The 54,587-nt window shown below is 59.7% G+C and carries 57 protein-coding genes (1 of these 57 running past the window's edge); 30 read left to right on the top strand and 27 right to left on the bottom strand.

What is annotated here, in order from left to right; all coding sequences use genetic code 11:
• The 9 genes from rapZ to HDC30_RS20580 all read right to left on the bottom strand — a co-directional run.
• Window positions 1–684: the 5' portion of an RNase adapter RapZ gene (rapZ, locus tag HDC30_RS20620; protein WP_027610844.1), read on the bottom strand. It extends 174 nt beyond the left edge of the window; the window shows 684 of its 858 coding nt (coding positions 1–684); it begins with the start codon at window positions 682–684; its stop codon lies off the left edge, out of view.
• Between the two features lie 2 nt (window positions 685–686).
• Window positions 687–1,151 (bottom strand): PTS IIA-like nitrogen regulatory protein PtsN, encoded by a 465-nt coding sequence (gene ptsN, locus HDC30_RS20615; RefSeq protein WP_027610845.1) that lies wholly within the window; start codon window positions 1,149–1,151, stop codon window positions 687–689.
• Window positions 1,152–1,163: 12 nt separating this feature from the next.
• Window positions 1,164–1,472: a ribosome hibernation-promoting factor, HPF/YfiA family gene (hpf, locus tag HDC30_RS20610; protein WP_025109458.1), complete on the bottom strand. Its 309-nt coding sequence runs from the start codon at window positions 1,470–1,472 to the stop codon at window positions 1,164–1,166.
• 73 nt (window positions 1,473–1,545) lie between these two features.
• Window positions 1,546–3,039: an RNA polymerase factor sigma-54 gene (locus HDC30_RS20605; RefSeq protein ID WP_183784641.1), complete on the bottom strand. Its 1,494-nt coding sequence runs from the start codon at window positions 3,037–3,039 to the stop codon at window positions 1,546–1,548.
• Between the two features lie 186 nt (window positions 3,040–3,225).
• A complete protein-coding gene (gene lptB, locus HDC30_RS20600) occupies window positions 3,226–3,951 on the bottom strand; it encodes an LPS export ABC transporter ATP-binding protein (protein ID WP_007967211.1) in 726 nt (241 codons plus the stop codon).
• The gene (gene lptA, locus HDC30_RS20595) at window positions 3,951–4,496 is read right to left on the bottom strand and encodes a lipopolysaccharide transport periplasmic protein LptA (RefSeq protein ID WP_096795357.1); all 546 of its coding nucleotides are present in this window, start codon (window positions 4,494–4,496) and stop codon (window positions 3,951–3,953) included. The genes lptB and lptA overlap by 1 nt, the downstream gene beginning before the upstream one ends.
• Window positions 4,483–5,055, bottom strand: a complete 573-nt coding sequence (lptC, locus tag HDC30_RS20590; RefSeq protein WP_183784639.1) for an LPS export ABC transporter periplasmic protein LptC — start codon at window positions 5,053–5,055, stop codon at window positions 4,483–4,485. The genes lptA and lptC overlap by 14 nt, the downstream gene beginning before the upstream one ends.
• Before the next feature lie 8 nt (window positions 5,056–5,063).
• Window positions 5,064–5,588 (bottom strand): HAD family hydrolase, encoded by a 525-nt coding sequence (locus tag HDC30_RS20585; protein WP_007967216.1) that lies wholly within the window; start codon window positions 5,586–5,588, stop codon window positions 5,064–5,066.
• Window positions 5,588–6,562, bottom strand: coding sequence for a KpsF/GutQ family sugar-phosphate isomerase (locus HDC30_RS20580; protein ID WP_027610849.1), 975 nt, complete (start codon window positions 6,560–6,562; stop codon window positions 5,588–5,590). Before HDC30_RS20580 ends, HDC30_RS20585 begins: the two co-directional genes overlap by 1 nt.
• 274 nt (window positions 6,563–6,836) lie before the next feature.
• On the opposite strand from HDC30_RS20580, the gene HDC30_RS20575 reads away from it, so the two are divergent.
• From HDC30_RS20575 to hisC, 10 genes are all read left to right on the top strand, one after another.
• Entirely contained in the window at window positions 6,837–7,646 is an 810-nt protein-coding gene (locus tag HDC30_RS20575; protein ID WP_003221703.1) for an ATP-binding cassette domain-containing protein, read from the top strand.
• Window positions 7,646–8,443 (top strand): lipid asymmetry maintenance ABC transporter permease subunit MlaE, encoded by a 798-nt coding sequence (mlaE, locus tag HDC30_RS20570; RefSeq protein ID WP_003221704.1) that lies wholly within the window; start codon window positions 7,646–7,648, stop codon window positions 8,441–8,443. The genes HDC30_RS20575 and mlaE overlap by 1 nt, the downstream gene beginning before the upstream one ends.
• Entirely contained in the window at window positions 8,443–8,910 is a 468-nt protein-coding gene (gene mlaD / locus HDC30_RS20565; RefSeq protein ID WP_007967220.1) for an outer membrane lipid asymmetry maintenance protein MlaD, read from the top strand. Before mlaE ends, mlaD begins: the two co-directional genes overlap by 1 nt.
• An 11-nt stretch (window positions 8,911–8,921) precedes the next feature.
• Window positions 8,922–9,575, top strand: coding sequence for a phospholipid-binding protein MlaC (locus HDC30_RS20560; RefSeq protein ID WP_027610852.1), 654 nt, complete (start codon window positions 8,922–8,924; stop codon window positions 9,573–9,575).
• A complete protein-coding gene (locus HDC30_RS20555) occupies window positions 9,572–9,877 on the top strand; it encodes a lipid asymmetry maintenance protein MlaB (protein WP_183784637.1) in 306 nt (101 codons plus the stop codon). Before HDC30_RS20560 ends, HDC30_RS20555 begins: the two co-directional genes overlap by 4 nt.
• Before the next feature lie 116 nt (window positions 9,878–9,993).
• The gene (locus tag HDC30_RS20550; protein WP_007953556.1) at window positions 9,994–10,233 is read left to right on the top strand and encodes a BolA family protein; all 240 of its coding nucleotides are present in this window, start codon (window positions 9,994–9,996) and stop codon (window positions 10,231–10,233) included.
• Window positions 10,234–10,255: 22 nt separating this feature from the next.
• On the top strand, window positions 10,256–11,521 hold the full coding sequence (gene murA / locus HDC30_RS20545; protein ID WP_027610854.1) for a UDP-N-acetylglucosamine 1-carboxyvinyltransferase: 1,266 nt from the start codon (window positions 10,256–10,258) through the stop codon (window positions 11,519–11,521).
• A 127-nt stretch (window positions 11,522–11,648) separates the two neighbouring features.
• Complete coding sequence (gene hisG / locus HDC30_RS20540) at window positions 11,649–12,284, top strand: ATP phosphoribosyltransferase (RefSeq protein ID WP_007967226.1); 636 nt, start codon at window positions 11,649–11,651, stop codon at window positions 12,282–12,284.
• Between the two features lie 125 nt (window positions 12,285–12,409).
• The gene (hisD, locus tag HDC30_RS20535) at window positions 12,410–13,735 is read left to right on the top strand and encodes a histidinol dehydrogenase (RefSeq protein ID WP_098967219.1); all 1,326 of its coding nucleotides are present in this window, start codon (window positions 12,410–12,412) and stop codon (window positions 13,733–13,735) included.
• 2 nt (window positions 13,736–13,737) lie between these two features.
• Entirely contained in the window at window positions 13,738–14,790 is a 1,053-nt protein-coding gene (gene hisC, locus HDC30_RS20530; protein ID WP_183784635.1) for a histidinol-phosphate transaminase, read from the top strand.
• A gap of 119 nt (window positions 14,791–14,909) precedes the next feature.
• Here hisC and HDC30_RS20525 read toward each other — a convergent pair whose 3' ends face one another.
• The 3 genes from HDC30_RS20525 to algW form a co-directional block, all read right to left on the bottom strand.
• The gene (locus tag HDC30_RS20525; protein WP_103369134.1) at window positions 14,910–15,629 is read right to left on the bottom strand and encodes a DUF4198 domain-containing protein; all 720 of its coding nucleotides are present in this window, start codon (window positions 15,627–15,629) and stop codon (window positions 14,910–14,912) included.
• A 12-nt stretch (window positions 15,630–15,641) separates the two neighbouring features.
• Window positions 15,642–17,747 carry a TonB-dependent siderophore receptor gene (locus tag HDC30_RS20520; RefSeq protein WP_183784633.1) on the bottom strand — a complete coding sequence of 702 codons (2,106 nt, stop codon included), beginning with the start codon at window positions 17,745–17,747 and terminating at the stop codon, window positions 15,642–15,644.
• Window positions 17,748–17,834: 87 nt separating this feature from the next.
• Window positions 17,835–18,989, bottom strand: coding sequence for a Do family serine endopeptidase AlgW (gene algW / locus HDC30_RS20515; RefSeq protein WP_096795365.1), 1,155 nt, complete (start codon window positions 18,987–18,989; stop codon window positions 17,835–17,837).
• 103 nt (window positions 18,990–19,092) lie between these two features.
• Between algW and HDC30_RS20510 the strand changes: the two genes are divergently transcribed.
• The 3 genes from HDC30_RS20510 to cysN all read left to right on the top strand — a co-directional run bounded on the left by HDC30_RS20510 (window position 19,093) and on the right by cysN (window position 22,926).
• Window positions 19,093–19,851 (top strand): Nif3-like dinuclear metal center hexameric protein, encoded by a 759-nt coding sequence (locus HDC30_RS20510; protein WP_027610860.1) that lies wholly within the window; start codon window positions 19,093–19,095, stop codon window positions 19,849–19,851.
• Between the two features lie 249 nt (window positions 19,852–20,100).
• Window positions 20,101–21,018: a sulfate adenylyltransferase subunit CysD gene (gene cysD / locus HDC30_RS20505; RefSeq protein ID WP_183784631.1), complete on the top strand. Its 918-nt coding sequence runs from the start codon at window positions 20,101–20,103 to the stop codon at window positions 21,016–21,018.
• Between the two features lie 9 nt (window positions 21,019–21,027).
• On the top strand, window positions 21,028–22,926 hold the full coding sequence (cysN, locus tag HDC30_RS20500) for a sulfate adenylyltransferase subunit CysN (protein ID WP_027610861.1): 1,899 nt from the start codon (window positions 21,028–21,030) through the stop codon (window positions 22,924–22,926).
• A gap of 713 nt (window positions 22,927–23,639) precedes the next feature.
• Here the strand turns inward: cysN and HDC30_RS20495 are convergent.
• From HDC30_RS20495 to HDC30_RS20485, 3 genes are read right to left on the bottom strand one after another with little or no spacing between them, the layout of a single operon-like run.
• Window positions 23,640–24,545, bottom strand: a complete 906-nt coding sequence (locus tag HDC30_RS20495) for an acyltransferase (protein ID WP_027610862.1) — start codon at window positions 24,543–24,545, stop codon at window positions 23,640–23,642.
• Window positions 24,546–26,645 (bottom strand): phosphate acetyltransferase, encoded by a 2,100-nt coding sequence (gene pta / locus HDC30_RS20490; protein WP_183784629.1) that lies wholly within the window; start codon window positions 26,643–26,645, stop codon window positions 24,546–24,548.
• 60 nt (window positions 26,646–26,705) lie between these two features.
• Window positions 26,706–27,032: a DUF3565 domain-containing protein gene (locus HDC30_RS20485; RefSeq protein WP_096795392.1), complete on the bottom strand. Its 327-nt coding sequence runs from the start codon at window positions 27,030–27,032 to the stop codon at window positions 26,706–26,708.
• Here HDC30_RS20485 and HDC30_RS20480 point away from each other — a divergent pair.
• The 3 genes from HDC30_RS20480 to HDC30_RS20470 all read left to right on the top strand — a co-directional run bounded on the left by HDC30_RS20480 (window position 27,001) and on the right by HDC30_RS20470 (window position 29,336).
• A complete protein-coding gene (locus tag HDC30_RS20480; protein WP_007968032.1) occupies window positions 27,001–27,486 on the top strand; it encodes a peptidylprolyl isomerase in 486 nt (161 codons plus the stop codon). The genes HDC30_RS20485 and HDC30_RS20480 overlap by 32 nt on opposite strands.
• A gap of 122 nt (window positions 27,487–27,608) precedes the next feature.
• A complete protein-coding gene (locus HDC30_RS20475) occupies window positions 27,609–28,091 on the top strand; it encodes a glutathione peroxidase (protein WP_027610864.1) in 483 nt (160 codons plus the stop codon).
• A 141-nt stretch (window positions 28,092–28,232) separates the two neighbouring features.
• Window positions 28,233–29,336 (top strand): NADH:flavin oxidoreductase, encoded by a 1,104-nt coding sequence (locus HDC30_RS20470; RefSeq protein WP_003221722.1) that lies wholly within the window; start codon window positions 28,233–28,235, stop codon window positions 29,334–29,336.
• Window positions 29,337–29,471: 135 nt separating this feature from the next.
• Here the strand turns inward: HDC30_RS20470 and HDC30_RS20465 are convergent, their stop codons facing one another.
• Complete coding sequence (locus HDC30_RS20465; protein WP_183784748.1) at window positions 29,472–30,671, bottom strand: glycosyltransferase family 1 protein; 1,200 nt, start codon at window positions 30,669–30,671, stop codon at window positions 29,472–29,474.
• Window positions 30,672–30,785: 114 nt separating this feature from the next.
• Between HDC30_RS20465 and HDC30_RS20460 the strand changes: the two genes are divergently transcribed.
• Window positions 30,786–31,361: a hypothetical protein gene (locus HDC30_RS20460; protein WP_150370285.1), complete on the top strand. Its 576-nt coding sequence runs from the start codon at window positions 30,786–30,788 to the stop codon at window positions 31,359–31,361.
• 28 nt (window positions 31,362–31,389) lie between these two features.
• Here HDC30_RS20460 and cysZ read toward each other — a convergent pair whose 3' ends face one another.
• Window positions 31,390–32,145, bottom strand: coding sequence for a sulfate transporter CysZ (gene cysZ / locus HDC30_RS20455; RefSeq protein ID WP_027610866.1), 756 nt, complete (start codon window positions 32,143–32,145; stop codon window positions 31,390–31,392).
• 311 nt (window positions 32,146–32,456) lie between these two features.
• Here cysZ and trxB point away from each other — a divergent pair, with 311 nt between their 5' ends.
• On the top strand, window positions 32,457–33,419 hold the full coding sequence (gene trxB / locus HDC30_RS20450; RefSeq protein ID WP_003221727.1) for a thioredoxin-disulfide reductase: 963 nt from the start codon (window positions 32,457–32,459) through the stop codon (window positions 33,417–33,419).
• Between the two features lie 182 nt (window positions 33,420–33,601).
• Here trxB and HDC30_RS20445 read toward each other — a convergent pair whose 3' ends face one another.
• The 6 genes from HDC30_RS20445 to HDC30_RS20420 all read right to left on the bottom strand — a co-directional run bounded on the left by HDC30_RS20445 (window position 33,602) and on the right by HDC30_RS20420 (window position 36,735).
• Window positions 33,602–33,940 carry a HopJ type III effector protein gene (locus HDC30_RS20445; RefSeq protein WP_183784627.1) on the bottom strand — a complete coding sequence of 113 codons (339 nt, stop codon included), beginning with the start codon at window positions 33,938–33,940 and terminating at the stop codon, window positions 33,602–33,604.
• Window positions 33,933–34,229 carry a DUF1244 domain-containing protein gene (locus tag HDC30_RS20440; RefSeq protein WP_150370287.1) on the bottom strand — a complete coding sequence of 99 codons (297 nt, stop codon included), beginning with the start codon at window positions 34,227–34,229 and terminating at the stop codon, window positions 33,933–33,935. The genes HDC30_RS20445 and HDC30_RS20440 overlap by 8 nt, the downstream gene beginning before the upstream one ends.
• Window positions 34,230–34,325: 96 nt before the next feature.
• Window positions 34,326–34,697: a dihydroneopterin triphosphate 2'-epimerase gene (gene folX, locus HDC30_RS20435; protein WP_007968040.1), complete on the bottom strand. Its 372-nt coding sequence runs from the start codon at window positions 34,695–34,697 to the stop codon at window positions 34,326–34,328.
• Entirely contained in the window at window positions 34,698–35,258 is a 561-nt protein-coding gene (folE, locus tag HDC30_RS20430; RefSeq protein ID WP_183784625.1) for a GTP cyclohydrolase I FolE, read from the bottom strand.
• Between the two features lie 21 nt (window positions 35,259–35,279).
• Window positions 35,280–35,990, bottom strand: coding sequence for a dihydromonapterin reductase (folM, locus tag HDC30_RS20425; protein ID WP_027610869.1), 711 nt, complete (start codon window positions 35,988–35,990; stop codon window positions 35,280–35,282).
• Between the two features lie 175 nt (window positions 35,991–36,165).
• Window positions 36,166–36,735, bottom strand: coding sequence for an antibiotic biosynthesis monooxygenase (locus tag HDC30_RS20420; protein ID WP_183784623.1), 570 nt, complete (start codon window positions 36,733–36,735; stop codon window positions 36,166–36,168).
• A 212-nt stretch (window positions 36,736–36,947) separates the two neighbouring features.
• Here HDC30_RS20420 and HDC30_RS20415 point away from each other — a divergent pair, with 212 nt between their 5' ends.
• Window positions 36,948–37,907 carry a MerR family transcriptional regulator gene (locus HDC30_RS20415; RefSeq protein ID WP_096795375.1) on the top strand — a complete coding sequence of 320 codons (960 nt, stop codon included), beginning with the start codon at window positions 36,948–36,950 and terminating at the stop codon, window positions 37,905–37,907.
• 3 nt (window positions 37,908–37,910) lie between these two features.
• Here the strand turns inward: HDC30_RS20415 and HDC30_RS20410 are convergent, their stop codons facing one another.
• The gene (locus HDC30_RS20410; RefSeq protein WP_027610872.1) at window positions 37,911–38,516 is read right to left on the bottom strand and encodes a hypothetical protein; all 606 of its coding nucleotides are present in this window, start codon (window positions 38,514–38,516) and stop codon (window positions 37,911–37,913) included.
• A 55-nt stretch (window positions 38,517–38,571) separates the two neighbouring features.
• Window positions 38,572–39,048: a PAS domain-containing protein gene (locus HDC30_RS20405; protein WP_027610873.1), complete on the bottom strand. Its 477-nt coding sequence runs from the start codon at window positions 39,046–39,048 to the stop codon at window positions 38,572–38,574.
• 152 nt (window positions 39,049–39,200) lie between these two features.
• Between HDC30_RS20405 and HDC30_RS20400 the strand changes: the two genes are divergently transcribed.
• Window positions 39,201–39,656: a flavodoxin gene (locus HDC30_RS20400; protein ID WP_150370289.1), complete on the top strand. Its 456-nt coding sequence runs from the start codon at window positions 39,201–39,203 to the stop codon at window positions 39,654–39,656.
• On the opposite strand, the gene HDC30_RS20395 is transcribed toward HDC30_RS20400, so the two are convergent.
• A complete protein-coding gene (locus HDC30_RS20395; RefSeq protein WP_098967241.1) occupies window positions 39,646–40,533 on the bottom strand; it encodes a LysR family transcriptional regulator in 888 nt (295 codons plus the stop codon). The two genes, HDC30_RS20400 and HDC30_RS20395, sit on opposite strands and share 11 nt — an antisense overlap.
• Window positions 40,534–40,627: 94 nt before the next feature.
• On the opposite strand from HDC30_RS20395, the gene HDC30_RS20390 reads away from it, so the two are divergent.
• The 6 genes from HDC30_RS20390 to HDC30_RS20365 all read left to right on the top strand — a co-directional run bounded on the left by HDC30_RS20390 (window position 40,628) and on the right by HDC30_RS20365 (window position 48,703).
• A complete protein-coding gene (locus HDC30_RS20390; protein WP_027610876.1) occupies window positions 40,628–41,014 on the top strand; it encodes a CidA/LrgA family protein in 387 nt (128 codons plus the stop codon).
• Window positions 41,004–41,690 carry an LrgB family protein gene (locus HDC30_RS20385; RefSeq protein ID WP_027610877.1) on the top strand — a complete coding sequence of 229 codons (687 nt, stop codon included), beginning with the start codon at window positions 41,004–41,006 and terminating at the stop codon, window positions 41,688–41,690. The genes HDC30_RS20390 and HDC30_RS20385 overlap by 11 nt, the downstream gene beginning before the upstream one ends.
• A gap of 131 nt (window positions 41,691–41,821) precedes the next feature.
• Entirely contained in the window at window positions 41,822–42,604 is a 783-nt protein-coding gene (locus HDC30_RS20380; RefSeq protein ID WP_096795378.1) for a class II aldolase/adducin family protein, read from the top strand.
• Entirely contained in the window at window positions 42,604–43,506 is a 903-nt protein-coding gene (locus HDC30_RS20375) for an alpha/beta fold hydrolase (RefSeq protein ID WP_183784621.1), read from the top strand. Before HDC30_RS20380 ends, HDC30_RS20375 begins: the two co-directional genes overlap by 1 nt.
• 201 nt (window positions 43,507–43,707) lie before the next feature.
• Window positions 43,708–44,619: an SDR family oxidoreductase gene (locus HDC30_RS20370; protein ID WP_007968066.1), complete on the top strand. Its 912-nt coding sequence runs from the start codon at window positions 43,708–43,710 to the stop codon at window positions 44,617–44,619.
• 601 nt (window positions 44,620–45,220) lie between these two features.
• Window positions 45,221–48,703: a dermonecrotic toxin domain-containing protein gene (locus tag HDC30_RS20365; protein WP_183784619.1), complete on the top strand. Its 3,483-nt coding sequence runs from the start codon at window positions 45,221–45,223 to the stop codon at window positions 48,701–48,703.
• Window positions 48,704–48,733: 30 nt separating this feature from the next.
• Here HDC30_RS20365 and HDC30_RS20360 read toward each other — a convergent pair whose 3' ends face one another.
• Entirely contained in the window at window positions 48,734–49,519 is a 786-nt protein-coding gene (locus tag HDC30_RS20360) for an IclR family transcriptional regulator (RefSeq protein WP_183784617.1), read from the bottom strand.
• A 165-nt stretch (window positions 49,520–49,684) separates the two neighbouring features.
• Between HDC30_RS20360 and hmgA the strand changes: the two genes are divergently transcribed.
• The 4 genes from hmgA to HDC30_RS20340 all read left to right on the top strand — a co-directional run bounded on the left by hmgA (window position 49,685) and on the right by HDC30_RS20340 (window position 54,473).
• Window positions 49,685–50,989 (top strand): homogentisate 1,2-dioxygenase, encoded by a 1,305-nt coding sequence (gene hmgA / locus HDC30_RS20355; protein WP_183784615.1) that lies wholly within the window; start codon window positions 49,685–49,687, stop codon window positions 50,987–50,989.
• 3 nt (window positions 50,990–50,992) lie between these two features.
• The gene (gene fahA, locus HDC30_RS20350) at window positions 50,993–52,297 is read left to right on the top strand and encodes a fumarylacetoacetase (protein WP_183784613.1); all 1,305 of its coding nucleotides are present in this window, start codon (window positions 50,993–50,995) and stop codon (window positions 52,295–52,297) included.
• Window positions 52,298–52,309: 12 nt separating this feature from the next.
• Window positions 52,310–52,945: a maleylacetoacetate isomerase gene (gene maiA / locus HDC30_RS20345; RefSeq protein ID WP_047597787.1), complete on the top strand. Its 636-nt coding sequence runs from the start codon at window positions 52,310–52,312 to the stop codon at window positions 52,943–52,945.
• A 157-nt stretch (window positions 52,946–53,102) separates the two neighbouring features.
• Window positions 53,103–54,473: an aromatic acid/H+ symport family MFS transporter gene (locus tag HDC30_RS20340; RefSeq protein ID WP_183784611.1), complete on the top strand. Its 1,371-nt coding sequence runs from the start codon at window positions 53,103–53,105 to the stop codon at window positions 54,471–54,473.
• Window positions 54,474–54,587 lie beyond the last annotated feature (114 nt).

Genomic DNA, 54,587 nt, shown 5'->3' with positions numbered 1-54,587 from the left:
GTAGATGTCCTGGAACATCTCCTCAACCTCCGGTTGTGCAGCCAGGTACTCGGCGACCGGTGCGTCGAGACCCGATTGTGCACGCAGTTCCGGTTTCCAGTAAGGATTGGGCAGGCAGCGCACATCGAACACCAGATCCGCGTCCACCGGCATGCCGCGCTTGAAGCCGAACGACTCGACCAGAAACGCCGTACCCGGCTCCGGCTGGTTCAGCAGGCGCAGTTTGATGGTGTCACGCAACTGGTACAGATTCAGATTGGTGGTGTTGACCTTGAGGTCGGCCAGGTCGGCGATCGGGCCGAGCAGGGCGGTTTCATCTTCGATCGCTTCGGCCAGCGAGCGGTTGGCAGTGCTCAATGGATGGCGCCGGCGGGTTTCCGAGAAGCGCTTGAGCAGGGTTTCTTCGTCGGCATCCAGATACAACACATCGCACTGGATGTGCCGGGCACGGACTTCTTCAAGCAGTTCGGGGAAACGCGACAGGTGGCTCGGCAGATTGCGTGCATCGATCGACACGGCCACCAGCGGCTGGGCCAGTTCGGTGTGAATCAGGGCGCGTTCGGCGAGTTCCGGCAGCAGACCGGCCGGCAGGTTGTCGATGCAGTAGTAGCCGTTATCCTCAAGGACATTCAGGGCGGTACTTTTACCCGAGCCGGAGCGGCCGCTGACGATGATCAAGCGCATGATTAATGACCGTTCTGCTCGCTCAGGACGACCTGATACAAGGCTTCGTTGCTCGGTGCGCTGCGCAGTTTTTCGCGCACTTCCTTGCGATCGAGCATGCTGGCGATCTGGCGCAGTAATTCCAGGTGGGCATCGGTGGCCGCTTCCGGGACCAGCAGTACAAACAGCAGGTCGACCGGTGCGCCGTCGATGGCATCGAAATCGATGGGGGCATCAAGGTGCATCAACGCGCTGATAGGCGCTTCGCAGCCTTTGAGGCGACAGTGGGGAATGGCGATGCCGTTGCCGAAACCGGTGGATCCGAGTTTCTCACGGGCTACCAGGCTCTCGAAAACATCCTGCATGGCCAGATCCGGCACTTCTTTATGGATGAGGTTGGCAATCTGTTCGAGGGCTTTCTTTTTACTGCCGCCCGGCACGTTCACCAGGGAACGGCCGGGGGTCAGGATACTTTCAAGTCGGATCATGGGTTGGGAGTGTTAACGACCTGTCGCGCCCTGAAGGAGGCTCTGGGTCTTTTCCTTATGCTTTTTGAGTTGGCGATCCAGCTTGTCGGTCAGTGAGTCGATCGCAGCGTACATGTCGGTATCTTCTGCGTTGGCGACCACTTCGCTGCCGGGTATATGCAAGGTGGCTTCGATTTTCTGCTTGAGCTTTTCGACGCACATCGTGACTTGCACGTTGGTGATCTTGTCGAAATGGCGCTCCAATCGTTCGAGTTTCTCGTTGATGTAGGTGCGCAGAGGTTCGGTCACTTCCAGTTGGTGTCCACTGATGTTGACTTGCATACAGCTTCTCCTTCGTTGCCAGTGCATAAAGCGGCAGGCCGAAGAGCCTGCCACTGGAACGCTGTAACGTGGCTTACATCAACCGCTTGCGTTCGCTCGAAGGCGCGATCCCGAGGGATTCGCGGTACTTGGCGACGGTGCGGCGAGCCACCTGAATGCCTTGTGCCTCCAGTAAACCAGCGATCTTGCTGTCACTCAACGGCTTTTTCTGATTTTCCGCCGCAACCAGTTTTTTGATGATCGCGCGGATCGCCGTCGACGAGCATTCACCGCCTTCGGAGGTGCTGACGTGGCTGGAGAAAAAGTATTTCAGTTCATAAATACCGCGCGGGGTATGCATGAATTTCTGCGTGGTGACCCGGGAAATCGTCGATTCGTGCATGCCGACCGCCTCGGCGATGTCATGCAGGACCAACGGCTTCATGGCTTCATCGCCATACTCCAGGAAGCCGCGCTGATGCTCGACGATCTGGGTGGCCACCTTCATCAGGGTTTCGTTGCGGCTTTGCAGGCTCTTGATGAACCAGCGTGCCTCTTGCAACTGGTTGCGTATGAAGGTGTTGTCGGCGCTGGTGTCGGCGCGACGGACGAAACCGGCGTACTGCGCGTTAACCCGCAGACGGGGCACTGACTCCTGATTCAGCTCGACCAGCCAGCGTTCGTTATCCTTGCGCACAATGACGTCGGGCACCACGTACTCGGCTTCGGTCGATTCGATCTGCGAGCCCGGACGCGGATTGAGGCTTTGCACCAGTTCGATGACCTGACGCAACTCGTCTTCCTTGAGCTTCATACGCCGCATCAACTGGCTGTAGTCGCGACTGCCGAGCAGATCGATGTAATCGCTGACCAGACGTTTGGCTTCGTTGAGCCACGGGGTCTTGGCCGGGAGCTGACGCAGTTGCAGCAGCAGGCATTCGCCGAGGTTGCGCGCCCCGATACCGGCCGGTTCGAACTGCTGAATGCGGTGCAGAACGGCTTCGATCTCGTCCAGCTCGATGTCGAGCTCCGGATCAAAGGCGTCGAGAATTTCTTCGAGGGTTTCGTCCAGGTAGCCCTGATTGTTGATGCAATCGATCAGGGTCACGGCGATCAGGCGGTCGGTGTCGGACATCGGCGCCAGGTTCAATTGCCACAGCAGATGGCTTTGCAGGCTTTCGCCGGCGGACGTGCGGGTGGTGAAGTCCCACTCGTCGTCATCGCTGCTGGGCAGGCTGCTGGCGCTGGTCTGGTAGACGTCTTCCCAGGCGGTATCAACGGGCAGTTCGTTAGGAATGCGCTCGTTCCATTCGCCATCTTCCAGATTGTCCACCGTCGGGGCGGCTTCCTGATAGGACGGTTCCTGAATGTCGGTGTTGGGTTTTTGTTCGGCGTTGTCGGCCAAAGGATCGGTATTGTCGAAGTCGTCGCCTTCTTCCTGGCGTTCGAGCATCGGATTGGATTCCAGGGCCTCCTGGATTTCCTGTTGCAGGTCCAGGGTCGACAATTGGAGCAGGCGGATGGCCTGTTGCAGCTGCGGTGTCATCGTCAGCTGCTGGCCCATTCTCAAGACTAGCGATGGTTTCATGGCAGGGGCTTAACACCTTATTCGCCGGCGCGCATGCGCCATCCACTACAGGGCGCCGGAGCGCCAAACTTAAGCAAATTATATGCCTGAAACTGTCGTGTTTGCCTAGAGCGCTGTAACAATAAAAGCGTATAAAAGCCTGCTTCATCGATACAGCACCCGGAGGCTGGCCAAGTGCCTTGGTGCTTACAGGCGGAACTCGTGGCCCAGGTACACTTCCTTCACCAGATCGTTGGCGAGGATGGTCGCCGCATCGCCTTCCGCGATCAGTTGACCGTCGTTGACGATGTAGGCGGTTTCGCAGATATCCAGGGTCTCACGCACGTTGTGGTCGGTGATAAGAACACCGATGCCCTTGGCCTTGAGGTGATGGATGATCTGCTTGATGTCGCCGACCGAAATCGGGTCGACACCGGCGAACGGTTCGTCGAGCAGGATGAATTTCGGTGCGGTCGCCAGGGCGCGGGCGATTTCCACCCGGCGGCGTTCACCACCGGACAGGCTCATGCCGAGGTTGTCGCGGATGTGGCTGATGTGGAATTCCTGCAGCAGGCTTTCCAGTTCCTTGCGACGACCGGCCTTGTCGAGTTCCGTGCGGGTTTCGAGGATGGCCATGATGTTATCGGCCACCGACAGTTTGCGGAAGATCGACGCTTCTTGCGGCAGATAGCCGATACCGGCCTTGGCACGGCCGTGCATCGGCTGATGGCTGACGTCCAGATCATCGATCAGCACGCGACCCTGATCGGCCTGCACAAGGCCGACGATCATGTAGAAACAGGTGGTCTTGCCGGCACCGTTCGGGCCGAGCAGGCCAACGATCTGGCCGCTGTCGATCGACAGGCTGACGTCGCGCACAACCTGGCGGCTTTTATAGGCCTTGGCCAGGTGTTGAGCTTTCAGAGTTGCCATTACTGGGTTTTCTCGTCGGTTTTCTTCTTCGGCTGGATCACCATGTCGATACGCGGACGCGCTTCGGTGACTTTGCTGCCGGTAGCGCGACCGGCACTGGCCAGTTTCTTCACCGTGTCATAGACGATTTTCTCGCCCTGAGTGGTGTTGTTGTCCTTGTCGACAACCTTGGCCTTGTCGATCAGCACGACGCGGTTTTGCGCGGCGTGGTACTGAATCGTCACGCCCCAGCCCTGAACAGGCTTGGCGTCACCCTGGGTTTGCAGTTGCTCGAAGTAGGCAAGGTTGCCCACCGAGGTCACCACGTCGATATCGCCGGTCGGAGTACGGGTGATGGTCACCGTATTGCCCTTAACGATCATCGAGCCCTGGGTGATGATCACATCACCTTTATAGGTGGCGATGCCGTTCTTGTCGTCCAGCTGGGCGTCGTCGGCCTGAATGCGGATAGGTTGCTGCTGATCGTTCGGCAGAGCCCAGGCGCTCACGCTTCCCAGTGCTGCGCCCAGACTGAGCAAAATAGGGAGGGTTTTAACGAGCCTCATACTGTCCTCTTACGTTCGATTGCAGGTGTATCCTGCTTTCCTTCAAATACGCCTTCATTCCCACGCCAGTCGATACACCGCCAGCGCCGTCGATTCTAACGGGTTGCTCGGTCTGCGCATATTGCTGCTGAGGGAACACCGTCATGCGTGTGCTGGTGATCAGGGTGTCGCGTTTCTTTTCATCGGTGCGCTTGATGCGTACCGAGTCGATCAATTCTACCTGCGTTCCGTCCGGATTCACTTCGCCTCGCTCGCTGGTCACGTGCCACGGAAACTCGGTGCCGCGATACATGTTGAGGTCGGGTTTGGTAACCAGAGTCACATCCGTCGCTTTCAGGTGTTCGGCCTTGTCCGACGTCATTTCGTACTGCACTTTGCCGTCCGGCAGATATTGCAGGGTATGCGTATTGGTGGCGTACCAGTCGATGGCAGTGTCTTCGACCTTGGCCACAGGCTTGTCGAGGAAACGTTCCGGACTGATGTTCCAGTAGCCGACCGCCCCAAACATCGCAGCGATGCAGCCGAACAGCAGGAAGTTGCGAAATTTTTTGCTAAACATGATTTGGCTCACAGGTACGCGGCGTTGGCCGCATCGAGGCGGCCCTGGGCGCGCAGGATCAATTCGCAGAATTCACGGGCGGCACCTTCGCCACCGCGGGCCCGAGTGACGCCATGGGCGTGTTCGCGCACGAAGTCGGCAGCATTGGCAACGGCCATGCCCAGGCCTACGCGGCGGATCACCGGCAAGTCAGGCAGGTCGTCACCCAGGTAGGCGACCTGTTCATAGCTTAGGCCCAGTTGCGCCAGCAGGCCGTCCAGAACCACCAATTTGTCTTCACGGCCCTGAAACAGGTGCGGGATGCCGAGGTTCTTCGCCCGGCGTTCAACCACCGGGGTCTTGCGGCCACTGATGATGGCGGTCTCGACACCGGCATTCATCAGCATCTTGATGCCCTGGCCATCGAGGGTGTTGAAGGTCTTGAATTCGCTGCCGTCTTCGAGGAAGTACAGGCGCCCGTCGGTGAGGACGCCGTCGACGTCGAACACCGCCAGTTTGATCGCTTTGCCGCGTTGCAGCAGATCGGTGGTCATTACATCACTCCTGCACGCAGCAGATCGGAGAGGTTGAAGGCGCCGATCGGGCGATCTTCTTCATCTACGACCACCAGTGCGTTGATTCGGTGGTCTTCCATGATTTTCAGGGCTTCGGCGGCGAGCATCTCCGGCCGTGCGGTCTTGCCGTGTGCGGTCATGACCTGGTCGATGGTGGCGCTGCGGATGTCGATGCTGCGGTCCAGCGTGCGGCGCAAATCGCCGTCGGTGAAGATTCCGGCCAGTTTGCCATCGGCTTCAACGATCGCGGTCATGCCCAGACCCTTGCGGGTCATTTCCATGAGCGCGTCCTTGAGCAGGGTGCCGCGCTGCACTTGCGGCAGCTCTTGCCCGGCATGCATGACGTTTTCCACTTTCAGCAGCAGGCGTCGACCCAGAGCGCCGCCCGGGTGTGAAAAGGCAAAATCTTCGGCGGTGAAACCACGCGCTTCCAGCAGCGCCACGGCCAGGGCATCGCCCATGACCAGCGCGGCGGTGGTAGAGGAAGTCGGTGCCAGGTTCAGCGGGCAGGCTTCGTGTTCGACATGAACGTTGAGATTGACTTCGGCAGCTTTGGCCAGCGGCGACTGCGGATTGCCGGTGAGACTGATCAACTGGATGCCGAGGCGCTTGATCAATGGCAGCAGGGTGACGATTTCGTTGGTCGAGCCGGAGTTGGAGAGGGCGAGGATCACGTCGTCGCGGGTGATCATGCCCATGTCGCCATGGCTGGCTTCGGCCGGGTGGACGAAAAATGCCGGGGTGCCGGTGCTGGCCAGGGTCGCGGCAATCTTGTTGCCGACGTGCCCGGATTTGCCCATGCCGACCACGACCACACGGCCTTTGCTGGCCAGAATCATCTCGCAAGCGCGTACGAAATCGGCGTCGATATGGGGCAACAAGCCTTGTACGGCTTCCACTTCGAGGCGGATGGTGCGTTGTGCCGATTGAATCAGGTCGCTGGATTGGCTCATGTCAGAAATCGTATAGCCCGATGAAAAGGCGGCGATTATAGCGGTTATGTTGAAAAGCCTCACGCAAGTTCGTCGTGCTTTGTCATTCCGCGTCAGCCAAACCCCGAAAAAGTACCATCAGGCCTGTCATATCGTTGAACGCGGAGGGGCGGGGCCTTGGGCGCTTGGCGTTTGCAGTGATATAGTTCGCCGCCAGTTCGGCCTGCCCGGGAGGTATGTGCTTTCTGCGGAAAGCCAGGCGTCCGAGTGAGAGGCTGCATCGCAAGGAGTTTAGATGAGTGCCGATAACGCCTACGCGGTCGAGCTGAAGGGAGTCTCCTTCAAGCGCGGTGCGCGCAGCATTTTCAATAACGTCGATATTCGCATCCCGCGTGGCAAGGTTACCGGCATCATGGGACCTTCCGGGTGCGGCAAGACCACTTTGTTGCGCTTGATGGGTGCACAGTTGCGTCCTTCCAGCGGCGAAGTCTGGGTCAACGGCCAGAACCTGCCGACGCTGTCGCGCAGTGATCTGTTCGATGCGCGCAAGCACATGGGCGTGCTGTTTCAAAGCGGCGCGCTGTTCACCGATCTCGATGTCTTCGAGAACGTCGCTTTCCCCCTGCGCGTTCATACCCAATTGCCGGATGAAATGATCCGCGACATCGTCCTGCTCAAATTGCAGGCGGTCGGTTTGCGCGGTGCGATCGAGCTGATGCCCGACGAGCTGTCCGGCGGCATGAAGCGTCGGGTCGCCCTGGCCCGGGCGATTGCGCTCGATCCGCAGATTCTCATGTATGACGAGCCTTTCGTCGGCCAGGATCCGATCGCCATGGGCGTGCTGGTACGCCTGATCCGTCTGCTCAACGATGCGCTGGGGATCACCAGTATCGTGGTCTCCCACGATCTGGCCGAAACCGCGAGCATCGCCGACTACATCTATGTAGTGGGTGATGGTCAGGTGCTGGGGCAGGGCACGCCGGACGAATTGATGAACTCGGATGAACCGCGTATTCGCCAGTTCATGACCGGCAACCCCGATGGCCCGGTGCCGTATCATTTTCCAGCGACGGATTACCGCGCAGATCTTCTGGGGAAGCGCTGATGCGCAGAATTTCATTGATAGAACGCGTACGCCGGTTCGGCGAGGCCGCGATCGACGCCGTCGCGGTGTTTGGCCGCGCGACCCTGTTCCTGTTTCACGCCCTGCTCGGTCGTGGCGGCATCAGTGGCGGTTTCGGCCTGCTGGTCAAGCAACTGCATTCGGTCGGCGTGATGTCGCTGGTGATCATCGTCGTGTCGGGGATTTTCATCGGCATGGTGCTGGCGCTGCAGGGCTTCAGTATTCTGTCGAGCTACGGTTCGGAGCAGGCGGTGGGGCAGATGGTGGCCCTGACGTTGCTGCGTGAACTGGGGCCTGTCGTGACGGCGTTGCTGTTTGCCGGGCGTGCCGGTTCGGCGCTGACCGCAGAAATTGGCAACATGAAGTCCACCGAACAGCTTTCCAGCCTGGAAATGATCGGTGTCGATCCGCTCAAATACATTATTGCCCCGCGTCTGTGGGCCGGTTTCATTTCCCTGCCGGTGCTGGCGATGATTTTCAGCGTGGTGGGAATCTGGGGCGGTTCGTGGGTGGCTGTCGACTGGCTTGGCGTGTATGAAGGCTCCTACTGGGCGAACATGCAGAACAGCGTGAACTTCACCAGCGATGTGCTCAACGGCGTCATCAAAAGTATCGTTTTCGCCTTCGTCGTGACCTGGATCGCCGTTTTCCAAGGCTATGACTGTGAGCCCACTTCCGAGGGCATCAGTCGCGCCACCACCAAGACCGTGGTATTCGCCTCGCTGGCGGTACTGGGCCTGGACTTTATTCTGACCGCTTTGATGTTTGGAGATTTCTGATGCAAAACCGCACCCTGGAAATCGGTGTCGGCCTGTTCCTGCTGGCAGGGATCCTGGCTTTGTTGCTACTGGCTCTGCGGGTCAGTGGCCTGTCTCCGACTTCGACCACCGACACCTATAAACTGTATGCCTACTTCGACAATATCGCCGGTTTGACGGTCAGAGCCAAAGTGACCATGGCTGGCGTAACCATCGGCAAGGTCACGGCCATCGATCTGGATCGCGACAGCTTCACCGGTCGGGTAACCCTGCAAGTGGATAAAAAGGTCGACAACCTGCCGACCGACTCCACAGCGTCTATCCTGACCGCTGGCCTGTTGGGCGAGAAGTACATCGGTATCAGCGTGGGCGGCGAAGACACCCGTCTGAAGGATGGTGGAACCATCCACGACACCCAGTCGTCTCTGGTACTGGAAGACCTGATCGGTAAATTCCTGCTCAATACCGTTAGCAAAGACGCCAAATGAGGAGCTTTTGAATGATCTCTACCTTGCGACGTGGCCTGTTGGTGTTGCTTGCGGCACTGCCGATGCTGGCTAGCGCTGCGCCCGGACAGTCGGCGCACGACCTGATTCAGGACACCACGAACCGGATGCTGGCCGACTTGTCGGCCAATAAAGAGAAGTACAAGAAGGATCCGCAGGACTTCTACACGGCGCTGAACACCATCGTCGGACCTGTGGTGGATGCCGAAGGCATTTCCAAGAGCATCATGACGGTCAAGTATTCGCGCAAGGCCACGCCGGCGCAGATGCAGACCTTCCAGGAGAACTTCAAGCGCGGTCTGTTCCAGTTCTATGGCAACGCTTTGCTCGAATACAACAACCAGGGCATCACGGTTGATCCGGCCAAGGATGAGTCCGGCGATCGCACCAGCGTCGGCATGACCGTCAAGGGCAACAACGGCGCGATCTACCCTGTGCAGTACACGCTGGAGAAGATCAATGGCGAGTGGAAACTGCGCAATGTGATCATCAACGGCATCAACATCGGCAAGCTGTTCCGTGATCAGTTCGCCGACGCGATGCAGCGCAATGGCAACGATCTGGACAAGACCATCAACAATTGGGCTGGCGAAGTGGCCAAGGCCAAGGAAACCACCGAGAAAGCTGCCGAGAAGCCAGCGCAATGAATGAGGCGGCAGTTCGTATAAGTGATGTCGACGAGCTATTGCTCAGCGGAGTGCTGGACTATCGCACAGGTCCCGACCTGCGCAAGGAAGGCCAGGCGCTGATCAAGTCCAGCAAGGCGGCATCGCTGGTCATCGATTGCTCGGCAGTGAAGAAGTCCAGCAGCGTCGGCTTGTCCTTGCTGCTGTGCTTCATGCGCGATGCCCAGGCGGCCGGCAAAGTCGTCAGCATCCGTGCGATGCCGGAAGACATGCGCGAAATCGCTCAGGTCAGTGAACTGACCGAGTTGCTGGCGCACCCCTGAACCCGCATCGATAAACAAGCCCCCCGTCAGAGTCCTGCCAATGCGGGGTTCGCAGGCGCGGGGCTTTTTTGTATGATGTCCGACCCGTGCGCACAGGGCGCCGATTGAGGTTGAGCATGCAGGCCGTAGAAGTGAAGAGCTTCCTTGAAGGAAAGCTGCCAGGAACGCAGGTGGAAGTTGAAGGCGAAGGCTGCAACTTCCAGCTGAACGTGATTAGTGATGAACTGGCGGCGTTGAGCCCGGTCAAGCGTCAGCAAAGCATCTATGCCCATTTGAACCCTTGGATCGCCGATGGCAGCATCCACGCGGTCACTATGAAATTTTTCAGCAGCGCGGCCTGGGCCGAGCGCACCTGAGCCCTAGGGCGTCGAGATTCTTATGGATAAATTGATTATTACCGGTGGCGTTCGTCTTGATGGCGAAATCCGTATCTCCGGGGCGAAGAACTCCGCCCTGCCGATTCTGGCTGCCACCCTGCTGTGCGATGGCCCGGTGACCGTTGGCAACCTGCCGCACCTGCACGACATCACCACCATGATCGAGCTGTTCGGTCGCATGGGCATCGAGCCGGTGATCGACGAGAAACTCAGCGTCGAAATCGACCCACGCACCATCAAGACCCTGATCGCGCCGTACGAACTGGTGAAAACCATGCGTGCCTCGATCCTGGTACTGGGCCCGATGGTTGCGCGTTTCGGTGAAGCCGAAGTCGCCCTGCCTGGCGGTTGCGCGATCGGTTCGCGTCCGGTCGACCTGCACATTCGTGGCCTCGAAGCCATGGGCGCGGTGATCGATGTCGAAGGCGGCTACATCAAGGCCAAGGCGCCTGAAGGCGGTCTGCGCGGTGCGCACTTCTTCTTTGATACCGTCAGCGTGACCGGTACCGAAAACATCATGATGGCAGCTGCCCTGGCCAAGGGCCGCAGCGTCCTGCAGAACGCTGCGCGCGAGCCTGAAGTGGTTGACCTGGCGAACTTCCTCAACGCCATGGGCGCCAAGGTATCTGGCGCCGGTACCGACACCATCACCATCGATGGCGTCGAGCGTCTGGGTTCGTGCTTCTACAAAGTCATGCCTGACCGTATCGAAACCGGCACCTACCTGGTGGCAGCTGCGGTCACCGGTGGCCGCGTGAAGGTCAAGGACACTGATCCGACCATTCTTGAAGCGGTCCTGGAAAAGCTCCGTGAGTCCGGTGCGGAAATCACCTGCGGTGAAGACTGGATCGAGCTGAACATGCACGGCAAGCGCCCGAAAGCGGTCAACGTGCGTACCGCGCCGTACCCGGCGTTCCCGACTGACATGCAGGCACAGTTCATCTCGCTCAACGCCATTGCCGAAGGCACAGGCGCAGTGATCGAGACGATCTTCGAAAACCGTTTCATGCACGTGTACGAACTGCACCGCATGGGCGCCAGGATCCAGGTCGAAGGCAACACCGCGATCGTCACCGGTACTGAAGTTCTGAAGGGCGCGCCAGTGATGGCCACCGACCTGCGTGCTTCGGCCAGCCTGGTGATCTCGGCACTGGTGGCCGAAGGCGACACCCTGATCGACCGCATCTACCACATAGACCGTGGTTACGAGTGCATCGAAGAAAAACTGCAGATGCTGGGCGCCAAGATCCGTCGCGTTCCGGGCTGATTGCTGCATGCGGACACAGGGACGTGTCCACTGAATTTGTTTCGAGTCGAGCCGGTATCCGGCTCGATGTGTGTCCGGCGCCGATTGCGACCGGACATGAGTACCTTGATAAGGACTGACGTTTCCCATGTTGACCATCGCACTGTCCAAGGGCCGCATCCTTGACGACACCCTGCCGCTTCTCGCTGAAGCGGGCATCGTGCCGACCGAGAATCCGGACAAGAGCCGCAAGCTGATCATCCCCACCACTCAGGATGACGTACGTCTGTTGATCGTGCGTGCCACCGACGTGCCGACCTATGTCGAGCATGGCGCGGCCGACCTCGGCGTCGCCGGTAAAGACGTGCTGATGGAATACACCGGTCAGGGCCTTTACGAGCCGCTGGATCTGCAGATTGCCCAGTGCAAGCTGATGACCGCCGGCAAGATCGGCGCGGCCGAGCCCAAGGGCCGTCTGCGCGTGGCGACCAAGTTCGTCAACGTCGCCAAGCGTTACTACGCCGAACAGGGGCGTCAGGTCGACATCATCAAGCTCTACGGTTCGATGGAGCTGGCGCCGCTGATCGGTCTGGCCGACAAGATCATCGACGTGGTCGACACCGGCAACACCCTGCGCGCCAATGGCCTGGAACCTCAGGAACTGATCGCCACGATCAGCTCGCGCCTGGTGGTCAACAAGGCTTCGATGAAGATGCAACACGCCCGAATCCAGGCGTTGATCGATACCCTGCGCAACGCAGTGGAATCGCGACACCGCGGCTGATTCACCTGCGTGACCTTGAGTCGCGCCCGTCTATCCGCCTCATAGCCAGAATCTCAGGTGCCCAAGCGGAAACGACTGCTAAGTTAGGGCGCCTGAGTTTTTGCCATTCCTATGAGGCTCTCGCTATGACCGCACCGACTGCAATTCGCCGACTCAACGCTGCTGACCCGGATTTCGCGCATCATCTGGATCATCTGCTGAGCTGGGAAAGTGTGTCTGACGACTCGGTCAATCAGCGCGTGCTGGACATCATCAAGGCGGTGCGCGAGCGCGGTGACGCGGCGCTGGTCGAGTTCACCCAGAAGTTCGACGGCCTCGAAGTCGCCTCGATGGCTGACCTGATCCTGCCGCGCGAGCGCCTGGAACTGGCCCTGACCCGCATCACTGTGGCGCAGCGCGAAGCGCTGGAAAAAGCCGCGGCGCGGGTGCGCAGCTACCACGAAAAACAGAAGCAGGATTCCTGGAGCTACACCGAAGCCGACGGCACCGTGCTCGGCCAGAAGGTCACACCATTGGATCGCGCCGGCCTGTATGTGCCGGGCGGCAAGGCGTCGTACCCGTCGTCGGTGCTGATGAACGCGATTCCGGCCAAGGTCGCCGGCGTGGCCGAGGTGGTCATGGTCGTGCCGACCCCGCGCGGTGAGCTCAATGAGCTGGTGCTGGCGGCGGCGTGCATTGCCGGCGTTGACCGAGTGTTCACCATCGGCGGCGCACAAGCGGTTGCCGCGCTGGCTTACGGCACCGAAAGCGTGCCACAGGTGGACAAGGTCGTCGGCCCGGGCAACATCTATGTGGCCACCGCCAAGCGTCACGTGTTCGGTCAGGTCGGCATCGACATGATCGCCGGCCCGTCGGAAATCCTTGTGGTGTGCGACGGCCAGACCGATCCGGACTGGATCGCCATGGATCTGTTCTCCCAGGCCGAGCACGACGAAGACGCGCAGGCAATTCTAGTCAGCCCGGACGCCGAATTCCTCGACAAGGTCGCTGCGAGCATCGACAAACTGCTGCCGACCATGGACCGCGCAACCATTATCGAAACCTCGATCAATGGTCGCGGTGCACTGATTCATGTGCGCGACATGGCGCAAGCCATCGAAGTCGCCAACCGTATCGCCCCGGAACACTTGGAGCTGTCGGTCGCTGATCCACAAGCGTGGTTGCCGCAGATCCGTCACGCCGGTGCGATCTTCATGGGCCGTCACACCTCCGAGGCGCTGGGCGACTACTGCGCTGGCCCGAACCACGTGTTGCCGACCTCCGGCACCGCGCGGTTCTCCTCGCCGCTGGGTGTGTACGACTTCCAGAAACGTTCGTCGATCATCTTCTGCTCCGAGGCCGGTGCTTCCGAGCTGGGCAAGACCGCTTCGGTGCTGGCCCGTGGCGAATCCCTGAGTGCGCACGCACGCAGCGCCGAATACCGCATCAAAGCTGAGCAGAAGGGGAACTGATCATGAGTAAATTCTGGAGCCCGTTCGTCAAGGATCTGGTGCCGTATGTGCCGGGCGAGCAGCCAAAGCTGACCAAACTGGTCAAGCTCAACACCAACGAAAACCCCTACGGCCCGTCGCCAAAAGCCCTGGCGGCGATGCAGACCGAACTCAACGACAACCTGCGCCTGTACCCGGACCCGAACAGCGATCTGCTGAAAAACGCCGTCGCCCACTACTACGGCGTGCAGAGCAATCAGGTGTTCCTCGGCAACGGTTCGGACGAAGTGCTGGCGCACATCTTCCACGGTCTGTTGCAACACGAGCAGCCGCTGCTGTTCCCGGACATCAGCTACAGCTTCTATCCGGTGTATTGCGGTCTGTACGGCATCCAGTTCGATGCCGTGCCGCTGGACGCGCAGTTCCAGATCAACCCGGCGGACTACGCCAAACCGAACGGCGGGATCATTTTCCCCAATCCGAACGCACCGACCGGTTGCCTGTTGGCGCTGGAGGCGGTCGAGCAGATCCTCAAGACCAGCCCGGATTCGGTAGTGGTCGTGGATGAGGCGTACATCGACTTCGGTGGCGAAACCGCGATCAGTCTGGTGGATCGTTATCCGAATCTGCTGGTGACCCAGACCCTGTCCAAGTCGCGCTCGCTGGCCGGCCTGCGCGTTGGTCTGGCGGTGGGTCATCCGGATCTGATCGAAGCGCTGGAGCGGATCAAGAACAGCTTCAACTCCTATCCGCTGGATCGCCTGGCGATTGTCGGGGCGGCGGCAGCGTTCGAGGATCGCGAGTATTTCGACAAGACCTGCCGTCTGGTGATCGAGAGCCGTGAATGGGTGATCGCGCAATTGCAGGCCAAGGGCTTTGAAGTGCTGCCTTCGGCGGCGAACTTCATCTTCGCCCGTCACCCGCAACACGATGCAGCAGGGCTGGCAGCCAAACTGCGCGAGCAGGGTGTGATCGTGCGTCACTTCAAGCAGGAGCGGATTGCCCAGTTCCTGCGGATCTCGATCGGTACGCCGGAGCAGAATCAGGCGCTGATCGACGGTCTCGGCAACCTCTGACCCGCCGCTGAACCTGTGGGAGCGAGCCTGCTCGCGAAAGCGGTTTTTCATTCAACATCCTTGCTGAATGTTTAGCCCCCTTCGCGAGCAGGCTCGCTCCCACATTGGTTTTGTGTTGGTTATTCGTGATGCGGTTCGCCAAGGAACGTCAGCGAACTGAACAGCCCGCGACTGTTCACATCCGCGCTGTCCTTCACCGGCACTTCCACCTGCGCCGCAATCACATTCAACCCTTCATTACGCACCAGCACTTGCGCACGACCGTCCTTGTCCGTTTCAGTGCTCAGGGTGTTCGGTGCATTGCGATAGTCGCCAATCAGCTTCACGCCCGCTGCCGGTTTGCCATCGAGCAGCACCCGTACCGGCAGTGATTTGCCCGGGCCGACGGTCAGCGGGTCGACCTCCGGCAAAATCAGCAACTTGATCTGCTCAAGCCTGGGCAACTTTGCTCCCGGTTGATAAATCGCCAGGCTGTACTTGAGCGTCTCGGTGGCTTCGACAGCACCCGGCACTTTGCTGCGGCCTTCGTTGATCCATTTTCTGTCGGCGGTTTGCGACCACATGCCGTTGTTCAGTGCGACGGCCATGACCGCCGGTGTTTTTAGCGGCTTCAGGCGCGCGTGATCGGACAGGCGTTCGACGCTGACCGGGATCATTTTGCCGCTTGTGTCATAGGCCCAGGCGCCGCTGATTTTCTGCGCCTTGAAGGCATTGTCCTCGGCGCCGTGGCCGTAGATCACTTCGATATTGCCGCGCCGTTGTTCTGTCCACAGGCCATGGGCCGAGGCTTGAGTGGCGAACAGGGCGGCGATGATCAGCAGGGTTTTGCGGCATTGCATGGTGACGTCCTTTTACAGGTTGAGTGTCAGGCTGACGGTGAAATTGCGCGGCTCGCCGGGGTTGACCCAGTAATTGCTGTAGGAGCGCTCGTAGTATTTTTCGTCGAAGAGATTGTTCAGGTTCAGGCCAACCGTGACGTTGTCGCTGGCCTTGTAATGGGCCAGCAGATCGACGGTGTGATAGGCCGGCATTTCAAAATCACCGCCGGCTTCACCGGAGCGATCGCCGACGTAGGTGAACGCCGCGCCGACGTCCGAGCCGCGTAAATGGCCGTCCTGAAACTCGTAGACGCCGAGCAGGCTGCCACTGCGCTTGGCCACGCCAAGGATGCGGCTGCCGGTCGGGATTGCCGCGTCGCCCTTGGTCACTTCAGCGTCGATGTAAGCGAAGGCACCAATCACCCGCACGGCATCGGTCATTTGCCCGGTCACTTGCCAGTCGAAACCGCGACTGCGCGCCTTGCCCATCGCGCGACTAGTGTCGGTGCCCGGGTCGAGGGCGAGGACGTTCTCCTTGTCGATGTGGAAGAAGGCGAGGGTGCTGCTCAGGCGCTCGTCGAACAGTTCGTTCTTGATCCCGATTTCGTAACCGATGCCCTCTTCGGGATCGAAGGATTTGCCGGAGGCGTCGAGGCCGTTATTCGGTTTGAACGAGGTCGAGGTGTTGGCGAACAGGCCGGTGTTCGGCGTCAACTGATAGAGCAGGCCGGCGCGTTGGGTGAGGGCGTCGTGAGTCTGCTGGCTTTTGGCATCGCGGGTGTGATCGTCGATGCGTTGATCAAAGTGTTCGAAGCGTGCGCCGATCATCCCGCGCAGTTTGTCGGTGAAGATGATTTGATCCTGCAGGTTCAGTGCGTGGCTTTCGACGTGTTCGAAGAAGTCAGTACCCGAGCGTGGGCCGTTGGGTTTTGGTTGGCCGTAGATCGGCTTGTAGATGTCGATGGCGTAGAGGCCGCCAGCGATGGTAGTGACACGTTCGTTCTTGCGGAAGTTCTCGTATTCGGTGCCGATCAGCAGTTCGTGCTGCCATGGGCCGAGGTCGAACAGACCGCGCAGCTCCAATTGGGTGATGCTGTCGTGCCAGTTAGTGTCCCGTTCGCGGTAGCGTCGGTTGACCGTGTGACCATCGGCGTTCAGCGCACGACTTTCAGACGCGTCGCCCCACAGTTTGCCTTCCTTGTAGTGGCTGGCCAGACGCAGTTTCCAGCTGTCGTTGAGGTGATGTTCGAGGGTGGCCTGGAGCAGGTTGTTGTGGTTGTCGATGTTGCCGTCGTTCGGTTCACCGAGGAAGGTCGAGCGCGAAACGCCGCTCCATTTGTTGTTCGGCGCGACGATTCCTCGGTCGAACGTGGAGTTGTGCCGGACGATTTCGCTTTCCACCAACAACGAAGTGTCCGGGCTCAGTTGCCAACTGATCGAAGGTGCGACGAAGACCCGCTGGCTGTCGACGTGATCACGGAAGCTGTGGTTGTCTTCGACCGCGAGGTTGATCCGTGAGAGCACGTCCCCCTGCTCGTCGAGCGGCGTGTTGACGTCCAGTGCCGTGCGATAACGATCCCAGCTGCCAGCGCTGGTCTGCAGGGTGGTGAACGCTTCGGGCTGCGGTTTTTTGGTGACGATGTTCACCGTGCCGCCCGGATCGCCTCGGCCATACAGGCTCGCGGCCGGGCCTTTGAGGACTTCGATGCGCTCCACTTTGGCGGCGTCCGGCGTGCTCGGATAGCCGCGATTGGCGCTGAAACCGTCCTTGTAGAACTCCGAGGTGGTGAAGCCGCGCACGCTGTATTCGTACAGCGTCAGGCCGCCAAAATTGTTCTGCTTCGACACGCCGCCGGCAAAATCCAGTGCGCGTTCGACACTGGTGCTGCCCAGATCTTTGAGCACGCTGGCGGGCACTACGCTGATCGTTTGGGGAATGTCGCGGATGGCGGTGTCGGTTTTGGTTGCGCTGGCGGAGCGCGTCGCGCGGTAGCCGCTGACCGGCCCGCTGGCGGACTCGTAATCGGAAGTGACGCTGATGGCGTCGAGTTCGAGGGGTTGCGGATCTTCGGCGAATACCGGATCGCCCAGCAGGCCCAGGGTCAGGCCAAGCAGCGAAGCCTTTTTTCGAGACGACATGTTATGTTGTTCCAATCGTTAAATTGAAACAATATAACATGCCTGTTGAGAGTGTCTTTCATTCGCGCACTCGGCGCGAATAAAGTTTTACTCTTCTTCTTTCACCGGTGCAGGCGGCGGACGCAGGCCGATTTCAGCGGTGAGCTTCAGTTCTTTGCCGTTGCGCATGACCTGAATGGTCACTTTGTCAGTCGGCTTGATCCGCGCCACCTGGTTCATGGACTTGCGGCCATCACCGGCCGGTTCGCCGTCGATACTCAGAATCACGTCACCCAGTTGCAGGCCGGCCTTCTGTGCCGGGCCATCGCGGAAGATCCCCGCCACGACAATCCCCGGACGCCCGGACAGGCCAAACGACTCGGCCAGTTCCTGGGTCAGCGGCTGCACTTCAATACCGAGCCAGCCACGAATCACCTGACCGTGCTCGATGATCGATTTCATTACTTCCATCGCCAGTTTCACCGGGATTGCAAAACCGATGCCCTGCGAGCCGCCGGACTTGGAGAAGATCGCCGTATTGATACCGGTGAGGTTGCCGTTGGCATCGACCAGCGCGCCGCCGGAGTTGCCCGGGTTGATCGCCGCGTCGGTCTGGATGAAGTCTTCGTAGTTGTTCAGGCCCAACTGGTTACGCCCGGTGGCGCTGATGATGCCCATGGTCACGGTCTGGCCGACGCCGAACGGGTTGCCGATGGCCAGCGCGACGTCGCCGATGCGGATGCTGTCGGAGCGGCCGACGGTGATCGCCGGCAGGTTTTTCAGGTCGATCTTCAGCACCGCGAGGTCGGTTTCCGGATCGCTGCCGATCACCCGGGCGAGGGTTTCGCGACCGTCCTTGAGTGCCACCACGATCTGGTCGGCGCCGGTGGTCACGTGGTTGTTGGTCAGAATGTAGCCTTCCGGGCTCATGATCACCCCGGAACCGAGGCTCGATTCCATGCGTTTCTGCTTCGGCGAGTTGTCACCGAAAAAACGCCGGAACTGCGGGTCTTCAAACAGCGGGTGCGCCGGTTTGTTGATGACCTTGGTGGTGTAAAGGTTGACTACCGAGGGTGCGGCGATGGTCACTGCGTCGGCATAGGACACCGGTCCCTGCTGCACGCTGGTGGTCTGCGGAGCCTGTTGCAGGTTGACGTCGAGGCTCGGCAGCCCGACCCACTGCGGGTAACGCTGAATAATCAACAGAGCGATAAGCACACCGGCCAACAGCGGCCAGCCGAAAAAACGCAGCGCCTTGAGCATTAAGCACGTCCTGGAAAAGTTGCAGGCGGGGTCAGACCGCCCATAATGTCGCGCATTATACGAGGCCGCGCGCGCCTCTGAACGGGATTTTCAGGAGTCTTTCATGGCCGTCGCCCTCAGCACCCTCGTCGAAGAAGCCGACCGTTACCTTGGCAGTGCCAAAATCGCTGATTATTGCCCGAACGGCCTGCAGGTCGAAGGCCGTCCGCAAGTGATGCGCATCGTCAGTGGCGTCACCGCCAGTCAGGCCTTGCTCGATGCTGCGGTGGAAGCCGAAGCGGATCTGGTGCTGGTGCATCACGGTTATTTCTGGAAAGGCGAGAACCCCTGCATCACCGGCATGAAGCAGCGGCGCTTGAAGACTTTGCTCAAGCACGACATCAGTCTGCTCGCCTATCACTTGCCGCTGGATCTGCATCCGGAGGTCGGCAACAACGTGCAACTGGCGCGTCAGCTGGACATTACCGTTGAAGGGCCACTGGATCCGGACAACCTCAAAATTGTCGGACTGGTCGGGTCGTTGAGCGAGCCAATGACCCCAAGGGATTTCGCCCGCAAGGTTAAAGACGTCATGGGCCGCGAGCCGCTGCTGGTCGAGGGCAGTGGGATGATTCGTCGAGTTGGCTGGTGCACCGGTGGCGGGCAGGGCTATATCGATCAGGGCGTGGCGGCGGGTGTTGATCTGTTCCTCAGCGGTGAAGCCTCCGAGCAGACCTTCCACAGCGCTCGGGAAAACGACATCAGCTTCATCGCCGCCGGCCACCACGCCACCGAGCGCTATGGCGTGCAGGCGCTGGGTGACTATCTGGCGAAGCGCTTCGCCCTCGAACACATCTTCATCGATTGCCCGAACCCTATCTGAATCCACCACAAATACCTGTGGGAGCGAGCCTGCTCGCGAAGGCGTCAGACTTTCAATACAAAGGTGTCTGGCATACCGCTTTCGCGAGCAGGCTCGCTCCCACAAGGGAACTGCTCGGCCGAACCGGCAGGCATATTCATATGCCCTTTCGATCTAGTAGGCGTCCTGATTAGAAGAGGTCGCTGTGCTAGGATTCCCCGCTCGAACACGGCCCGCTGGCCGTTCATAAGAAAGCTTTCGTGAGTAGCCATGGTCGACAAACTGACGCATCTGAAACAGCTGGAGGCGGAAAGCCTCCACATCATCCGCGAGGTGGCCGCCGAGTTCGACAACCCGGTGATGCTGTACTCCATCGGTAAAGACTCCGCCGTGATGCTGCATCTGGCACGCAAGGCGTTCTTCCCGGGCAAACTGCCGTTTCCGGTGATGCACGTCGACACTCGCTGGAAATTCCAGGAGATGTACAAGTTCCGCGACAAGATGGTCGAAGAGCTGGGCCTGGACCTGATTACCCACATCAACCCCGATGGCGTGGCGCAGAACATCAACCCGTTCACCCACGGCAGCGCCAAGCACACCGACATCATGAAGACCGAGGGCCTGAAACAGGCGCTCGACAAGCATGGTTTCGACGCCGCGTTCGGCGGCGCCCGTCGCGATGAAGAGAAGTCCCGTGCCAAAGAGCGCGTGTACTCGTTCCGCGACAGCAAGCACCGCTGGGACCCGAAAAACCAGCGCCCTGAGCTGTGGAACGTCTACAACGGCAAGGTCAACAAGGGCGAATCCATTCGGGTGTTCCCGTTGTCGAACTGGACCGAACTGGACATCTGGCAGTACATCTACCTCGAAGGCATCCCGATCGTGCCGCTGTACTTCGCCGCCGAGCGCGAAGTGATCGAGAAGAACGGCACGCTGATCATGATCGACGACGACCGTATCCTCGAACACCTGTCTGACGAGGACAAGGCACGCATCGTCAAAAAGAAAGTGCGTTTCCGTACCCTTGGCTGCTACCCGTTGACGGGCGCGGTGGAGTCCGAGGCTGAAACCCTCACGGACATCATTCAGGAAATGCTCCTGACGCGAACTTCCGAGCGCCAGGGCCGGGTCATCGACCACGATGGCGCAGGCTCGATGGAAGACAAGAAACGTCAGGGTTATTTCTAAGGGGTTGTCATGTCGCACGCATCTGATTTGATCAGCGAGGACATCCTCGCCTACCTGGGCCAGCACGAACGTAAAGAGCTGCTGCGCTTTTTGACCTGCGGTAACGTCGATGACGGCAAGAGCACCCTGATCGGGCGCCTGCTGCACGACTCCAAGATGATCTACGAAGATCACCTGGAAGCGATCACTCGCGATTCGAAGAAAGTCGGCACCACCGGTGACGACATCGACCTGGCGTTGCTGGTCGACGGTCTGCAGGCCGAGCGTGAGCAGGGCATCACCATCGATGTCGCCTACCGCTATTTCTCCACCGCCAAACGCAAATTCATCATCGCCGACACCCCTGGCCATGAGCAGTACACCCGCAACATGGCCACCGGTGCGTCCACCTGTGACCTGGCGATCATCCTGGTCGACGCCCGTTACGGCGTGCAGACCCAGACCCGTCGCCACAGCTTCATTGCCTCGTTGCTGGGCATCAAGCACATCGTCGTCGCCATCAACAAGATGGACCTGAAAGACTTCGATGAAGGCGTGTTCGAGTCGATCAAGGCCGACTACCTGAAGTTCGCCGAAGGCTTGAAGATGAAGCCGACCAGCATGCACTTCGTGCCGATGTCTGCCCTCAAGGGCGACAACGTGGTGAACAAGTCCGAGCGCTCGCCTTGGTACAAAGGTCAGTCGCTGATGGAAATTCTCGAGACCGTGGAAGTGGCGGGCGACCGCAACTTCACCGATTTGCGTTTCCCGGTGCAGTACGTCAACCGTCCGAACCTGAACTTCCGTGGTTTCGCTGGCACCCTCGCCAGCGGCATCGTGCACAAGGGCGACGAAGTGGTGGTTCTGCCGTCGGGCAAGAGCAGCCGCGTCAAATCCATCGTCACCTTCGAAGGTGAGCTGGAGCAGGCCGGCCCGGGTCAAGCGGTGACGCTGACCATGGAAGACGAAATCGACATCTCCCGTGGCGACCTGCTGGTGCATGCCGACAACGTGCCGCCGGTCACCGACAGCTTCGAAGCGATGCTGGTGTGGATGGCTGAAGAGCCGATGCTGCCGGGCAAGAAATACGACATCAAGCGCGCCACCAGTTACGTGCCGGGCTCGATTGCCAGCATCGTCAACAAGGTCGACGTGAACACCCTCGAAGAAGGCCCGGCGAGCGCGTTGCAGCTCAACGAAATCGGCAAGGTGAAGATCGCGCTCGACGCGCCGATCGCCCTCGACGGTTACGACAGCAACCGCACCACCGGCGCGTTCATCGTCATCGACCGTTTGACCAACGGCACCGTCGGCGCCGGCATGATCGTCGCTCAGCCAGTGGCTCATGGGACTGCCTCGCACCACGGCAAACTGGCTCACGTTGCCACTGAGGAACGTTCCCAGCGTTTCGGCCAGCAGCCAGCGACCGTGCTGTTCAGCGGCCTGTCGGGCGCGGGCAAGAGCACGCTGGCCTACGCGGTCGAGCGCAAGCTGTTCGACATGGGCCGTGCGGTGTTTGTGCTCGATGGTCAGAATCTGCGTCACGACCTGAACAAAGGGCTGCCGCAGGATCGTGCCGGTCGTACCGAGAACTGGCGGCGTGCTGCGCATGTGGCGCGTCAGTTCAACGAGGCGGGTCTGTTGACCCTGGCGGCGTTTGTTGCGCCGAGTGCTGAAGGTCGTGAGCAGGCCAAGGATCTGATCGGCAAGGAGCGTCTGCTCACGGTTTATGTGCAGGCTTCGCCGGCGGTGTGTGCCGAGCGTGATCCGCAGGGCTTGTATGCTGCGGGTGGCGATAATATTCCGGGTGAGTCGTTCCCGTATGACGTGCCGCTGAATGCTGATCTGGTGATCGACACGCAGTCTCTGTCGTTGGAAGAGAGCGTCAAGCAGGTGTTGGATCTGCTGCGCAAGCGTGGCGCGATTTAAGCTTTAGCCGGAAATGAAAGGCCCGCGGATGAGTGATCATCGGCGGGCTTTTTTATTGTGGGTCATTTGGTTTTCGGCGGTGGCGGCTTTTGGGCCGGCCATGCTCTTGGGGTTTTGGGGGTATATCCGTTGCTGCGGTAACGGCGGCTTAGGGTTTCGCCCTTACGGCGAGTCACCTTTTCCAAACGCCGAAAAGGTAACCCAAAAGGCTTGCTCCTGCGTGCGGCCCGCTCGCTGGGGCTCGGGGTTCCTTCGCTCCGGGATCGATCCGGGCGCAGCGCCTCCGGTTTGCTTCGCTGCACCTCCTCTCGCTGTGTTTGGCTGCGCCAAACGGTCGCTGCGCTCCCACCCCCGGATCAATCCCTACGCTCAGCCTTCCGACGTCGCCCGTGGATCAAGATCAAAAGCTTTCGGCGAGCTGACACTCGGCCATTTGAGTGGTGAAAAGCGTGCGCCTGGCTTTAGCTTTTCCTGTGGGAGTTGGCTTGCCAGCGATGGCGGCCTGACAGCCGACCAATCTCTACCTGAATACACCGTGTTCAAACTGTGGGAGCGGGCTTGCTCGCGAAGGCGGCCTGACAGCCGACTAATCTCTACCTGAATACACCGTGTTCAAACTGTGGGAGTGAGCCTGCTCGCGATAGCGGTGTGTCATTCAACATTGGGAGTGGCTGTTCCACCGCTATCGCGAGCAGGCTCGCTCCTACAGGGGATTAACGTTTGTCTGCGAATTCGCGGTGCATCTGTTCCAGCAGCGCATCCTTGTCCTGCCATAGCTGGTTGATCCAGCCCTGGAATTGCAGGCGATATTCGCCGTCCTGGTCGTAGTTCTTGCCGATGAAGGCCGGCGGGATTTTCAGTTCTTCAAAGTGCACCACCACGTCGCGCACGTTGCCGCACAGCAGATCCCAGAAACCCGGACGCCCGCCCGGATAGTGGATGGTCACGTTGACGATCGACTCCAGTTGCTCACCCATCGCGTCCAGCACGAAGGCGATGCCACCCGCCTTGGGTTTGAGCAGGTATTTGAACGGCGACTGCTGCTGCGCGTGCTTGCCTTCGGTGAAGCGTGTGCCTTCGACGAAGTTGAAAATCCCCACCGGGTTGTTGCGGAATTTCGCGCAGGTCTTGCGCGTGGTTTCCAGGTCTTTGCCTTTCTTCTCCGGGTGTTTTTCCAGATAGGCCTTGGAGTAGCGCTTCATGAACGGGAAGCCCAGCGCCCACCAGGCCAGACCGATCACCGGAACCCAGATCAGCTCTTGCTTGAGGAAGAATTTCAGCGGCTGGATGCGGCGGTTGAGCACGTATTGCAGCACCAGAATGTCGACCCAGCTCTGGTGGTTGCTGGTGATCAGATACGAGTGTTGGTAGTCCAGACCTTGCAGGCCGCTGATGTGCCAGCGGGTGCGGCGCACCAGGTTCATCCAGCCTTTGTTGTTGCTGATCCAGGCTTCGTGGGTGTGGCTCATCAGCCACAGTGAGGCGCGGCGGGCGAGGTCGAAGGGCAGCACTTTGATCAGCGCGACGCAGAACAGGAACGAGCACAGCAGAATCGTATTGAGTGCCAACAGCAGCGCGGCGATCACGCCGCGAATCGGGGCGGGCAGGAAGTCCAGCATTCACACATCCATAGGTCGGTTGGCGGCTTGAATCGCGGTCAGGGCGATGGTGTAGACGATGTCGTCGACCTGCGCGCCGCGCGGCAGGTCGTTCACCGGTTTGCGCAGGCCTTGCAGCATCGGGCCGAGGCTGACGCAGTCGGCGCTGCGCTGCACGGCTTTGTGGGTGGTGTTGCCGGTGTTCAGGTCGGGGAACACGAACACCGTGGCGCGACCGGCCACCTGGCTGTTCGGCGCCAGTTGCCGGGCAACGTCTGCGTTGGCAGCGGCGTCGTATTGCAGCGGGCCGTCGATCAGCAGCGAGTGCTGTTGCTCGTGGGCGAGCAGGGTGGCTTCGCGGACTTTCTCGACTTCTTCACCGCTGGCCGATTCGCCGCTGGAGTAACTGATCATCGCCACGCGCGGGGTGATGCCGAATGCTGCGGCCGAATCAGCACTTTGCAGGGCGATCTCCGCCAGTTCGGCGGCGCTCGGGTGTGGGGTCATCACGCAGTCGCCATAGACCAGCACTTCTTCGGGGAACAGCATGAAAAACACCGACGACACCAGCGTGCAGCCCGGCGCGGTCTTGATCAGTTGCAAGGCCGGGCGGATGGTGTTGGCGGTAGTGTTGATCACGCCGGAAACCAGGCCGTCGACCTCATCCAGCGCAAGCATCATGGTGCCGATCACCACGGTGTCTTCCAGTTGCTGTTCGGCCATCGGCGCGTTGAGGCTTTTGCTTTTGCGCAGCGCGACCATCGGCTCGATGTAGCGCTCGCGGATCAGATCCGGATCGAGGATCTCCAGCCCCGGCGGCAACTCGATACCTTGCGCACGGGCCACGGCTTCGACGTCTTCGGGTTTGGCCAGCAGCACGCAACGGGCGATGCCGCGCTCTTGGCAGATCGCCGCCGCTTGCACGGTGAGCGGCTCGCTGCCTTCGGGCAGGACGATGCGTTTGTTCGCCGACTGCGCCCGTTGAATCAGTTGGTAGCGGAATACCGCTGGCGACAGACGCATTTCCCGTGGTGTGCCACAGCGCTGATGCAGCCATTTGGCGTCGAGATGGCTGGCGACGAAGTCAGTGATGATCTCCGCGCGCTCGCGGTCATCGATGGGAATTTCCTTGTTCAGGCCATTGAGCAGGTTGGCGGTGTCGTAGGAGCCAGTGCTCACCGACAGCACCGGCAGACCGGCCTGCAACGCGCCACGGCATAGGTCCATGATGCGTGGATCGGGCAGGGTGTCGCTGGTCAGCAACAGCCCGGCCAGCGGTACGCCATTGAGTGCCGCGAGGCTGACCGCGAGGATGATGTCGTCGCGATCACCCGGGGTCACCACCAGTACGCCGGGCTTGAGCAGCTCCACAGTGTTGCGCATGGTCCGTGCGCAGATGATGATTTTGGTCATGCGCCGGGTTTCGTAATCGCCGGCGTTCAGCACCTGCGCGCCCATCAGGTCGGCGACGTCGCGGGTACGCGGTGCATTGAGTTCGGGTTGAAACGGAATGCAGCCGAGCAGGCGGAAATCACCGCTGCGCAGTAATGGCGAATGCTCTTTGAGGCGCGTGGCGAAGGCATCCATGCTCTCGTCGGTCTTGACCTTGTTGAGGATTACGCCGAGGACTTTTGGATCTTTCGGGCCGCCGAACAATTGCGCCTGCAATTCCACGCGACCGGAGAGTTCGGCAAGCACTTCGTTTTCCGGGGCCGAGACCAGAATCACCTCGGCATCCAGGCTTTTCGCCAGGTGCAAATTGACCCGCGCGGCGTAGCTGGCGCTACGGGTCGGCACCATGCCTTCGACCACCAGCACATCTTTGCCGATAGCAGCTTGCTGATAGAGGGCGATGATTTCTTCGAGCAACTCATCGAGCTGACCGTCGCCGAGCATCCGCTCGACATGGGCCAGGCCCAGTGGCTGCGGCGGTTTCAGGCCGTGGGTGCGCGCCACCAGTTCGGTGGAACGCTCCGGGCCAGTGTCGCCCGGATGCGGCTGGGCAATCGGTTTGAAGAAGCCGACTTTCAGTCCGGCCCGCTCCAGGGTACGCACCAGCCCGAGGCTGATGGAGGTCAGACCCACGCCAAAATCGGTGGGCGCGATAAAAAAAGTTTGCATGCGGATTCTCTAAAGGTGCATGGCAATGGTGGCGATCTATACGTGACCGCCTACCGCAATTCAGTCGCCAAGGTTATCGCTAACCGAGCCTTGTGCGCACCAACCGCAGTCAAAGGGTTGGCCTATTTTTTCAATACGTTGCGCCGGGTCCAGGACCCATGGCCGCGATTGCCACGGCGGCTGGTGACGCAGGTGCTGGGTGTGGCCACAGGAAAGCTCGGCCACCCAGTGACCGTCTTCATCCTGATGGAAGCCGGCGATTGTCGAATCCCGTTTGTCCGGGTTGTGTTCGCTTTCGCGCGATTGCTTCGCTAAACTTGGCCTTTCTATATTCTTCTGCAAAAGGTCTCGCCCCATGCTGATCGCCGCCAATAAGGCTGTCTCCATCGACTATACCCTGACCAACGACGCTGGTGAGGTCATCGACAGCTCCGCCGGCGGCGCTCCGCTGGTCTACCTGCAAGGCGCAGGCAACATCATCCCGGGCCTGGAAAAAGCTCTGGAAGGCAAGGCTGTTGGTGACGAGCTGGAAGTGTCCGTTGAGCCGGAAGACGCTTACGGCGAATACGCTGCCGAACTGGTCAGCACCCTGAGCCGCAGCATGTTCGAAGGCGTTGATGAGCTGGAAGTCGGCATGCAGTTCCACGCTTCGGCGCCGGACGGCCAGATGCAGATCGTGACCATCCGTGACCTGGACGGCGACGACGTCACCGTCGACGGCAACCACCCACTGGCCGGTCAGCGCCTGAACTTCAAAGTGAAGGTCGTTGCTATCCGTGACGCCAGCCAGGAAGAAGTCGCTCATGGCCACGTCCATGGCGAAGGTGGCCATCACCACTGATTTTCTGCGCTAAGCTTCGAGTACTGGAGAGGCGCCTGCGGGCGCCTTTTTAGTCCGCGGCTGTCCTTGGTGCTCTCGCCAAGTGGCTGTTTCGAGTAGAACACGGGAATCTGGAGTCCGTCATGAGTGCTTTTCACGACCTTAAGTTGACAGCCCTGGATGGTCAGGAGCTACCGCTGGCGCCATTCAAAGGCCAAGTCGTGCTGGTGGTCAACGTCGCCTCCAAATGCGGCTTGACCCCACAGTACGCGGCGCTGGAAAACCTCTACCAGCAATTCAAGGGCAAGGGCTTCAGTGTGCTGGGCCTGCCGTGCAATCAGTTTGCCGGTCAGGAGCCAGGTACCGAACAGCAAATCCAGGAGTTCTGCAGCCTGAACTATGGCGTGACGTTCCCGTTGTCGAGCAAGCTTGAAGTCAACGGCCATGATCGTCATCAGCTGTACCGCTTGCTGGCGGGCGAGGGTGCGGAGTTTCCGGGGGATATCACCTGGAACTTCGAGAAATTCCTGCTCGGCAAGGATGGCCGGGTATTGGCGCGATTCTCGCCGCGCACGCCGCCGGATGATCCGACCATTGTCCACGCGATTGAAAAAGCGCTGGGCTGAAACACAAAAATCGCAGCCATCGAGCTGCGATTTTTTTTGCCTGACTTTTGACCCTTAATCATTCAAATCAATAGTGCTGTTAAAAGGCGCTGACTGTTCATATTATCGCCGTCATAAAGTCATTCCCTGTGGAGCCTTCCAATGCCGGTGCAAGCCCTGTTCAAACCGTTCCACCTCGGTGCCCTCGAACTGCCGACCCGCGTGGTGATGGCGCCGATGACCCGCTCGTTTTCCCCGGGTGGCGTACCCAATTCCAAAGTGATCGAGTACTACCGTCGCCGCGCTGCGGCCGGTGTTGGTCTGATCATCACCGAAGGCACCACCGTCGGTCACAAGGCTTCCAACGGTTACCCGAATGTGCCGCAGTTCTTCGGCGAAGCGCCATTGGCCGGCTGGAAAAAAGTCGTCGACGCGGTGCATGCCGAGGGTGGGAAGATTGTTCCGCAACTGTGGCATGTCGGCAGCGTGCGCCGCATCGGCACCGAGCCGGACGCCAGCGTCCCGGCTTACGGCCCGACGGAAAAACTCAAGGATGGCCAGGTCGTGGTGCACGGCATGACCAAACAGGACATTCAGGACGTGATCGGTGCTTTCGCCCAAGCGGCGAAGGATGCGCAAAGCATCGGCATGGACGGCGTGGAAATCCACGGCGCCCACGGCTATCTGATCGACCAGTTCTTCTGGGAAGGCAGCAACCAGCGTACCGACGAATACGGCGGCAGCCTGGCCAACCGTTCGCGCTTCGCCATCGAGCTGATTCAAGCGGTGCGTGCGGCAGTCGGTGAAGGCTTCCCGATCATCTTCCGTTTTTCGCAGTGGAAGCAGCAGGATTACACCGCGCGTCTGGTGCAGACCCCGGAGGCGCTGGGCGAATTCCTCAAGCCGTTGGCCGACGCCGGGGTGGACATTTTCCACTGCTCGACGCGGCGTTTCTGGGAGCCTGAATTTGACGGTTCCGAGCTGAACCTGGCCGGCTGGACGCGCAAACTGACCGGCAAACCGACCATCACCGTAGGCAGCGTCGGCCTGGACGGCGAGTTCCTGCAGTTCATGGTTAACACCGACAAGGTCGCGCAACCGGCAAGCCTGGAGAAACTGCTGGAGCGTCTGAACAACGACGAGTTCGATCTGGTGGCAGTGGGCCGTGCGCTGCTGGTGGATCCGGACTGGGCGCTGAAAGTCCGTGAAGGGCGTGAGCAGGATATTCTGCCGTTCAGCCGTGAGGCGTTGATGACGCTGGTTTAAGTAGCACCTTTGATGGCCCCTTCGCGAGCAAGCCCGCTCCCACAGGTTTCTCTGGGTTCACAGAATCTGTGTTCACTGAGGATCCCTTGTGGGAGCGAGCCTGCTCGCGAAGGCAGGTTCAAAATCAGCAAAGATCTAAGGCAATGTCTGCGCATTCGGCAACACCCGCTCCCGCACACACGCGCCACGCAAGTGCTTTTCAAATTGCTCGATGATCGCCGCCCACCCCTGGCGACTGGCATGCTGGCGCGCATTCAGGCGCACGCAACGCAAGGTCTCATCCTCCTCCAGCAACCACGCCGCCGCATCGCAGAACGCATCCTCATCTCCGGGCATCGCCAACACGCCGTTGTAACCGTGGCGAATGTGCTGCGCTGCCGCAGCCTGATCGTACGCCACCACCCCCAGCCCTGACGCCAGTGCTTCCAGCACCACATTGCCGAAGGTTTCGGTCATGCTTGGGAACAGGAAGATATCGCCGGACGCATAGTGCGCCGCCAGTGCTTCGCCGCGCTGTGAACCACAGAAGATCGCCTCGGGCAGCTCCTTTTCCAGCGCAGGCCGTTGCGGCCCGTCGCCGACCACGATCAGCTTCAGCTTGCGCTGTGGATAAGTGCCGCACAGGGTGTCGAAGCAGCGCTTGAGCAGGCCGAGGTTCTTTTCCGGGGCCAGCCGGCCGACGTGAATCACCGCGATGTCCTGCTCGCTCAGGCCCCATTGCTCACGCAAGCCGTTCAGGCGCTTGGCCGGGTGAAACAACTGGCTGTCCACGCCGCGGGAGAGCAGGGCGAGGCGGTCGAAATGCCGACGCTCCAGTTCCAGGCGCTGACTGACACTGGGCACCAGGGTCATCGCCGAGCGGTTGTGAAACCAGCGCAGATAATGCGTGAGCAAGCGCGTCAGCAAACTCAGTCCGTACTGGTGGGTGTATTGCTGGAAATTGGTGTGAAAACCGCTGACCACCGAGATCCCCAGGCGTCGCGCCGCACGCAACGCCGACAAACCGAGCGGGCCTTCGGTGGCGATGTACAAAACGTCCGGGCGATGACACTTCCAGCGCCGCAGCAGCTTGTGCATCGACGACTGTCCCCATTGCAGCCCGGGATAACCCGGCAACGGCCAGCCTCGACACAACAGCAAGGCATCGTCCTCGACGCGCTGCGGATCTCCCGCCTGGCGCGGTCGCACCAGTTCCACCTGATGCCCACGCGCGCGCAAGCCATCGCACAAGCGACCAAGGGTATTGGCCACCCCGTTGATTTCCGGTGGGAAGGTTTCGCTGATCAGGGTGATATGCAGAGCTTTCGTCATGACCTCAGTGTCGATTGAGGCGATGTCGTCATTGTGTCGAGTTGATGATCGATTGATGACAGCTGCTTACCGTGTGCCTAAACCTTTTGCCTGCCCGGTCGTTAGCCTTGACTTGAACTCTTTCCAGGAAATATGGCTGTGTCCGAGAATGCTTATGCACCGCCTGAGGCGGAACTGTTGGTTGCGGATGAACAAACACCAGAGTTTTATATTGTTGCACGGTGGAAGTTCATTCTGCTGGCGATCCTCAGTTTTGGCCTGTATTTCTACTTCTGGATTTACAAAAACTGGAGTCAGTACAAGCGCAGTACTCGACAGGAGCTATGGCCGTGGGCGCGAGCGTTTTTCTATTTGTTTTTCGTGCATCAGCTTTATCGGCAAGCCAAAAAACGAATCCATGACAGAGGTGGAAAGTCCGATTGGGATCTTGAGCAATGGGCAACAGTCTTTGTTGTACTGACCGTAGTCGCGCACATATTCGAAAAGCTTCCCAAGCAGATTCCAGAGCTGAGTTTTCTTGGCCTTGTCGCCTTGATCATGCTGCCGATAAGAGTTTATGTCGCAAGCCAAGGGCAACAACTGATCAATTTGGCCGCCAGCGATCCTCAAGGCCTGAGTAACAATCGCCTCAACGCCTGGAACTTGCTGATTATCTTGCCAGGCGCTGCGGCGTGGGTATTGGTAGGGCTGCTTCTAGGCGGCGTTTACCCCTGAGTTGCCAGAAGGATTGATGCCTGGAGGCTCAGACTTTTTCCTGAGCCAGCATCTCGGCACCGCGCTCACGCACCCAGAACAACGTCGCTCCCGCTACCGCCGCCGGCATCATCAGAATGTTGACCACCGGAATCAGCAGCGCCAGATAGACGATCCCGCCGAAACTCATGCTCTGCCAGCGTTTCTGGCGCAGCCAGGCGAGCATCTCGTTCCAGCCCAATTTGTGGTTGTCTGCCGGGTAGTCAATGTACTGGATCGCCATCATCCACACGCCGAACAGCAGCCACAGCGGGGCGGCGACGATGTTCACTACCGGGATGAACGAGAGAATGAACAGGCCGATCGCCCGCGGCAGGAAGTAGCCGAGTTTGCGCATTTCCCGGGCGAGGGTGCGCGGGATCATCGCAATCAGTTCGCCCCAGCTGAAGGCCGGGAAATCATCGGTGCCGCGTACCACCACTTCGACTTTTTCCGCGAGGAAACCGTTGAACGGCGCAGCGATCACGTTGGCGAGCATGGTGAAGGTGAAGAACACCATCAACGCCACCAGCACCACGAACAGCGGCCAGAGGATGTAGCTGAGGAAACTCAGCCAGTCGGGCAGCGACGGCATCAGGCTGTCGACCCACAGGCTGAACTGATGGCCGGCCAGATAGATCAATCCGACGAACAGCACCAGGTTGATCGCCAGTGGCAGCAACACGAACAGGCGCAGGCCCGGGCTGAGAACCAGTTTGAGGCCTTCGCGCAGGTATTGCGGGCCGGACAGAACAGGGGCGGGCATAAGGTGCTCCGAGCAAGGGAAAACGCGCCGACCTTACCGACTTTGCAACAGGTGCGAAAGCGCGGCAGAGCGATCGACATTCACTGTAACAAAGACGTCGATCCGGTCGGAGTCTGCGTATAGAGACCACCTATGAGCTGGATTGTTAATCCGTATTTCCTTAATCTTGCCCCCCTCGATACGCTGCACCCAACTTTTTACAGGACTGTCGAGCTCATGCCTTCCCCAAGGTTATCCACAGTCCTTTTTTATTCCCGCCGGCAGTCCGGCGTTCCGCGCCAGTGTTTCGGCCCGGTCAACAGGAGCAGGTCATGTCTGAAGTCCGTCATTCGCGAGTGATTATTCTCGGTTCCGGCCCTGCCGGTTACAGCGCTGCGGTCTACGCCGCCCGTGCCAACCTCAAGCCACTGCTGATTACCGGCATGCAGGCCGGCGGTCAATTGACCACCACCACCGAAGTCGACAACTGGCCGGGCGACGTGCACGGCCTGACCGGTCCGGCCCTGATGGAGCGGATGCGCGAGCACGCCGAGCGTTTTGAAACCGAGATCGTTTTCGATCACATCAACGCCGTGGACTTCGCTGCCAAGCCGTACACCCTGACCGGCGACAGCGCGACTTACACCTGCGACGCCCTGATCATCGCTACCGGTGCCAGCGCTCGCTACCTGGGCCTGCCGTCGGAAGAAGCGTTCATGGGCAAAGGCGTTTCGGCCTGCGCGACCTGCGACGGTTTCTTCTACCGCAACAAGCCAGTGGCTGTGGTCGGCGGCGGCAACACCGCTGTTGAAGAGGCGCTGTACCTGGCTAACATCGCCAGCACCGTGACCCTGATCCACCGTCGCGAAACCTTCCGCGCCGAGAAGATCCTGATCGACAAGCTCAACGCCCGCGTGGCCGAAGGCAAGATCATCCTCAAGTTGAACGCCAACCTCGACGAAGTGCTGGGCGACAACATGGGCGTGACCGGTGCGCGCCTCAAGAACAACGACGGCAGCTTCGACGAGATCAAAGTCGACGGCGTGTTCATCGCCATTGGCCATACCCCGAACACTTCGCTGTTCGAAGGCCAGTTGACCCTGAAAGACGGTTATCTGGTAGTGCAGGGCGGCCGTGACGGCAACGCCACTGCCACCAGCGTTGAAGGCATCTTTGCTGCCGGTGACGTGGCTGACCACGTTTACCGTCAGGCCATCACCTCGGCCGGCGCCGGCTGCATGGCAGCACTGGACACCGAGCGTTACCTGGACGGTCTGCAGAACGCTTCGTTCTAAATCGCAGGCACAAAAAAACCGGCTTCGGCCGGTTTTTTTATGCCCGTATTTCCGCTACATCGCATAACCCTGTGGGAGCGGGCTTGCTCGCGAAAGCGGTGTGTCAGACAAAGAAAAGTCGCCTGGCACGGCGCCTTCGCGAGCAAGCCCGCTCCCACAGGGGACGGCGTTGGCTATGGAAATCAGCGACGGGTCAGCGGCTGTGCTTCGAACTTCACACCCGCCAGACCGTGCTGGATCAGCGCGCGAATATTGCCGTGGTCGCTGCCTTCAGGCGTCGCCACCACCGAGCGGTAATGCTCGCCGAATGCCAGCAGCGCTTCTTCATCGCTCAAGCCTTCCAGTAGCGCCAGACCCAGGGTCTTGCACGAACCTTCGTTCTGCCCGGCGGCGTTTTCCACGCCACCGTTGTTGAACGCCTGAGGCTGGTAGTCGTAACCGGCGGCGATGAAAGCCAGGGTGTCGGCGAAAGCGTGTTCGCCGCTTTTGAGGCTGGCGCGCAGGGTGTTCAGATCACTCATTGGGTTTTCCTTTGGCGAACGCCGCCTGTTGTTCGGCGCTGGCTTCTTGCTGGTATTGGGCTTTCCACTCGGCGTAAGGCATGCCGTAAACCACTTCACGGGCGTCGTCGAGGCTGATCTCGATCTGACGGTCATCGGCGGCAGCCTTGTACCATTTGGACAGGCAGTTGCGGCAGAATCCGGCGAGGTTCATCAGGTCGATGTTCTGCACGTCCTTGCGGCTGTCCAGATGGGCGACCAACCGGCGGAAGGCGGCGGCTTCGAGTTCGAGGCGTTGTTGCTCGGTCATGGGAGTCTCTGCGAGACAGCTTCAAGCGACGAGCTTCAAGCTGCAAGATGGGTGGCGTTGATACGAAGTTTACAGCTTGCCGCTTGAAGCTTGAAGCTAGCGGCTCGCTGCAAGCGTTATTGACACCGACTCGGCAAAACGCAGCGCATGCGGCTTGTCGACTTCGACTTCGGCGTACAGCACTGCAGCATGAGTCATCACCAGATCCAGCAGTTCTTGGGTCAGGCGTTCGAGCAGCGCAAACCGATTGCCCTCGACGTGGGCGATGATCGCCTTGGTGATGGTGCGGTAATTCAGCGCGTGATCGATGTCGTTGTCGCGCACCGCTTCCTGCGCCGCGTACAGGATCGTGAGATTGATCAGCACATCCTGCTTGTTGAGGATCTCGTCCTCGTTGATCCCGATAAAGGTGCGCAAGCGCAGATCCTTGACCCGGATGCGCGCCATTCCCGGTTGAAGTTGTGACATTTACTTGCTCCGTCCAATCAATTGCAGGAACTCCTGGCGGGTGTTGCTCGAGTCGCGAAAGGCGCCGAGCATGACCGAGGTGTTCATGGTCGAATTCTGTTTCTCGACACCGCGCATCATCATGCACATGTGCCGGGCCTCGATGACCACCGCGACGCCGGCGGCATCGGTGACCTGTTGCACCGCATCGGCAATCTGCCGGGTGAGGTTTTCCTGAATCTGCAGGCGCCGGGCGAACATGTCCACCAGCCGCGCGATCTTCGACAGCTCCAGCACCTTGCCTGTCGGAATATAAGCCACATGGGCCTTGCCGATGAAGGGCAGCAGGTGATGTTCGCACAACGAGTAGAGCTCGATGTCGGCGACGATGATCATCTCGTCGCTGTCGGAGGCAAACAGCGCGCCGTTGACGATCTGATCCACACTCTGTTCATAGCCGTGACACAGGTATTGCATGGCCTTGGCCGCGCGCACCGGGGTATCGAGCAGACCTTCGCGGTCGGGGTCTTCGCCGAGGCCGATGAGGATCTCGCGGTAATTCTCGGGCAGGGAACGGGTCATGGGAGATCCTCGCGCAGCAGCTTATTTGACGTGCCGTCCGCCGTTGACGGTCAGGGTCGTGCCGGTGACATAGGGGTTGTCGAGCAGATAGCGCAGGCTCTGGTAGATCACTTCGCTGCCGGGTTCGATGCCCAGCGCGGATTTGGCCAGCGCCCTGGCGCGGTACGCCGCGTCGTCGTCGGGATTGAACAATAGCAGGGCCGGCGCGATGCCGTTGACTTTGATTGCCGGCGCGTAGCGCGCGGCGAAGGACAGGGTCAGGCTGTCGAGCCCGGCTTTGCTGGCGCAATAACCGATGTGTTTGCTGCTGCCCTTGCGCGTGACGTCGTCGCTGATGTGGATGATGTCGGCCGGGGTCGAGCCTTTGAGCAGGTCGGCGCAGTGCAGGTTGATCAGATACGGCGCGAGCATGTGCACGTTGAGCATGCGCGAGAAGGCCTCGGCTTCACTGCCCGGGGTTTCCGCCAGCCATTCGGAGGCGTTGTGGACGATGGCGCGCAGGCAGTCGGTGTGGGTTTTCAGTTCATCGATGAAGGCGAGGATGGTGGCTTCGCTGGAGAAGTCCGCGAACACCGCGACAGCGCCCAGATCACGCAGGGCTTGTACGCCCGGACGTTCGCTGCGGTAGGTGAAGATGACCCGATGGCCGTCTTCAAGCAAACGCTGTGCGCAGTGCAGACCGACACGCTGGCCGGCACCGGTGATGAGGATCGGGGCGGAGGATTTGGACATGAACGGCTCGCGTCGCGGTTGGAGCAAAAACTATAACAGCGACATGAGCCATGCACCTATTGTCGGCCTTACCAATACCTGTGGGAGCGAGCCTGCTCGCGAATGCGGTGTCTCAGTCGACATCAATGTTGAATGTCAGTCCATATTCGCGAGCGGGCTCGCTCCCACACAGAGATCATCGATTCTGCGTAGAGGGTGTTGCAGGCAAAGGTCGCGCAGGCACAGCGTTCAACCAGTTGGCCAGCAACCGCGTCGACAACGGAATAAAGAAATACACCATCAAGGGCGTCAGGCACGCCGTGCTGATCAATACCCGCGGCAGCAGGCTCATCCCGCCGAGCAGCGGTCCGAGGACAAAGTTGAACAGCAGCGACACCGGGAAGAACGCCAGCCAGATCGCCACGGCCTGTTTCCAGCGTGGTGGCCGTTGACCGGCAGCGCCGAACCAGCCCTCGATGCCGCTGACCCGATGCTCCTTGGGATGCTCGAACAGATCGCTGCCCCGCGCCAGCCACGCCGTACGCGAGACCGAGTGCTCCCAGGCGTGCAGGGTCTGCTCGTCGACGAAGCGGAAAATGATCTGGAATTCGTTGTCACCGGGTGGCGGAGCGAGCACGCCGGAACCCAGGTAACCGGGAAAGTCAGTGGCCAGTTGTTCGCCTTCGCGCAGCCAGGCAATCAGGTCCTGATAGCGGCCGTCGGCGACGCGACGCGCAACCATCAGCGTGACGGGGGAAGTAGACATTGTGTATCTCCATATTTCGAGTGCGGCGCTCCGGGTAGGAGGTTTCGCATTGCGCAAACCGGGGTAGGGGTCTGCGCTTTTCAACAAGCAAGGATTATTCCCGATTTTGATGACAGTTTCAGAGACTTTCGTCTCTGTTTATTGGGTTGAACCGACAGAGGGCATCGGATGTAGAATGGGATCCAAATTTACCGAGCGGACACACCAGCACCATGGCTGTTATCACGGACGCTAACCCTGCCTCGCAGGCCTCTGTCGCACTTGAGCGCGAAGAGTTGTTCCCTATTCGGGAGGTGTCGCGGCTGACCGGCGTCAACCCGGTAACGCTGCGTGCATGGGAGCGCCGCTACGGTTTGATCCAGCCGACGCGCACCGAAAGCGGGCACCGGTTGTATTCGATGACCGAAATCGAGCGCGTGCGCAGCATTGTCGACTGGATTGATCGCGGCGTTGCCGTGAGCAAGGTCGGCAAGATCCTGGCGAGGACCGAGCCGCTGAAAGCCTTGGCCCATATCATCCCCGATGATCTGGTCCAGGCCGATTACGCGCAATGGCAGCAGCAGGTGCAATTGGCCGTCAGTTCGTTCGACGACCGCGCGCTGGATCAGGTTTACAACCAGATCTTCTCGTCCTACTCGCTGCCGGTGGTGTTTCAGAACATTCTCATGCCTTTGTGGCTGCAGATGTTGCAGCGCCAGGATGCTTTCGGGCAGACCAGCGAGTGGCTGTTTTTCGACGGGTTCCTGCGGGCGCGGGTGTTGCAGCGGATCGTCGCGCTGCGCGGCACCCAGCCGCGCAAAGTGATTGTCAGCGCGCTGGCCGGCCAATGCCGCGAGCTTGAGTTACTGGTTGCCGCGTTGTTTCTCAGCGGCAATGATGCGGGCGTGCGGGTGCTGACCACCGGCCAGCCATTCGATGAGTTGGCGCTGGTGTGCGAGCGGATCAAGCCGCAGGCGCTGGTGCTGTTTTCCAACCATGCCCCCACCGCGGATTTGCCGCGCCGTCTGAATCGACTGGCCTTGAGTCTCGACTGTCAGGTAATGCTCGCCGGCGACGCTGCCGATCTGGCACAGGACAGTCTGGCCGGATCGTCGATCGGTTGTCTGGGCAATGAAGGAGCGACGATGCGTCAGCGCATGACGCAATTTCTCGCAGGTACGCTGGATACCTGAATATCAGGTGTGCAGGGCGGGGTGGGTCAGACGGTGTTGTTGCAGGATGAACTGGCGCAGCCGTTCGGTTTCATCGGCGTCGGTCTGGCTCAGCTCGTAGGCGTAGAAGCCGTGCTCGGTTTCGCGCTCGAAGTTGCCGCGCAGGGAAATCCGCTCGTAACCTGAAGGGCTGAACCACAGCGCGAAATGCTTGGGCGGTTTGGTCTTGTTGCGCATTTCCAGCAGCACGCCTTTGTGCGACACCTCGTGCACCCACATCATGCCCGGTTGCCCTTTGGCATTTTCCAGCGCGACCGGCTCTTCGAGAGTCAGGCGCCATGGGCGAATCATCGGCCCGTCTTCGTAAATGCTCGGCACGCCCAGGCGCAGGTGCAACGCGTGGAATTCGTCTTCCACCAGGTGCAGCGGAAAGGTCATTTGCTGATTTTCGAAATTGGCCTGAATGGTCACTTGCTCGTGAGCCGCCAGGCGCGTGAGCAGGTCACGGATCTGCGAACCTCCATTGACCAACAGGCTCGACGTCGCATCCCGCACATTGAGCTGCGGGTTGTGCTGCATGGTCTGGATGAAATCCAGCTCATCCTGGGTCAGGAGTGCGTCGCGTTGCATGGCCTGGCTCGAAAGAAATAGTTACAAAGTCATTGGTGATTGTAGTTACTGACACTTAGTTCGCAGTTTTGTTTGCGCCGTTCGTCGCTTTCAGGGCGGCGAGTTCGGCTTGCAAGGCGGCAACTTGTGCTTCCAGTTGTGCAACGCGTTGCTGCGCCTTGACCTGAACCGTGACATCTTTCTGCACACCGACGAAATAAGTCTGGCCGTCATCAGCGTTTTTCACCGTCGAAAGCGACAGTTCGTTCCAGAACGGGGTGCCATCCTTGCGATAGTTGCGCAGGATTTCCCGGCACGCCCCGCCGTTGTGCAAGGTGTCGCGAATCAGCGACAGACCGGCTTGATCGCGGTCTCCTGACTGCAGAAAGCGGCAGTCCTGATAAAGTATCTCTTCACTGCTGTAACCGGTCAGGCGTTCGAAGGCCGGGTTCACGTAAATCAGGATGTTGTCCTGCTCGCCTTCCTTTTCGGCCACCACGATTCCATCGTTCGACGCGTTGATCACCATTTGCAGCAGACTGGCGTTGATCATCAATGAATCCTTTCAGTGTCGATAATGGCTGGCATTCTAGAAGTTCCAACGCCGCTGTCTACTGGCTATCACGGCGAATCGGGGCTGGATCGCGGCTTTTGCGTCAGACTGCTACTATCGCCGCTCTTTTTTTCAGCTTCAGGATCAGATTGATGAAAGTCGCCATCCTCTCCGGCTCGGTATACGGCACGGCCGAAGAAGTCGCCCGTCACGCGCAGAACCTGCTGAAAGACGCCGGTTTTGAAACCTTCTACAACCCGCGCGCCAGCCTGGCGAATATCCAGGCGTTCGCACCTGAAGCGTTTCTCGCGGTGACGTCTACCACCGGCATGGGCGAATTGCCGGATAACCTGCAGCCGTTGTATTCGGCGATTCGCGACCAGTTGCCAGCCGCGTGGCGCGGTTTGCCGGGCGCGGTGATCGGTTTGGGCGATGCCAGTTACGGCGATACGTTCTGTGGCGGCGGCGAACTGATGCGTGAGTTGTTCGCCGAACTGGGCGTGCGCGAAGTGCAGGAGATGCTGCATCTGGACGCCAGCGAAAGCGTGACCCCGGAAACCGACGCCGAGCCATGGCTGGCGCAATTGATCGCCACGCTCAAGGGCTGATCGCGCGCTCACGCAGCAGAGCCAGCCAGGCCTGCGCGGCTTTCGACAGATAGGCGCCCCGGCGCCAGATGAAGGCGATGTCCCAGCGCAAATAATCTGGCGCGCGCAAGGTCAGGCGCACCACGCCCGGACGCTCCAGTGCCCGGGCCACCACGCTGGGCAGCAGCACCACGCCTTGCCCGGCGGCCACCAGTGCCACGAGAAAATCCGCCTGCCCGCTGCGCCCGCCTTCTTTCGGGGTAAAGCCCAGTTGCTGGCAGGCCTGCAGTAAACGGTCATTGAGCACGAAGCTGCGCTGATACAACAGGAACGGCGTGTCGGCCAATTCCTCAAGGCCAATCTCGCCGCGCCCCGCCAACGGATGATCCACCGGCAATAACGCATCGAGTTTCTCATCGCAGAACGGCTGGAAATCGAACTGCGGATCTTTCGGCAGCAGGCTCCCGCCTAACTCCAGTTCGCCGCTGAGCACCGCTTGCTCGACATTGCGGCTGCCGCCTTCAAGCAATTGAATGCTGATGTTCGGATAGCGCCGGCGATACTCGGCGAACAACCCGGCGAACAGTGCATCACTGCCCAGCAGCGGCAGACCGAGGCGCAATTCGCCGCGTGCCAGTTGGCTCAGATCATCCAGTTCGCTGAGCAATTCATTGCGCAGGCGCAACATGCCCTCGGCGCGCTGCAGCACCACGCTGCCCGCGGCGGTCAAGCGCAATTGCGAGCCGAGTCGTTCGAGCAGCGGCGTGCCGAGGCTCTGCTCCAGTTGCGCGACTTGCTTGCTCACCGCCGACTGGCTGATGTGCAGGGTTTTCGCTGCCTGGGTGAAGCCGCCCTGGTGCATGACTTCGACAAAACTGCGCAGCTGTTTGAATTCCATCATCCGATTCCATTGTGGAATAGGACTGAGTCTAACAATTCGCTTCTGGGATGACAGGCCGCTTCGTAAAATAAGCCCCTGTAAGGAGCCCATCATGAACGCCGCATCCCTCAAATACCTGTCCCGTCTATTCGCAGAACTGGCCGTGTTGCTCGGTCTCTACCTGCTCGGCTGCCAGATCGCCGCGTGGCTGGCCTGGCCGATTCCCGGCGGCGTGATCGGCATGGCCCTATTGCTGCTGGCATTCGCGTTTGGCTGGGTCAAACCGGCGGCGCTGCAACTGGGTGCTGGATTGCTGATGGCCGAGATGCTGCTGTTCTTTATTCCGGCGCTGATGAGTCTGCTCGATTACGGCGCGCTGTTGCGCGATGACGGCTGGCGGATTTTGCTGGTGATCGGCGCCAGCACCCTGATGGTGATGCTGGTGACAGCCTTCACCGTGGAGCTGGCCGTGCGCCTGAGGCGGTCCCATGAAGCTTGAATGGATGCCGATGTTCTGGCTCGCCTTTACCCTGTTGGCGTACCTGTTCAGTCGCTGGATTTACCGGCGCACCGGGCGTTACTTGCTGTCGCCGCTGATTCTGGTGCCGGCACTGCTGCTGGCGCTCGCCGTGCCGCTGCACACCGCCTATGCCGAATACGCCAGCAACACCCATTGGTTGATGCTGGTGCTCGGGCCGGTGACGGTCGCCTTCGCCGTGCCGATCTGGCAGCAGCGGCGTCTGCTGGTGCGGCACTGGTCAGCGCTGCTGTTGGGTATGCTCGCCGGCAGCGCGGCGTCGATCGCTACGTCGTTCGGCCTGGCCAAGGCGTTGGCGCTGGATAGCTCGGTGACGATGTCGCTGGTACCGCGCTCGATCACCACGCCGTTCGCCATGCCGCTGGCGCAGGATCTCGGTGGCGTGCCGGAACTGACTGCCGTGTTCGTGATGTTTACCGGTGTGTTCGGCGCGATGCTCGGCGGCGTATTGCTCAAGTGGCTGCCGTTGCGCAGTGCGTTGGCGCGCGGCGCGTTGTTCGGGGTTGGCGCGCACGGCGCAGGCGTCAGTCGGGCGCATGAAGTGGGTGGTGAGGAAGGCTCGGTTGCGGGGCTGGTGATGGTGCTGACCGGGCTGCTCAATCTGTTCGCCGCACCTTTGTTGGCGTCGTTGCTTTGACATGGATCCAAGGTGTTTGCCTGGCTGACCCGCTCAGTCATCAAGCTGGCTGGCAATGCAACTACGCGATCCTCTGCGCCTGACTAGACTGCTCGTACGTGCAGAACAATAAGAACGCAGAGGTGCATACAGTGAGCGTAGCCCCCGTCCAATTGTCCCTTGATGTCAAAGACCAGGTCAGTGCCGCGGAATGGCAGACCCGGGTCGATCTCGCCGCCTGTTATCGGCTGGTAGCGTTGCATGGCTGGGACGACCTGATCTTCACCCATATTTCCGCCAAGGTCCCGGGCACCGAAGACTTCCTGATCAACCCGTTCGGGTTGATGTTCCATGAGATCACCGCATCCAGCCTGGTCAAAGTCGATCAGGCCGGCCACAAGCTCATGGACAGTCCATACGAAATCAATCCCGCCGGTTACACCATCCACAGCGCCGTGCACGAAGTGCGGCACGATGTGGTTTGCGTGCTGCACACCCACACCGCCTCCGGTGTGGCCGTTTCAGCGCAAAAACAGGGTGTGTTGCCGATCAGCCAGCAATCGCTGTTCGTGCTGTCGAGCCTGGCCTATCACGCCTATGAAGGCGTGGCGCTGAATCATGAAGAGAAGGCGCGCTTGCAGGCGGACCTTGGCGAGAACAATTTCCTGATGCTGCACAACCACGGTCTGTTGACCTGTGGCGGCACCATCGCCGACACTTTTCTGATGATGTTCACCTTCCAGCGCGCCTGCGATATTCAGGTCATGGCGCAGACCGGCGCTGCTGAACTGATCGCCATCGAACCGCAGATCCTGGCGGGCGCCAAAGCGATGATCGCCGGCGTCACCAAAAGTGCTCAAGGCATGGGTGGCGCGCTGGCCTGGCCGGCGTTGCTGCGCAAACTCGATAAACAAGACCCCGGATATAAACTCTGATGCCTCTTGCCGAGATTCCTCTGTGTGTCTGGCGCAAACGCAGCCGGACATTTGTCTTTCGCGGCCAGTCGATCCGTTACTGGACGGCGGGGCAGGGTGAGCCGCTGCTGCTGATCCACGGTTTCCCGACGGCCAGTTGGGACTGGCACTACCTGTGGCAGCCACTGGCCCAGCGTTATCGGGTGATCGCCTGTGACATGCTCGGTTTCGGTGACTCGGCCAAACCGTTGAATCACCGCTACAGCCTGCTGGAACAGGCCGACCTGCAACAGGCGCTGCTTGCGCATCTTCAGGTCGAGCAAGCTGTGCATGTGCTGGCCCACGATTACGGCGACAGCGTTGCCCAGGAGTTGCTCGCCCGGCATTACGAAAACCGGATCGAGGTGGCCAGTTGTGTCTTTCTCAATGGCGGGCTGTTCCCCGAAACCCATCGCCCGGTGCTGATGCAAAAGCTGCTGCTCAGCCCGCTGGGCTGGATGATCGGCCGGGCGTTCAGCCGTGATGCACTGGTGAAAAGTTTCCGGCAGATCTTCGGTCCGCAGACCGGCCCCAGTGAAAGTGAACTGGATGATTTCTGGAGCCTGATCGAGACCCATCGCGGGCCGCGCATCCTGCACAAACTGATCGGCTACATCCCCGAGCGCCGTGTGCAGCGCGACCGCTGGGTGGCGGCCATGCAGCGTGATGAAATCCCGCTACGGGTGATTGATGGCGAAGTTGACCCGGTTTCCGGTGCGCACATGGTCGAACGTTACCGCGAACTGATTGCCGACGCCGATACGGTGCTACTGTCAGGTATCGGCCACTATCCGCAGATCGAAGCGCCGGTGCAGTTGCTCAAGCATTACCTGGCGTTTCGTGAGCGCCTGGAGTTGCCGCCGCGCAAGGTCGCATGCTCCTGAAAGATCAAAAGATCGCAGCCTGCGGCAGCTCCTATACCGATCTTCTGTAGGAGCTGCCGCAGGCTGCGATCTTTTGATCTTTTGACGCCCTCATCATCCCTCACCCTTATCGCGCACCATTCAGCCTCAGCCGTATTCGTTGTGACCCAAAGCCCTGTGCCTGACACTCGGACTCAATACTGGCCTGCTGGAGTTCCTGCGATGAATGAGTCCGTACGTTTCGAAGATAAAGTCGTGATCGTCACCGGCGCCGGTGGTGGCCTGGGGCGAGCGCACGCTTTGCTGTTCGCCCGGCACGGTGCCAAAGTGCTGGTCAACGACCTCGGCGGCTCGACCCAGGGCGAAGGGGCCAACGCCTCCGCCGCCGACCGTGTGGTGGCGGAAATTCGCGAAGCCGGCGGCATCGCCGAGGCCAACCATGACTCGGTCACCGACGGCGACAAACTGGTGCAAAACGCCCTCGACGCCTTTGGCCGTGTCGACGTGGTGGTGAACAACGCCGGGATTCTGCGCGACAAGACCTTTCACAAGATGGACGACGCCGACTGGGATCTGGTCTACCGCGTCCACGTCGAAGGCGCCTACAAAGTGACCCGCGCCGCGTGGCCGCACTTGCGCGAGCAAAACTACGGAAGGGTGATCTTCACCGCCTCGACCTCGGGCATCTACGGCAACTTTGGCCAGTCCAACTACGGCATGGCCAAACTCGGCCTCTACGGCCTGACCCGTACCCTGGCCATCGAAGGTCGCAAGAACAATATTCTGGTCAATGCCATCGCGCCTACCGGCGGCACGCGCATGACCGAAGGCCTGATCCCGCCGCAGGTGTTCGAACAGCTCAAACCGGAGCTGGTCAGCCCGCTGGTGGTGTACCTGGCCAGTGAACAGTGCCAGGAAACGTCCGGCCTGTTTGAAGTCGGTGGCGGCTGGATGGGCAAGGTGCGCTGGGAACGCAGCCTCGGTGCTGGCTTCGATCCCCGCAGCGGCTTCTCCCCGGAAGATGTCGCGGCGCACTGGCAGCAGATCTGCGATTTCGAAGGCGCGGCGCATCCGAAGGACAACATTGAAGCGCTGAAGGAAATGATGGCGAATTTGCAGAAGTATTCGCTGTAACGTTTGCCACGCCCCGCAAATACCGATCCCGTCGGTAATGCCTTCGCCCATAAAAAAGGCCGCTGCAAACGCAGCGGCCAAGGTAAGACGTTGGATCAAGGAGCTACAAATCAACGTCAGTGAACACCGGGGCGATCAATCGAAGCATCGACTCATCTGAAATCGGTCAGCGCTGGCGCGAGTTGCTCAGCAGCCAAGGCTTGGTGCTTTGCGGCGTCTGCCTGAAAGCCCGCTCAGAATAAGCACTTGAACCCGAAGGAAAAATAGCGATTCCGGACATGCACTGTTACGGGGCGTGCAACAGTCTTGATCGCGCCACAGGATCCTGCACGGACTGCGCAAAGTGTTCGCGCCCGGAAATATATCGCTTCGCTGTCTATTCTGGATGGTTGAGTTAGTTACTTTGTATAAAGTTTTGTGCGGATTATTTGTTTGTGAATTTGTCATTTTTTACAGGTGGTTTTTTTATTTCGGTTAATACCTTGTAATCTATATTTGTTGAAATGAACTGGCGCTTCTTGTTTGTCGAAAATAAAACTATCTTTCGCTATCGCAGTGATGCGGGGTTGCGTTCACTGAACTTGAAAGATAGGACTTGAATATGGATAAGTTATACAAAAGCTTGATGCGAGGTTCTGAAGGTGCAGAAGTAACCTGGAGGGCTGAGTGGGCAAAGGTCGCTGCCGCGCAGAATGATTTGTTCGCTATTGTTGAGGCGATCCCGACAGTTCGGCAGATTGCTCGGCAGGCATTGCAGCAAGAATTGCAGCAGCGGCAGAAGAATATCAATATCGATAATGTTTATATAAATATTACCGATCAGTCCAATGAGATTGAACGTCGTCCTTCGGGGAAACTGTCTGAGGTATTGCTTCATTGTCTTGATAATAATGTGGCGCCGAGCTATCTGGCTGGCGGCGGGGACGGTGTCTTTCACCTGCCCGATACCGTTGGCGAAGAGATGAGAGTCAAGGGCTTCAGTATTATCGAGGCTGAGGAGGCTATTACTTATACGCTGCGAAACATGGAGAGCAGCCTGCGTTCGGAGATAGGCAAATATTGGGCGGCCCCCGTAAAAGTCGCAACAACTGAAAATACCGGACTGACAAATAAACAGGCCTTGCAGCAGGCTTATAACGTTGTGCTGACAGCGGAGCTTTCTTTAAAAGCCATGGCGGGATTTCTGGATCATGGCATGGCGACGCGCTATTGCTATTTGTTGAACCTGGAAAACGGCGCCGGCGCTTATAGCGTTGTGGTGAGTGCTGAATCCGACTCTCGCACTTCGCTTGTTCCGGGGTTTGTCCTCGATAATGCGATGCGGGCGGATCCGCAAATGAAACTGCTCAATGAGTCCACCGGTTATGTCATTCACACGCCAGGCAACGGCTTTGAATACTTCGCCAGGAATATCGACGCGCACGCAACGCTGCTGGCGCGTGTATCGGCGTCCGGTAGCAAAATCGCTTTCCCTAAAGCCACGCAAAGTGTGTCTGCTCATTGTGTCGACGCTTACTTGAAGGGACAACTCGATACGCTTGCAAGTCTGATGCGCGATCGCAAGGGCCAGACTCAAGCGTTCAGCCGGGTATTGCAGGACAATCAGGTGTTGTCGGTGATGCGTACTGACATCGGTCGTCGATTCGATCAAGTGCAGGCAGAACTCAAGCGGACCGAATGGCCACTCTGGCTGAAGAACGGTGGTAACGCTCTTCAGCAGCGTTACGTCGAGCTTGAGCGCTCGATGGAGAAATATCACTCTGACTACCGGGTGGTTTTCGACAGGTGTTTCTCGTTTAAAGATTATGTCTTGCGTTGTTTTTCCGAGTGGGCGATGAGCGCGTTGGGCGAGCAACTGGAAGCCGAGACTATAAAGGTGCGCAGCGTCCACAAGATGCAACTGGGGGGCCGCACCCTAGAGCAGGTCGATAACCGGACCCTGACGGAATTCATCATCTTCGGTCTGCATGACGAGGGGTATAAAGCCGAAATCAGCATCACCGGGCTGCCGTCCGGCAGCAGGCTGTCCGCTGCTGCACTTGAGCAATGGTTGAGCAACATCAACTTGCGCTCGCAGTTCGTATCCAGTCTTCCAACTGATCCATCGCCGGAGTTTGCACAGGCGTATCGCGACCACTTGCACAGCAACATCGAGTTCGCGCTTTTCGTTGCGCGCCATTCGGGCGTTTTCAGTGAAACCGAAGCGAAGGTCATTGAAAGGGCGTTGGCAGGTGACCTTTCGGTGTCTATTCGCGGATTGAGACTGAGCCTGCAGATTCCAGGGCCCGCCTTGAAAGGTGTGATGGTTTTTCGGGCACCGGAGACTCGGAACTATCTTGTTTATCTGATAACACCTGCAGGCAAATCCGTTTTCATGACGTTTGCGGATGTATTCGCTCTGAACAAATGGTTTGAATCGGCCATGACCGCTGATCGTCAATACGCGGCGTCATTGATTCATCCGGACTATTTGCACGAAGCCGGATCGTTGCGCGGTGTCAGCCGTCACTCCACCCATTATCTGTACAAGCTGGATACTCAATACTCGGATCTTTTCCCCAATGGCACAGCGCCGTTGCTCAATGACGTCAATCTCGCTTTTCAGTCTGAGCTGGCGTTACACAAGACCATTGCGCCTGCGCCTTACCGCTATCTCGGAATTGAGCCGCGCAAACGTTACGCTCGATTGAATACCGAACTGAAAGCGCTCTCCACCGTAGAGGCAAGGGACAATGCGTTCCCTTCTTTCGAACGCTTTACCCACGATGCGGTAAAGCAGAACCTTGAAAGTCTGTTGCGTTCGCGAGGACGAAATGTCGAGATCAATCCCGATCAGATTATTGTCCAGACTGACGATTTTCAGAAAAGCGTAACGGATCTGCTCATCGAAGGGCTATCGTTTGAAGCTGCCAATCCGGCTTATCCGAGCAAGTATGACCCGAGGTATTTTTTGACGGACGGCCATCCGGCGATCGATCAACTGGATATTCGCGATCTGTCCTCGTTATCGAAAACATTCCGTCCTGGTGACAGGTATACGGAAATGCTCAATACCGACTATCTGGACGGGAAGCATCCTGGCTATGCATTCAAGCGCGCCGTTCACGCAAAAAAAATTCGCTGTCAGATGCATTACGATCTGCTCTCCAACTACATCGATGGCAGGTTTGGGTCTGACATTTTTTTAGCGCTACAACGGGTTGTCGGGAATTTGAAAGAGGATGTCTATCACTACCCGATCAATGATTCGTCCGCAGAAGGTGATGAAGGTCTTTACGAATTCAATATCGGGAAAAAAGGCTTGACCAAGTCGAGGGATCGTACGGTTGCGGGTGTCTACATCCTGCGGATGAACGTTCTCGGCCAGTTCCACGACTGGTTATATACGCCCGATGCGCCGGATGGCGTTGCCTATCGACCCATCAACGATTTCATTCCATCCATTCGTTTCCAATATGGACCGATGCGCGATTACTACTTTGACCGGGTTGCAATCGTCGATCAAAAAGTAATCAATGATTATTTTGACGATCTTGCCGCAAGCGGGAAACCCCTGCCTCCGGTCAAGACGCAAGAACGCGCCAAGTTGAACAACCTCTTCACGTTCCATGATCGGAGAGTGCGTCGCGCATTGAGCGATATCGATGAGCGAACCACCAGTTTGAAGGAGGTTATCGCGGGACTGGTTTACGATGGCCTGATCAAAGTGGTGAATGTCATCAGTCTCGCCGTGCCGCCTATTGGCTCCGTGGCCGTTGCGGTGCAGATGATGAAAAGTGTCTACGACGGAGCCCAGGCGCAACGGCGAGGTGACTACTCGGCGGCACTGGGATACGGCGCGGACGCGTTGATCGGACTATTTACGCTCGGCCAGGCGGCCACAGCCGGTGCGAGCGCAGAGGTGATCAAGCAGGTGACCAACGTTCAACGATCGTTTCTCGGTCTGGTCGATGATGCACGGTCGGCGGCGCAATTCGTCGCCGAGGCGGCGGGTCATAAAGCGGCAGATCAACAGTTGATCGATTTCTTCACTGAATTGATGAAGGATCGGGTAACCGGCATCAGCCAGACCATCGTGCGCTGATCCCGGGCTGGCGCCTGGAGATCGCCTGACTCAACCGGCTTGCTCATACCCCATGCGCCAGCTCACGGCCCGCGACGCCGCCAGTAACCGCTGCGCCGCCGGGCCGTCTTCATCAGCGTGGAACAGTGAAGTCGGGCCGACGATGGTCAGCACCGCGGCGATCTGCCCGACTGCGTTGAACACCGGGGCTGACAACGCGTCCACACCTGGCATCAACAAGCCGTGCACATGATGCAGACCGCGTTCGCGGATCTGCTCGCACAAACCGCTGTAGGCATTTTGATCGGCCAGTGGATGGCCGGCGACGGCGATTTCCTGCTCGCGCAACTCATCGGTTTCCCGATGCGGCAGAAAGGCACTGAACACCAGCCCGGTGGACGAGCTGAGTAACGGCAACACCGAACCCAGTTGCGTCACCACCGTCACCGCGCGCACCGCCGGTTCGATGTGCACCACGGTCGCGCCCTGATTGCCCCACACCGCCAGAAAACAGGTTTCGTTCAGTTCATCGCGCAACTCGGACAGGGGCAGGGCGGCGACTTTCAGCACGTCCATACTGTTCAGCGCAGCGAGGCCTACACGCAACGCTTCACGGCCGAGTCCGTAATGGTTGGTGGCGGCGTTCTGCTCGGCAAAACCACTGGCGATCAGTGCCTGGAGATAGCGGTGCACCTTGCTCGCCGGCATCTGCACATGTTCGGCCAATCGCGATAGTGAGGTAGAGGGCGATAACTCGGCCAACGCCTTGAGGATGTCAGTGCCGACCTCGGCGGAGCGGACTTTCTGTTTGCAGTTGCTGTCGCTGGTTTTTTCCATGGTGCGGCCGGGATCCGAAAACGAATGGGCGTCTTTATAGCTTGACGCTGGATAGTGAGCAAATTACGTTATGCGTAATCGAATTACGATAACAACAACCCCGGCGTGCGCAAAGCTCTGAGCCAGAGCGATGGGCCACTGCCGACTCCCTGTTCAGGAGGCTCCATGAACCTCGATTCAAACGCGTCGGAGCTGGCGTACCAGTCCGGTTTCGGCAACGAATTCAGCAGTGAAGCGTTGCCCGGCGCCTTGCCCATCGGCCAGAACTCCCCGCAAAAAGCCCCGTACGGCCTCTATACCGAATTGCTCTCCGGCACTGCGTTTACCATGACCCGCAGTGAAGCCCGGCGTACCTGGATGTACCGGATTCAGCCGTCGGCCAATCACCCGGCGTTCGTCAAACTGGAGCGGCAACTGGCCGGCGGCCCGTTGGGTGAAGTGACGCCCAATCGCCTGCGCTGGAATCCTCTGGATATCCCGGCCGAGCCGACTGATTTCATCGACGGTCTGGTCGGCATGGTGGCCAACTCGGCAGCGGAAAAACCGGCCGGCATCAGCATCTATAACTATTGCGCGAATCGCTCGATGGAGCGGGTGTTCTACAACGCCGACGGCGAACTGCTGTTGGTGCCGCAACTGGGGCGGCTGCGAATTGCCACCGAACTCGGCGTGCTCGAAGTCGCGCCGCTGGAAATTGCTGTGCTGCCGCGTGGCCTGAAATTCCGCGTCGAGCTGCTTGATCCGCAGGCGCGCGGTTACGTTGCCGAGAACCACGGCGCGCCGCTGCGCCTGCCGGACCTGGGGCCAATCGGCAGCAACGGCCTGGCCAATCCACGGGATTTCCTCGTGCCGGTCGCGTCTTACGAAAACCTGCAGCAGCCGACGACGCTGGTGCAGAAATTCCTCGGCCAGTTGTGGGGCACCGAGCTCGATCATTCGCCGTTGAACGTGGTCGCCTGGCACGGCAACAACGTGCCGTACAAATATGATCTGCGCCGTTTCAACACCATCGGCACCGTGAGCTTCGATCACCCGGATCCGTCGATCTTCACCGTGCTGACCTCGCCGACCAGCGTGCACGGTCTGGCCAACCTCGACTTCGTGATCTTCCCGCCACGCTGGATGGTCGCCGAGAACACCTTCCGTCCGCCGTGGTTCCATCGCAACCTGATGAACGAATTCATGGGCCTGATCCACGGCGAGTACGACGCCAAGGCTGAAGGTTTCGTGCCCGGCGGTGCGTCGCTGCACAGCTGCATGAGCGCCCACGGCCCGGATGGCGAAACCTGCACCAAAGCGATCAACGCGGAACTCAAACCGGCGAAGATCGACAACACCATGGCCTTCATGTTCGAGACCAGTCAGGTACTGCGCCCAAGCCGCTTCGCCCTCGACTGCCCGCAACTGCAATCCACATACGACGCCTGCTGGGCCACGCTGCCCGCCACGTTCGACCCGACCCGGAGATAACCCATGACTCAGACTTCCATCACCCGCAGCTGGGTTGCTTCGGCCAATGGCCACGCGGATTTCCCGCTGCAGAACCTGCCGCTGGGCGTGTTCAGCACTGGCGGCTCGGCGCCGCGCGCGGGCGTGGCGATCGGTGAACATATTTTCGATCTGCAGGTGGCGCATGAAGCCGGCCTGTTCGACGGCCCGGCACGCAGCGCGGTCGAAGCCATGCACGGCGGCGTGCTGAATGCGTTCTTCGACCTCGGTCGTGAAGCCCGCGTAGCCTTGCGCAGCCGCTTGCTGGAATTGTTCGGCGATGGCAGCACTCATCGCGGCGCCATCGAAGCCCAAGGCGCAAAACTGCTGCCACTGGCTGCCGATTGCCAGATGCACCTGCCGGCGCGCATCAGCGATTACACCGACTTCTACGTCGGCATCGAGCACGCGCAGAACGTCGGCAAACTGTTCCGTCCGGACAACCCACTGCTGCCCAACTACAAGCACGTGCCGATCGGTTATCACGGTCGCGCCTCCACCGTGCGCGCTTCTGGTACCGACGTGCGCCGCCCGAAAGGCCAGACCCTGCCGGCCGGTGCCAGCGAGCCGACCTTCGGCCCGTGCGCACGACTGGACTACGAACTGGAACTGGGCATCTGGATCGGTCAGGGCAACGAAATGGGCGAGCCGATTGCGATCGGTGACGCCGCCGAACACATCGCCGGTTTCTGCCTGCTCAATGACTGGTCGGCCCGCGATATCCAGGCCTGGGAGTACCAGCCGCTGGGCCCGTTCCTCTCCAAGAGTTTCATCACCAGTGTCTCGCCATGGGTGGTGACCGCCGAAGCGCTGGAGCCATTCCGCACGGCGCAACCTGCGCGCCCGGAAGGCGATCCGCAGCCGCTGCCCTATCTGTTCGACAAGCGTGATCAGGATGGCGGTGCTTTCGACATCGAACTGGAAGTGCTGCTGCTCACCGAAGCCATGCGCGAACAGAATCTGCCGGCCCATCGCCTGACCCTGAGCAACACTCGCTACATGTACTGGACCGTCGCACAAATGGTCGCGCACCACAGCGTCAACGGTTGCCAGTTGCAGGCCGGTGACCTGTTCGGTTCGGGCACCTTGTCCGGTCCGCAAAGCGGTCAGTTCGGCAGCCTGCTGGAAATCACCGAGGGCGGTAAAAAGCCGATCGAACTGGCCTCCGGCGAAGTGCGCAAATTCCTCGAAGACGGCGACGAAATCATTCTGCGCGCGCGTTGCGCCCGAGACGGTTTTGCCTCGATCGGCTTCGGCGAATGCCGTGGCAAAGTGCTGGCGGCGCGCTGACAGGAGCGGGTCATGGATCTCTATACCTATTACCGCTCGACCTCGTCATACCGGGTACGTATCGCCCTGGCGCTGAAAGGGCTCGACTACACCGCACTGCCGGTCAACCTGATCGCGCCGTCCGGGGGCGAGCATCGGCAGGCGGCGTATCTGGCGATCAATCCGCAGGGTCGGGTGCCGGCCCTGCGTACCGATGACGGCGAGTTGCTGATTCAGTCGCCGGCGATCATCGAGTACCTGGAAGAACGTTATCCGCAGCTGCCATTGCTGCCCGAAGACCTCGCTGCCCGCGCTCATGTGCGCGGCGTCGCAGCGGTGATCGGCTGCGACGTGCATCCGCTGCACAACGTCAGCGTGCTCAATCGCCTGCGTCAGCTGGGCCACGAAGAGCCGCAGGTGGTGGAGTGGATCGCGCACTGGATCAGTCAGGGGCTGGCGACTGTCGAGCAGTTGATCGGTGACAGCGGTTTCTGTTTCGGTGAGTGGCCGTGCGTGGCGGATGTCTATCTGATTCCGCAGTTGTATGCGGCCGAGCGCTTCGGTGTTTCGCTGCAGGCTTACCCGCGGATTTGTCGAGTGGCGGCGCTGGCGGCTGAGCATCCGGCGTTCATCAAGGCGCATCCGGCCAATCAACCGGATACCCCTTAAAGCGCCACACTGCCCACTGTAGGAGTGAGCCTGCTCGCGATGGCGGAGTGTCAGATACGGGGATGTTGACTGACACACCGCTATCGCGAGCAGGCTCACTCCTACAAGGGATCAGCGCCGTACACAAAAATCATAAAAACAAAACAGGTACCTTGCGATGCACAACCAGATTGCCAGCTTCCGCGCGGCACTCGACGCCCGTCCTGTGTCCCGCTATCAGTGGTTGCTCCTGATCCTGCTCGCCTTGTTGCTGGTCACCGACGGTTATGACGCCCAGGTGCTCGGTTACGTGGTGCCGGCCCTGGCTCAGGATTGGGGGCTGGAGAAAGCCGCCTTCGGGCCGGTTTTCAGCGCCAACCTGTTGGGTCTGACCCTCGGTTCTCTTGCGGTGACGCCGCTGGCCGATCGCTTCGGCGTACGGCGAATCCTGCTCGCCTGCGTGCTGATCTACGCCAGCCTGACGGTGTTGATGGTGTTCGCCGATTCTCTGAACACCTTGATGATCGCGCGCTTCATCTGCGGTATCGGCATGGGCGGGGCGATGCCCAGTGCCATGGCCTTGATGTCGGAATATTCACCGCCGCGTCTGCGCACCTTGATGGTCACGCTGGCCGCTTGTGGGTTTTCGTTTGGCGGTGCGGCGGGTGGTTTTGTCGCCGCTGGCTTCATCGACCGCTTTGGCTGGCAAGCGGTGTTCCTTGCCGGTGGTGTCACGCCGTTGCTGCTGTTCCCGTTCCTGTGGTGGATGCTGCCAGAATCGCTGCCGCGTCTGCTGCGCGATGCACCGCCCTATGCGCGTCTGCGCAAAGTCACCGCGCGAATGCTGCCGGACTGGCAACCGCCGGCCGCGACCGTTGAACAGAACGAGCGCGAGCAGGGCAGCAAGCTGACCGTGGTCGAGCTGTTCCGCAACGGTTATGCGCGCCCGACCCTGCTGATCTGGGCGACGTTTTTTGTCAGCCTGATTCTGCTGTATTTCATGATCAGCTGGCTGCCGACGCTGTTGCTGGAAAGCGGTCTGAAACTCAATGAAGCCAACCTGGTGACCTCGATGTTCCTGTTCGCCGGTACCTTGGGCGCGGTGTGCATGGCCTGGTTCGCCGACCGTTTGAAACGCAAGGTGCGGCTGCTCTGCGCGGTGCTGACAGGGGCGGCGCTGTGCACGATTCTGCTGGGTTTGAACCACGACAATCCACGCTATCTGGTGGCCTGCGTGTTTGCCGCCGGGTTCTGCATCATCGGTGGGCAACTGACGCTGAACGCCTTCGCCAGCAACTTCTACCCAGCGCATGTGCGGGCCACGGGCACGGGCTGGGCGTTGGGGGTAGGGCGCTTCGGTTCGATCCTCGGGCCGTTGTTCGGCAGCATGCTGCTGGCGATGCACATTCCGGTGACGCAGATTTTCTTCTTCTGCGCGATACCGGCGGTCATTGCGGCGCTGCTAATCATCCAGGTGCGCTCGCCCTCTGACAGCCCGCAATCCAATGTGGGAGCGAGCTTGCTCGCGAAGAACGATAACGCGGTTTAAAGGATAAACCGAGGCGCCTGCTTCGCGAGCAGGCTCGCTTGTATGTTTAGACTTGAAGGGGTGGGCGGGACTACAGACTCGATTCTGACTCTGACCAGTACAGACCGTGGGAGA

The organism is Pseudomonas sp. JAI115, from assembly GCF_014200835.1.
Classification (GTDB): Bacteria; Pseudomonadota; Gammaproteobacteria; order Pseudomonadales; family Pseudomonadaceae; genus Aquipseudomonas; species Aquipseudomonas putida_A.
This window is presented reverse-complemented; position numbering and strand designations above follow the sequence as displayed.

What these genes read in the sequence shown, in the direction of transcription:
- ptsN (WP_027610845.1), bottom strand. Translation starts at nt 1,151, where the DNA reads ATGATCCGACTTGAAAGTATCCTGACCCCCGGCCGTTCCCTGGTGAAC.
- hpf (WP_025109458.1), bottom strand. Translation starts at nt 1,472, where the DNA reads ATGCAAGTCAACATCAGTGGACACCAACTGGAAGTGACCGAACCTCTG.
- HDC30_RS20605 (WP_183784641.1), bottom strand. Translation starts at nt 3,039, where the DNA reads ATGAAACCATCGCTAGTCTTGAGAATGGGCCAGCAGCTGACGATGACA.
- lptB (WP_007967211.1), bottom strand. Translation starts at nt 3,951, where the DNA reads ATGGCAACTCTGAAAGCTCAACACCTGGCCAAGGCCTATAAAAGCCGC.
- lptA (WP_096795357.1), bottom strand. Translation starts at nt 4,496, where the DNA reads ATGAGGCTCGTTAAAACCCTCCCTATTTTGCTCAGTCTGGGCGCAGCA.
- lptC (WP_183784639.1), bottom strand. Translation starts at nt 5,055, where the DNA reads ATGTTTAGCAAAAAATTTCGCAACTTCCTGCTGTTCGGCTGCATCGCT.
- HDC30_RS20585 (WP_007967216.1), bottom strand. Translation starts at nt 5,588, where the DNA reads ATGACCACCGATCTGCTGCAACGCGGCAAAGCGATCAAACTGGCGGTG.
- HDC30_RS20580 (WP_027610849.1), bottom strand. Translation starts at nt 6,562, where the DNA reads ATGAGCCAATCCAGCGACCTGATTCAATCGGCACAACGCACCATCCGC.
- HDC30_RS20575 (WP_003221703.1), top strand. Translation starts at nt 6,837, where the DNA reads ATGAGTGCCGATAACGCCTACGCGGTCGAGCTGAAGGGAGTCTCCTTC.
- mlaE (WP_003221704.1), top strand. Translation starts at nt 7,646, where the DNA reads ATGCGCAGAATTTCATTGATAGAACGCGTACGCCGGTTCGGCGAGGCC.
- mlaD (WP_007967220.1), top strand. Translation starts at nt 8,443, where the DNA reads ATGCAAAACCGCACCCTGGAAATCGGTGTCGGCCTGTTCCTGCTGGCA.
- HDC30_RS20560 (WP_027610852.1), top strand. Translation starts at nt 8,922, where the DNA reads ATGATCTCTACCTTGCGACGTGGCCTGTTGGTGTTGCTTGCGGCACTG.
- HDC30_RS20555 (WP_183784637.1), top strand. Translation starts at nt 9,572, where the DNA reads ATGAATGAGGCGGCAGTTCGTATAAGTGATGTCGACGAGCTATTGCTC.
- HDC30_RS20550 (WP_007953556.1), top strand. Translation starts at nt 9,994, where the DNA reads ATGCAGGCCGTAGAAGTGAAGAGCTTCCTTGAAGGAAAGCTGCCAGGA.
- murA (WP_027610854.1), top strand. Translation starts at nt 10,256, where the DNA reads ATGGATAAATTGATTATTACCGGTGGCGTTCGTCTTGATGGCGAAATC.
- hisG (WP_007967226.1), top strand. Translation starts at nt 11,649, where the DNA reads ATGTTGACCATCGCACTGTCCAAGGGCCGCATCCTTGACGACACCCTG.
- hisD (WP_098967219.1), top strand. Translation starts at nt 12,410, where the DNA reads ATGACCGCACCGACTGCAATTCGCCGACTCAACGCTGCTGACCCGGAT.
- hisC (WP_183784635.1), top strand. Translation starts at nt 13,738, where the DNA reads ATGAGTAAATTCTGGAGCCCGTTCGTCAAGGATCTGGTGCCGTATGTG.
- HDC30_RS20525 (WP_103369134.1), bottom strand. Translation starts at nt 15,629, where the DNA reads ATGCAATGCCGCAAAACCCTGCTGATCATCGCCGCCCTGTTCGCCACT.
- HDC30_RS20520 (WP_183784633.1), bottom strand. Translation starts at nt 17,747, where the DNA reads ATGTCGTCTCGAAAAAAGGCTTCGCTGCTTGGCCTGACCCTGGGCCTG.
- algW (WP_096795365.1), bottom strand. Translation starts at nt 18,989, where the DNA reads ATGCTCAAGGCGCTGCGTTTTTTCGGCTGGCCGCTGTTGGCCGGTGTG.
- HDC30_RS20510 (WP_027610860.1), top strand. Translation starts at nt 19,093, where the DNA reads ATGGCCGTCGCCCTCAGCACCCTCGTCGAAGAAGCCGACCGTTACCTT.
- cysD (WP_183784631.1), top strand. Translation starts at nt 20,101, where the DNA reads ATGGTCGACAAACTGACGCATCTGAAACAGCTGGAGGCGGAAAGCCTC.
- cysN (WP_027610861.1), top strand. Translation starts at nt 21,028, where the DNA reads ATGTCGCACGCATCTGATTTGATCAGCGAGGACATCCTCGCCTACCTG.
- HDC30_RS20495 (WP_027610862.1), bottom strand. Translation starts at nt 24,545, where the DNA reads ATGCTGGACTTCCTGCCCGCCCCGATTCGCGGCGTGATCGCCGCGCTG.
- pta (WP_183784629.1), bottom strand. Translation starts at nt 26,645, where the DNA reads ATGCAAACTTTTTTTATCGCGCCCACCGATTTTGGCGTGGGTCTGACC.
- HDC30_RS20480 (WP_007968032.1), top strand. Translation starts at nt 27,001, where the DNA reads ATGCTGATCGCCGCCAATAAGGCTGTCTCCATCGACTATACCCTGACC.
- HDC30_RS20485 (WP_096795392.1), bottom strand. Translation starts at nt 27,032, where the DNA reads ATGGAGACAGCCTTATTGGCGGCGATCAGCATGGGGCGAGACCTTTTG.
- HDC30_RS20475 (WP_027610864.1), top strand. Translation starts at nt 27,609, where the DNA reads ATGAGTGCTTTTCACGACCTTAAGTTGACAGCCCTGGATGGTCAGGAG.
- HDC30_RS20470 (WP_003221722.1), top strand. Translation starts at nt 28,233, where the DNA reads ATGCCGGTGCAAGCCCTGTTCAAACCGTTCCACCTCGGTGCCCTCGAA.
- cysZ (WP_027610866.1), bottom strand. Translation starts at nt 32,145, where the DNA reads ATGCCCGCCCCTGTTCTGTCCGGCCCGCAATACCTGCGCGAAGGCCTC.
- trxB (WP_003221727.1), top strand. Translation starts at nt 32,457, where the DNA reads ATGTCTGAAGTCCGTCATTCGCGAGTGATTATTCTCGGTTCCGGCCCT.
- HDC30_RS20445 (WP_183784627.1), bottom strand. Translation starts at nt 33,940, where the DNA reads ATGAGTGATCTGAACACCCTGCGCGCCAGCCTCAAAAGCGGCGAACAC.
- HDC30_RS20440 (WP_150370287.1), bottom strand. Translation starts at nt 34,229, where the DNA reads ATGACCGAGCAACAACGCCTCGAACTCGAAGCCGCCGCCTTCCGCCGG.
- folX (WP_007968040.1), bottom strand. Translation starts at nt 34,697, where the DNA reads ATGTCACAACTTCAACCGGGAATGGCGCGCATCCGGGTCAAGGATCTG.
- folE (WP_183784625.1), bottom strand. Translation starts at nt 35,258, where the DNA reads ATGACCCGTTCCCTGCCCGAGAATTACCGCGAGATCCTCATCGGCCTC.
- folM (WP_027610869.1), bottom strand. Translation starts at nt 35,990, where the DNA reads ATGTCCAAATCCTCCGCCCCGATCCTCATCACCGGTGCCGGCCAGCGT.
- HDC30_RS20420 (WP_183784623.1), bottom strand. Translation starts at nt 36,735, where the DNA reads ATGTCTACTTCCCCCGTCACGCTGATGGTTGCGCGTCGCGTCGCCGAC.
- HDC30_RS20415 (WP_096795375.1), top strand. Translation starts at nt 36,948, where the DNA reads ATGGCTGTTATCACGGACGCTAACCCTGCCTCGCAGGCCTCTGTCGCA.
- HDC30_RS20410 (WP_027610872.1), bottom strand. Translation starts at nt 38,516, where the DNA reads ATGCAACGCGACGCACTCCTGACCCAGGATGAGCTGGATTTCATCCAG.
- HDC30_RS20405 (WP_027610873.1), bottom strand. Translation starts at nt 39,048, where the DNA reads ATGATCAACGCCAGTCTGCTGCAAATGGTGATCAACGCGTCGAACGAT.
- HDC30_RS20400 (WP_150370289.1), top strand. Translation starts at nt 39,201, where the DNA reads ATGAAAGTCGCCATCCTCTCCGGCTCGGTATACGGCACGGCCGAAGAA.
- HDC30_RS20395 (WP_098967241.1), bottom strand. Translation starts at nt 40,533, where the DNA reads ATGGAATTCAAACAGCTGCGCAGTTTTGTCGAAGTCATGCACCAGGGC.
- HDC30_RS20390 (WP_027610876.1), top strand. Translation starts at nt 40,628, where the DNA reads ATGAACGCCGCATCCCTCAAATACCTGTCCCGTCTATTCGCAGAACTG.
- HDC30_RS20385 (WP_027610877.1), top strand. Translation starts at nt 41,004, where the DNA reads ATGAAGCTTGAATGGATGCCGATGTTCTGGCTCGCCTTTACCCTGTTG.
- HDC30_RS20375 (WP_183784621.1), top strand. Translation starts at nt 42,604, where the DNA reads ATGCCTCTTGCCGAGATTCCTCTGTGTGTCTGGCGCAAACGCAGCCGG.
- HDC30_RS20370 (WP_007968066.1), top strand. Translation starts at nt 43,708, where the DNA reads ATGAATGAGTCCGTACGTTTCGAAGATAAAGTCGTGATCGTCACCGGC.
- HDC30_RS20365 (WP_183784619.1), top strand. Translation starts at nt 45,221, where the DNA reads ATGGATAAGTTATACAAAAGCTTGATGCGAGGTTCTGAAGGTGCAGAA.
- HDC30_RS20360 (WP_183784617.1), bottom strand. Translation starts at nt 49,519, where the DNA reads ATGGAAAAAACCAGCGACAGCAACTGCAAACAGAAAGTCCGCTCCGCC.
- hmgA (WP_183784615.1), top strand. Translation starts at nt 49,685, where the DNA reads ATGAACCTCGATTCAAACGCGTCGGAGCTGGCGTACCAGTCCGGTTTC.
- fahA (WP_183784613.1), top strand. Translation starts at nt 50,993, where the DNA reads ATGACTCAGACTTCCATCACCCGCAGCTGGGTTGCTTCGGCCAATGGC.
- maiA (WP_047597787.1), top strand. Translation starts at nt 52,310, where the DNA reads ATGGATCTCTATACCTATTACCGCTCGACCTCGTCATACCGGGTACGT.
- HDC30_RS20340 (WP_183784611.1), top strand. Translation starts at nt 53,103, where the DNA reads ATGCACAACCAGATTGCCAGCTTCCGCGCGGCACTCGACGCCCGTCCT.